This is a genomic window from Rhodanobacter sp. BL-MT-08 (assembly GCF_054161255.1).
Genome location: NZ_CP167872.1, coordinates 1,423,679 through 1,478,765 on the forward strand (window position 1 = coordinate 1,423,679; position 55,087 = coordinate 1,478,765).

57 protein-coding genes (2 of these 57 cut by a window edge) are annotated in these 55,087 nt (G+C 63.3%); 32 read left to right on the top strand and 25 right to left on the bottom strand.

Translation table 11 applies throughout. The annotated features are described in order from the left end of the window. From ACDK93_RS06035 to egtD, 5 genes are all read left to right on the top strand, one after another. Nucleotides 1–410: the 3' portion of an alpha/beta hydrolase gene (locus ACDK93_RS06035; RefSeq protein WP_458071698.1), read on the top strand. It extends 118 nt beyond the left edge of the window; the window shows 410 of its 528 coding nt (coding positions 119–528); its start codon lies beyond the left edge, outside the window; it ends in the stop codon at nt 408–410. Next, a complete protein-coding gene (rlmKL, locus tag ACDK93_RS06040; RefSeq protein ID WP_458071699.1) occupies nt 407–2,608 on the top strand; it encodes a bifunctional 23S rRNA (guanine(2069)-N(7))-methyltransferase RlmK/23S rRNA (guanine(2445)-N(2))-methyltransferase RlmL in 2,202 nt (733 codons plus the stop codon). The genes ACDK93_RS06035 and rlmKL overlap by 4 nt, the downstream gene beginning before the upstream one ends. A gap of 86 nt (nt 2,609–2,694) precedes the next feature. After that, on the top strand, nt 2,695–3,099 hold the full coding sequence (locus ACDK93_RS06045; RefSeq protein WP_458071700.1) for a hypothetical protein: 405 nt from the start codon (nt 2,695–2,697) through the stop codon (nt 3,097–3,099). Nucleotides 3,100–3,376: 277 nt separating this feature from the next. Beyond that, the gene (egtB, locus tag ACDK93_RS06050; RefSeq protein ID WP_458071702.1) at nt 3,377–4,627 is read left to right on the top strand and encodes an ergothioneine biosynthesis protein EgtB; all 1,251 of its coding nucleotides are present in this window, start codon (nt 3,377–3,379) and stop codon (nt 4,625–4,627) included. Further along, a complete protein-coding gene (egtD, locus tag ACDK93_RS06055) occupies nt 4,624–5,610 on the top strand; it encodes an L-histidine N(alpha)-methyltransferase (protein ID WP_458071704.1) in 987 nt (328 codons plus the stop codon). The genes egtB and egtD overlap by 4 nt, the downstream gene beginning before the upstream one ends. 97 nt (nt 5,611–5,707) lie before the next feature. Here egtD and ACDK93_RS06060 read toward each other — a convergent pair whose 3' ends face one another. The 5 genes from ACDK93_RS06060 to ACDK93_RS06080 form a co-directional block, all read right to left on the bottom strand. Then, complete coding sequence (locus ACDK93_RS06060) at nt 5,708–6,391, bottom strand: SH3 domain-containing protein (RefSeq protein WP_458071705.1); 684 nt, start codon at nt 6,389–6,391, stop codon at nt 5,708–5,710. Nucleotides 6,392–6,579: 188 nt separating this feature from the next. Beyond that, on the bottom strand, nt 6,580–8,094 hold the full coding sequence (locus ACDK93_RS06065) for a S10 family peptidase (protein ID WP_458071707.1): 1,515 nt from the start codon (nt 8,092–8,094) through the stop codon (nt 6,580–6,582). 185 nt (nt 8,095–8,279) lie between these two features. Then, a complete protein-coding gene (locus tag ACDK93_RS06070) occupies nt 8,280–9,038 on the bottom strand; it encodes an SH3 domain-containing protein (RefSeq protein ID WP_458071709.1) in 759 nt (252 codons plus the stop codon). Nucleotides 9,039–9,151: 113 nt separating this feature from the next. After that, nucleotides 9,152–9,766, bottom strand: coding sequence for a peptide-methionine (R)-S-oxide reductase MsrB (gene msrB / locus ACDK93_RS06075; protein WP_458071711.1), 615 nt, complete (start codon nt 9,764–9,766; stop codon nt 9,152–9,154). Between the two features lie 105 nt (nt 9,767–9,871). Further along, entirely contained in the window at nt 9,872–11,593 is a 1,722-nt protein-coding gene (locus tag ACDK93_RS06080) for a cytochrome c biogenesis protein DipZ (RefSeq protein WP_458071713.1), read from the bottom strand. On the opposite strand from ACDK93_RS06080, the gene ACDK93_RS06085 reads away from it, so the two are divergent. Beyond that, nucleotides 11,592–12,443, top strand: a complete 852-nt coding sequence (locus tag ACDK93_RS06085; protein ID WP_458071714.1) for an RNA polymerase sigma factor — start codon at nt 11,592–11,594, stop codon at nt 12,441–12,443. The two genes, ACDK93_RS06080 and ACDK93_RS06085, sit on opposite strands and share 2 nt — an antisense overlap. A 5-nt stretch (nt 12,444–12,448) precedes the next feature. After that, nucleotides 12,449–13,132: an NrsF family protein gene (locus ACDK93_RS06090; RefSeq protein ID WP_458071715.1), complete on the top strand. Its 684-nt coding sequence runs from the start codon at nt 12,449–12,451 to the stop codon at nt 13,130–13,132. A gap of 51 nt (nt 13,133–13,183) precedes the next feature. On the opposite strand, the gene ACDK93_RS06095 is transcribed toward ACDK93_RS06090, so the two are convergent. Further along, complete coding sequence (locus ACDK93_RS06095; protein ID WP_458071717.1) at nt 13,184–13,666, bottom strand: YajQ family cyclic di-GMP-binding protein; 483 nt, start codon at nt 13,664–13,666, stop codon at nt 13,184–13,186. A 150-nt stretch (nt 13,667–13,816) separates the two neighbouring features. On the opposite strand from ACDK93_RS06095, the gene ACDK93_RS06100 reads away from it, so the two are divergent. Together ACDK93_RS06100 and ACDK93_RS06105 are read left to right on the top strand one after the other, a co-directional pair. Then, nucleotides 13,817–14,995 (top strand): NAD(P)/FAD-dependent oxidoreductase, encoded by a 1,179-nt coding sequence (locus ACDK93_RS06100; RefSeq protein ID WP_458072357.1) that lies wholly within the window; start codon nt 13,817–13,819, stop codon nt 14,993–14,995. A gap of 81 nt (nt 14,996–15,076) precedes the next feature. Next, the gene (locus ACDK93_RS06105; protein WP_458071719.1) at nt 15,077–15,961 is read left to right on the top strand and encodes an NAD(P)-dependent oxidoreductase; all 885 of its coding nucleotides are present in this window, start codon (nt 15,077–15,079) and stop codon (nt 15,959–15,961) included. Between the two features lie 53 nt (nt 15,962–16,014). On the opposite strand, the gene ACDK93_RS06110 is transcribed toward ACDK93_RS06105, so the two are convergent. After that, entirely contained in the window at nt 16,015–16,899 is an 885-nt protein-coding gene (locus ACDK93_RS06110) for a PhzF family phenazine biosynthesis protein (protein WP_458071721.1), read from the bottom strand. 165 nt (nt 16,900–17,064) lie between these two features. Between ACDK93_RS06110 and ACDK93_RS06115 the strand changes: the two genes are divergently transcribed. The 6 genes from ACDK93_RS06115 (at nt 17,065) to pncB (ending at nt 22,262) form a co-directional block, all read left to right on the top strand. Further along, nucleotides 17,065–17,670: a rhomboid family intramembrane serine protease gene (locus tag ACDK93_RS06115; RefSeq protein WP_458071722.1), complete on the top strand. Its 606-nt coding sequence runs from the start codon at nt 17,065–17,067 to the stop codon at nt 17,668–17,670. A gap of 139 nt (nt 17,671–17,809) precedes the next feature. Continuing rightward, on the top strand, nt 17,810–18,565 hold the full coding sequence (locus ACDK93_RS06120) for a histone H1-like repetitive region-containing protein (protein WP_458071723.1): 756 nt from the start codon (nt 17,810–17,812) through the stop codon (nt 18,563–18,565). A 157-nt stretch (nt 18,566–18,722) separates the two neighbouring features. Further along, a complete protein-coding gene (locus ACDK93_RS06125; protein WP_458071724.1) occupies nt 18,723–19,196 on the top strand; it encodes an LptM family lipoprotein in 474 nt (157 codons plus the stop codon). A gap of 96 nt (nt 19,197–19,292) precedes the next feature. After that, complete coding sequence (locus ACDK93_RS06130; RefSeq protein WP_458072359.1) at nt 19,293–20,306, top strand: aminopeptidase; 1,014 nt, start codon at nt 19,293–19,295, stop codon at nt 20,304–20,306. An 83-nt stretch (nt 20,307–20,389) separates the two neighbouring features. Continuing rightward, nucleotides 20,390–20,761: a thioredoxin family protein gene (locus ACDK93_RS06135; RefSeq protein ID WP_458071725.1), complete on the top strand. Its 372-nt coding sequence runs from the start codon at nt 20,390–20,392 to the stop codon at nt 20,759–20,761. 313 nt (nt 20,762–21,074) lie between these two features. Next, nucleotides 21,075–22,262, top strand: a complete 1,188-nt coding sequence (pncB, locus tag ACDK93_RS06140) for a nicotinate phosphoribosyltransferase (RefSeq protein WP_458072361.1) — start codon at nt 21,075–21,077, stop codon at nt 22,260–22,262. Nucleotides 22,263–22,286: 24 nt separating this feature from the next. On the opposite strand, the gene ACDK93_RS06145 is transcribed toward pncB, so the two are convergent. The 3 genes from ACDK93_RS06145 to ACDK93_RS06155 all read right to left on the bottom strand — a co-directional run bounded on the left by ACDK93_RS06145 (nt 22,287) and on the right by ACDK93_RS06155 (nt 24,858). After that, nucleotides 22,287–23,078 carry a MetQ/NlpA family ABC transporter substrate-binding protein gene (locus ACDK93_RS06145; protein ID WP_458071726.1) on the bottom strand — a complete coding sequence of 264 codons (792 nt, stop codon included), beginning with the start codon at nt 23,076–23,078 and terminating at the stop codon, nt 22,287–22,289. A 71-nt stretch (nt 23,079–23,149) separates the two neighbouring features. Beyond that, the gene (locus tag ACDK93_RS06150) at nt 23,150–23,851 is read right to left on the bottom strand and encodes a methionine ABC transporter permease (RefSeq protein ID WP_458071727.1); all 702 of its coding nucleotides are present in this window, start codon (nt 23,849–23,851) and stop codon (nt 23,150–23,152) included. Then, nucleotides 23,848–24,858 (bottom strand): methionine ABC transporter ATP-binding protein, encoded by a 1,011-nt coding sequence (locus tag ACDK93_RS06155; RefSeq protein WP_458071728.1) that lies wholly within the window; start codon nt 24,856–24,858, stop codon nt 23,848–23,850. The genes ACDK93_RS06150 and ACDK93_RS06155 overlap by 4 nt, the downstream gene beginning before the upstream one ends. Nucleotides 24,859–24,960: 102 nt before the next feature. Between ACDK93_RS06155 and ACDK93_RS06160 the strand changes: the two genes are divergently transcribed. Continuing rightward, nucleotides 24,961–25,446 (top strand): glutathione peroxidase, encoded by a 486-nt coding sequence (locus ACDK93_RS06160; RefSeq protein ID WP_458071729.1) that lies wholly within the window; start codon nt 24,961–24,963, stop codon nt 25,444–25,446. A gap of 34 nt (nt 25,447–25,480) precedes the next feature. Here the strand turns inward: ACDK93_RS06160 and dacB are convergent, their stop codons facing one another. Then, nucleotides 25,481–27,022, bottom strand: a complete 1,542-nt coding sequence (dacB, locus tag ACDK93_RS06165) for a D-alanyl-D-alanine carboxypeptidase/D-alanyl-D-alanine endopeptidase (RefSeq protein ID WP_458071730.1) — start codon at nt 27,020–27,022, stop codon at nt 25,481–25,483. 119 nt (nt 27,023–27,141) lie between these two features. Between dacB and ACDK93_RS06170 the strand changes: the two genes are divergently transcribed. Next, nucleotides 27,142–27,624 (top strand): FKBP-type peptidyl-prolyl cis-trans isomerase, encoded by a 483-nt coding sequence (locus ACDK93_RS06170; RefSeq protein WP_458071731.1) that lies wholly within the window; start codon nt 27,142–27,144, stop codon nt 27,622–27,624. A 144-nt stretch (nt 27,625–27,768) separates the two neighbouring features. Here the strand turns inward: ACDK93_RS06170 and ACDK93_RS06175 are convergent, their stop codons facing one another. Further along, on the bottom strand, nt 27,769–28,860 hold the full coding sequence (locus ACDK93_RS06175; protein ID WP_458071732.1) for a phospholipase A: 1,092 nt from the start codon (nt 28,858–28,860) through the stop codon (nt 27,769–27,771). 150 nt (nt 28,861–29,010) lie between these two features. Then, a complete protein-coding gene (locus ACDK93_RS06180) occupies nt 29,011–29,775 on the bottom strand; it encodes a hypothetical protein (protein WP_458072542.1) in 765 nt (254 codons plus the stop codon). Here ACDK93_RS06180 and ACDK93_RS06185 point away from each other — a divergent pair. Then, a complete protein-coding gene (locus ACDK93_RS06185; protein ID WP_458071733.1) occupies nt 29,665–30,777 on the top strand; it encodes a winged helix-turn-helix domain-containing protein in 1,113 nt (370 codons plus the stop codon). The genes ACDK93_RS06180 and ACDK93_RS06185 overlap by 111 nt on opposite strands. Nucleotides 30,778–30,796: 19 nt before the next feature. Here ACDK93_RS06185 and ACDK93_RS06190 read toward each other — a convergent pair whose 3' ends face one another. Beyond that, nucleotides 30,797–31,267, bottom strand: a complete 471-nt coding sequence (locus tag ACDK93_RS06190) for a hypothetical protein (protein WP_458071734.1) — start codon at nt 31,265–31,267, stop codon at nt 30,797–30,799. A 469-nt stretch (nt 31,268–31,736) separates the two neighbouring features. Between ACDK93_RS06190 and ACDK93_RS06195 the strand changes: the two genes are divergently transcribed. Next, nucleotides 31,737–31,946 (top strand): cold-shock protein, encoded by a 210-nt coding sequence (locus ACDK93_RS06195; RefSeq protein ID WP_458071735.1) that lies wholly within the window; start codon nt 31,737–31,739, stop codon nt 31,944–31,946. A 54-nt stretch (nt 31,947–32,000) separates the two neighbouring features. Here ACDK93_RS06195 and ACDK93_RS06200 read toward each other — a convergent pair whose 3' ends face one another. Continuing rightward, entirely contained in the window at nt 32,001–33,206 is a 1,206-nt protein-coding gene (locus tag ACDK93_RS06200) for an ISL3 family transposase (protein WP_458071736.1), read from the bottom strand. Nucleotides 33,207–33,365: 159 nt separating this feature from the next. Between ACDK93_RS06200 and ACDK93_RS06205 the strand changes: the two genes are divergently transcribed. The 4 genes from ACDK93_RS06205 to ACDK93_RS06220 all read left to right on the top strand — a co-directional run bounded on the left by ACDK93_RS06205 (nt 33,366) and on the right by ACDK93_RS06220 (nt 36,792). Beyond that, complete coding sequence (locus tag ACDK93_RS06205) at nt 33,366–34,331, top strand: alpha/beta hydrolase family protein (RefSeq protein ID WP_458071737.1); 966 nt, start codon at nt 33,366–33,368, stop codon at nt 34,329–34,331. 79 nt (nt 34,332–34,410) lie between these two features. Beyond that, complete coding sequence (locus ACDK93_RS06210) at nt 34,411–35,475, top strand: NADH:flavin oxidoreductase/NADH oxidase (RefSeq protein ID WP_458071738.1); 1,065 nt, start codon at nt 34,411–34,413, stop codon at nt 35,473–35,475. A gap of 26 nt (nt 35,476–35,501) precedes the next feature. Further along, nucleotides 35,502–36,374 carry a pirin family protein gene (locus ACDK93_RS06215; RefSeq protein WP_458071739.1) on the top strand — a complete coding sequence of 291 codons (873 nt, stop codon included), beginning with the start codon at nt 35,502–35,504 and terminating at the stop codon, nt 36,372–36,374. Between the two features lie 115 nt (nt 36,375–36,489). Continuing rightward, complete coding sequence (locus ACDK93_RS06220) at nt 36,490–36,792, top strand: Mpo1-like protein (RefSeq protein WP_458071740.1); 303 nt, start codon at nt 36,490–36,492, stop codon at nt 36,790–36,792. 37 nt (nt 36,793–36,829) lie between these two features. Here ACDK93_RS06220 and ACDK93_RS06225 read toward each other — a convergent pair whose 3' ends face one another. Next, a complete protein-coding gene (locus ACDK93_RS06225; RefSeq protein ID WP_458071741.1) occupies nt 36,830–37,219 on the bottom strand; it encodes a cytochrome c in 390 nt (129 codons plus the stop codon). A 169-nt stretch (nt 37,220–37,388) separates the two neighbouring features. Here ACDK93_RS06225 and ACDK93_RS06230 point away from each other — a divergent pair, with 169 nt between their 5' ends. Then, on the top strand, nt 37,389–38,177 hold the full coding sequence (locus ACDK93_RS06230; protein WP_458071742.1) for a tRNA threonylcarbamoyladenosine dehydratase: 789 nt from the start codon (nt 37,389–37,391) through the stop codon (nt 38,175–38,177). 45 nt (nt 38,178–38,222) lie between these two features. Here ACDK93_RS06230 and phbB read toward each other — a convergent pair whose 3' ends face one another. Both phbB and gluQRS read right to left on the bottom strand, forming a co-directional pair. Next, a complete protein-coding gene (gene phbB / locus ACDK93_RS06235) occupies nt 38,223–38,960 on the bottom strand; it encodes an acetoacetyl-CoA reductase (RefSeq protein ID WP_458071743.1) in 738 nt (245 codons plus the stop codon). A 164-nt stretch (nt 38,961–39,124) separates the two neighbouring features. Continuing rightward, nucleotides 39,125–39,991, bottom strand: coding sequence for a tRNA glutamyl-Q(34) synthetase GluQRS (gene gluQRS, locus ACDK93_RS06240; protein ID WP_458072363.1), 867 nt, complete (start codon nt 39,989–39,991; stop codon nt 39,125–39,127). A 113-nt stretch (nt 39,992–40,104) separates the two neighbouring features. Here gluQRS and ACDK93_RS06245 point away from each other — a divergent pair, with 113 nt between their 5' ends. Then, the gene (locus ACDK93_RS06245) at nt 40,105–40,779 is read left to right on the top strand and encodes an NAD(P)H-binding protein (RefSeq protein WP_458071744.1); all 675 of its coding nucleotides are present in this window, start codon (nt 40,105–40,107) and stop codon (nt 40,777–40,779) included. A gap of 62 nt (nt 40,780–40,841) precedes the next feature. Here the strand turns inward: ACDK93_RS06245 and ACDK93_RS06250 are convergent, their stop codons facing one another. Further along, on the bottom strand, nt 40,842–41,753 hold the full coding sequence (locus ACDK93_RS06250) for a YihY/virulence factor BrkB family protein (protein WP_458071745.1): 912 nt from the start codon (nt 41,751–41,753) through the stop codon (nt 40,842–40,844). Nucleotides 41,754–42,013: 260 nt separating this feature from the next. Between ACDK93_RS06250 and htpX the strand changes: the two genes are divergently transcribed. The 3 genes from htpX (at nt 42,014) to ACDK93_RS06265 (ending at nt 46,333) form a co-directional block, all read left to right on the top strand. After that, nucleotides 42,014–42,898, top strand: a complete 885-nt coding sequence (gene htpX, locus ACDK93_RS06255; protein ID WP_458071746.1) for a protease HtpX — start codon at nt 42,014–42,016, stop codon at nt 42,896–42,898. 104 nt (nt 42,899–43,002) lie between these two features. Then, complete coding sequence (gene htpG / locus ACDK93_RS06260; protein WP_458071747.1) at nt 43,003–44,877, top strand: molecular chaperone HtpG; 1,875 nt, start codon at nt 43,003–43,005, stop codon at nt 44,875–44,877. Nucleotides 44,878–45,001: 124 nt separating this feature from the next. Continuing rightward, nucleotides 45,002–46,333, top strand: coding sequence for an IS4 family transposase (locus ACDK93_RS06265; RefSeq protein ID WP_458071748.1), 1,332 nt, complete (start codon nt 45,002–45,004; stop codon nt 46,331–46,333). 59 nt (nt 46,334–46,392) lie between these two features. On the opposite strand, the gene ACDK93_RS06270 is transcribed toward ACDK93_RS06265, so the two are convergent. The 5 genes from ACDK93_RS06270 to ACDK93_RS06290 are packed head-to-tail and all read right to left on the bottom strand — an operon-like array spanning nt 46,393 to nt 50,113. After that, nucleotides 46,393–47,394 carry a zinc-dependent alcohol dehydrogenase family protein gene (locus ACDK93_RS06270; RefSeq protein WP_458071749.1) on the bottom strand — a complete coding sequence of 334 codons (1,002 nt, stop codon included), beginning with the start codon at nt 47,392–47,394 and terminating at the stop codon, nt 46,393–46,395. 52 nt (nt 47,395–47,446) lie between these two features. Then, complete coding sequence (locus ACDK93_RS06275; RefSeq protein ID WP_458071750.1) at nt 47,447–48,319, bottom strand: alpha/beta fold hydrolase; 873 nt, start codon at nt 48,317–48,319, stop codon at nt 47,447–47,449. Between the two features lie 26 nt (nt 48,320–48,345). Beyond that, on the bottom strand, nt 48,346–49,353 hold the full coding sequence (locus tag ACDK93_RS06280; protein WP_458071751.1) for an SLAC1 anion channel family protein: 1,008 nt from the start codon (nt 49,351–49,353) through the stop codon (nt 48,346–48,348). After that, a complete protein-coding gene (locus ACDK93_RS06285; RefSeq protein WP_458071752.1) occupies nt 49,350–49,745 on the bottom strand; it encodes a DUF302 domain-containing protein in 396 nt (131 codons plus the stop codon). The genes ACDK93_RS06280 and ACDK93_RS06285 overlap by 4 nt, the downstream gene beginning before the upstream one ends. Before the next feature lie 26 nt (nt 49,746–49,771). Beyond that, the gene (locus tag ACDK93_RS06290) at nt 49,772–50,113 is read right to left on the bottom strand and encodes a carboxymuconolactone decarboxylase family protein (RefSeq protein WP_458071753.1); all 342 of its coding nucleotides are present in this window, start codon (nt 50,111–50,113) and stop codon (nt 49,772–49,774) included. Nucleotides 50,114–50,226: 113 nt separating this feature from the next. On the opposite strand from ACDK93_RS06290, the gene ACDK93_RS06295 reads away from it, so the two are divergent. From ACDK93_RS06295 to ACDK93_RS06305, 3 genes are all read left to right on the top strand, one after another. Continuing rightward, nucleotides 50,227–51,153, top strand: coding sequence for an AraC family transcriptional regulator (locus ACDK93_RS06295; RefSeq protein ID WP_458071754.1), 927 nt, complete (start codon nt 50,227–50,229; stop codon nt 51,151–51,153). Between the two features lie 88 nt (nt 51,154–51,241). Further along, nucleotides 51,242–52,540 carry a PQQ-dependent sugar dehydrogenase gene (locus ACDK93_RS06300; protein WP_458071755.1) on the top strand — a complete coding sequence of 433 codons (1,299 nt, stop codon included), beginning with the start codon at nt 51,242–51,244 and terminating at the stop codon, nt 52,538–52,540. Nucleotides 52,541–53,145: 605 nt separating this feature from the next. Further along, nucleotides 53,146–53,568, top strand: coding sequence for a type II toxin-antitoxin system HicB family antitoxin (locus tag ACDK93_RS06305; protein ID WP_458071756.1), 423 nt, complete (start codon nt 53,146–53,148; stop codon nt 53,566–53,568). 225 nt (nt 53,569–53,793) lie between these two features. On the opposite strand, the gene ACDK93_RS06310 is transcribed toward ACDK93_RS06305, so the two are convergent. Then, complete coding sequence (locus tag ACDK93_RS06310) at nt 53,794–54,129, bottom strand: hypothetical protein (protein ID WP_458071757.1); 336 nt, start codon at nt 54,127–54,129, stop codon at nt 53,794–53,796. Nucleotides 54,130–54,547: 418 nt separating this feature from the next. On the opposite strand from ACDK93_RS06310, the gene ACDK93_RS06315 reads away from it, so the two are divergent. After that, a protein-coding gene (locus tag ACDK93_RS06315; RefSeq protein ID WP_458071758.1) for an IS110 family RNA-guided transposase crosses the window boundary here: on the top strand, nt 54,548–55,087 show its start. It continues 558 nt past the right edge of the window; the window shows 540 of its 1,098 coding nt (coding positions 1–540); its start codon is at nt 54,548–54,550; the stop codon falls past the right edge of the window.

Sequence of the window (55,087 nt, forward strand, 5' to 3'; positions counted from 1 at the left end):
GCGACGACGACGCGCGCGGCATCGACGGCTGCGTGTCGCCGCGTATTGCCCGCCTGCGCGCGACCATCGAAGCGCTGCCCACACCGCCGCTGCTGGTCGGCTCCAGCATGGGTGCGTTCGTGTCCGGACTGGCTTCGCTCGATGTGCCCGTGCTCGGCCTGCTGCTGCTGGCCACACCCAGCACGATTCCCGGCTATGCGCGGGCGTTTGACCTTCGCAGCGGCGTGCCGACCATGTTCATTCACGGCTGGCGCGACGAGGTTTGCCAGCCGGCGGGCGTGCAAATGCTGGCTGCGCAGCGCCGGCTGCAGCTGCTGATGCTGGATGACGATCACCGCCTGGGTGCCAGCATGGACGCGATCGCGCTGCAGTTTCAACGCCTGCTCGATCAGCTGGCGACCGCCGCATGAGCGCGATTTCTCCCAACGCGTTTTTCGCGACATGTCCCAAGGGCCTGGAATATCTGCTGCGCGACGAACTGATCGCGATGGGCGCGATCGACGTGCGCGAGGCGCTGGCCGGAGCGCATTTTTCCGGCACGCTGGAAACCGCATACCGCGCCTGCCTGTGGTCGCGTCTGGCCAGCCGTATCCTGCTGCCGCTGGCGGATTTTGATGCTGCCGATGACGATGCGCTTTATCGCGGCGTGCAGTCGATCGACTGGAGCACGCATCTGGCCGCACACGGCACGCTGTCGGTCGATGCCGGCACTGCGCTGAGCAAGCTCACGCACAGCCAGTTCATCGCGCAGCGGGTCAAGGATGCCGTGGTCGATCAGTTCCGCCAGCGCGACGGCAACCGGCCGGGTGTGGATACGGATGAACCCGATATTCGCATCAATCTGCGCCTGCGCCGCGACCGCGCCACCGTGTCGCTGGATCTCGCCGGCACCCCGCTGCACCGCCGCGGCTGGCGCGAAGTGCAGGGCGAAGCGCCGCTGAAGGAAAACCTCGCGGCCGCGATGCTGCTGCGCGCGCGCTGGTCGGAGGTCTACGCCGCCGGCGGCGCGCTGCTCGATCCGATGTGCGGTTCGGGCACGCTGCTGATCGAAGGCGCACTGATGGCCGCCGACGTGGCGCCCGGTTTGCGCCGCGAATACTTCGGCTTTCTCGGCTGGCATCAACACGATATTGCCCTGTGGCGCGGCCTGTTGACCGAGGCGAACGAGCGTGCTGAAAAGGGCCTGCGCGAACTGCGCAGCGCTTTCTTCGGCAGCGATGCCGATCCGCGCATGGTGCAGACGTCCAAACGCAACGCGCAGGAAGCCGGCGTGGCCGGTTTTTTTACGCTCGATCGGCAGGAGGTCTCTCACGCCGCGCCGCCGCCGGGCGTCGATTACGGCCTGGTCATCACCAATCCGCCGTATGGCGAGCGCCTGGGCGAGCGCGCCGAGATGCCGCTGCTGTATCGCGCCGTGGGCGATGCGCTGCGCGCGCGCTTCACCGGCTGGCGTGCCGCGGTGCTGGCGGGCGACGTCGAGTTGGGTCGAGCCATGCAGCTGCATGCCGACAAGCGATACACCCTGTACAACGGCGCGCTGGAGACGGTGCTGCTGACGTTCGATCTGGGCAAACGCGATGAAGCACCGCGCGAGCCCAAGCCGCTGTCGGCCGGCGCGCAGATGCTGAAAAATCGCCTGGAAAAAAACGTCAAGCATTTGCGCAAGCGGCTCACGCGCGAAGGCGCGCACTGCTGGCGCGCCTACGATCAGGATCTGCCCGAATATGCTGCGGCCATCGATGTCTACGGCGATACGCACGGCAACGACCACCTGCATATTCAGGAGTACCGCGCGCCGGCCGACGTGCCGCCGGATGTCGCACGGCTGCGCATGCGCGAGATCGCCCGCGTGGCCGGTGAGGTGCTCAGCGTGCCGCGCGAGCGTATCGCCCTGAAAACCCGCGAGCGCGGCAAGGGCGGTTCCAAGTACGGCCAGCTCGATCAGCGCAACGAATTCATCGAGGTGGAAGAGGACAGCCTCAAATTTCTGGTCAATCTCACGGATTATCTCGACACGGGTTTGTTTCTCGACCACCGGCTGGTGCGCGGCAAGGTGCGTGAGCTGGCCGACGGAAAGTGCTTTCTCAACCTGTTCGCCTACACCGCCACGGCAAGCGTGCATGCCGCTGCAGGCGGCGCGCTGGAAACCACCAGCGTGGATCTGTCGGCGACCTATCTGGAATGGGCGTCGCGCAATCTAGCGCTCAACGGATTCAGTGGCTCCAGCCATCGACTGATGCAGTTCGATGCGCTGGAATTCCTGCAACGCGACCGCGGGCATTACGGGCTGATCTTTGTCGATCCGCCGACGTTTTCCAACTCCAAGCGGGCGGAAGATTTCGACGTGCAGCGCGATCATGTCAAGCTGCTCGACGCCTGCAATGAGCGCCTCACGAGAGACGGCGTGATCGTGTTTTCCAACAACTTTCGCCGCTTCAAACTCGATCGGGCGGAGCTGGAGCAGCGCTTTGTGATCGAGGACTGGACGGCGCCCAGCATCCCGTTCGATTTCGCCCGCCGCGCCGATATTCACGGCTGCTGGCTGCTGCGCCGCCGGCCCGCTGACCCCGGAATAAATCCGTGGGATTCGGCCCGAATCAAAAAGTAAACGCTTCAGTTCACATTAAGCCCGAAAAGCCGAGCATAGACATCGTACAGAGGGCCGAGAAAAGCCCGTACATACGGAGAACTGCCATGAGCATCAAACGTTTCAGTAGTGCAAGCAAGCTGTTGGCCCTCGGCCTTGGCGTAGCGGCTGCGGTGGTCATGCCACTGTCGGCGTCGGCGCACGGCTGGGGCGGTGGTTATCATGGTGGGTATGGCGGTTACCATGGTGGCTACGGCTACCACGGCGGGTATGGCCATGGCGGCTACTGGAGCGGTGGTCGCTGGATCGGCGGCGCCATTGTCGCAGGTGTCGTGGGCGGTCTCGTCTACAGCGCAACCCGCCCGGCTCCCGTCTACTACAATTACGGCCCGCCGGTGGTCTACACTCAGCCGACTGTGGTTTATCAGAGTGCTCCCGTCGTCACGCGTACTGTGACGACGTATAGCCAGCCTACGCAGTACGTTCGCGATGACGGTTATTACGGCAACTGATCCAAAGCATACTGACCCATTGGATTGATCCCAGTAGATCTGGCGTCGTTCAGCGAATAAAGAGCCCGGCATCCGCCGGGCTTTTTCTTTTCTGTGTCGGCGCGTATCGAAGATGCATGGGACGCAACGGTGTTCAACGTCAGTTTGCTTGGCGGCGTCTGATCACAAGATTTCAACGCCGTGCCCGGCATGCTTGCCTCTATGTTTTTGAACCATCCTCCACGTCGGGCCATCGGTATTGCCACTGCGCTGAGGGTCAAGGCGGAGGATGGTTACGATGGCTGGCGATAGTTTTCTGGTGTCCGCGTCGACCGCGTCCCGCTTTGATCATGTTCGTCGCACATCGGTCCAGCTGGTAAGCGGCCTGAGTGCCGAAGATCTGATGGTGCAGTCGATGCCGGACGCCAGTCCCGGCAAATGGCACCTCGCACACACAACCTGGTTTTTCGAGCATTTCGTGCTCGGCAAAGACCCCTCGTACACATCGCGCGACCCGGCTTGGCATTTCCTTTTCAATTCGTACTATCAGTCGGTTGGTCCGATGCACGCGCGGCCGCACCGGGGGCTGATTTCGCGCCCTTCGTTGCAGGACGTGTTTGCCTTTCGCGAGCGGGTGGATGCGGCTTTGATGGATATACTGTCCGACGATCCGGATCCGGAAATCGTCGAGCTGATCGAGTTGGGCCTGAATCACGAGCAGCAGCATCAGGAGCTGCTGCTCACCGATATCAAGCATGCGCTGTGGTGCAATCCTCTGATGCCCGCATACCACGAGCGCAAGCACGGCGCGACGGCTTCTGCGGCTATCCCACTGCGCTTTATCGCCGGACGCGATGGCATCGTCGAAATCGGCCATCGCGGCGAGTCCTTTGCTTTCGACAACGAAACGCCACGCCACCGCACCTTGCTCCAGCCGCATGCGCTGGCCAACCGGCTGGTGACCAACGCCGAATATCTCGTCTTTGTCAGAGAGGGCGGCTACCGTGAGCCCGGTCTGTGGTTGTCTGATGGCTGGGCGACACTACAGCGCGAGGGTTGGCAGCGACCGATGTACTGGCAGGACGACCTGGCCAGTGAATTCACGCTGGCGGGTGTGCAGGCCATTCATCCCCATGATCCGGTGTCGCACCTGAGCTATTTCGAAGCCGAGGCGTTTGCACGCTGGGCAGGTGCACGACTGCCGACGGAGGCCGAATGGGAGTCCGCCGCGCGCCCGCTGCCGATCGCGGGCAACCTGCAGGACGAAAAACGTTTTCATCCGGTCGCTGCTGCGGGTGACGACGGTTTGCTGCAGATGTATGGCGACGTGTGGGAGTGGACGGCGTCGCCCTACATCAGCTATCCGGGTTTTCAGCCGCTTCCCGGCTCGCTGGGCGAGTACAACGGCAAATTCATGAGTGGACAATGGATCCTGCGCGGGGGCTCGTGTGCCACGCCGCGTGACCATATCCGCGCTACCTATCGCAACTTTTTTCCACCCCATGCCCGCTGGCAGTTTGCCGGGCTACGATTGGGACAAGATCTATGAACGCGCAAGTCTCGGGTTTCAGCGACGACGATCGTCGCCCACCTTCCAATGAACTGCTTGAAATTGCACAGCGCGGTCTGGCGCTGAAGCCGAAACGTTTGCCATCCTGGCTTTTCTACGACGAGCGAGGCTCGGCGCTGTTCGACGAAATCTGCGAGCAGCCCGAGTATTACCTGACCCGCAGCGAGATCGCGTTGATGGACGAGCACGCCGGCAGCATCGCCGATACGCTGGGCAGCGACGTACGCCTGGTCGAATACGGCAGCGGCAACGCGCGCAAGACGCGCATGCTTCTGCAGCATCTGCACGAGCCGGTGGCCTATGTGCCGGTGGAAATTTCGGCCGAGCCGCTGCGCGAGAGCGTCGATCGACTCGCCACCGAATTTCCCGCGCTGCCGGTGCAGGCGCTCGGCGCCGATTTCACCAAGCCGCTGCGCCTGCCGATTCCGCCGCGTGCGCCACGTCGCACGGTGGTGTACTTCCCCGGATCGACGATCGGCAACTTTGACAGCCGCGCGGCGGCGGTTCTGCTGCGCAAGATGCGCAACGAGATGGGCGATGCCGGCGGCATATTGATTGGCGTCGATCTGAAAAAAGACCCCGATGTCATCGAAGCAGCCTACAACGACGCCGCGGGCGTGACGGCGGCCTTTACGCTCAACATGCTCACGCGGCTGAATCGCGACGTCGGCAGCGACTTCGACCTCTCGGCGTTCCGTCACCGCGCGCACTACAACCCCATGGCCGGCCGTATCGAAACGCATATTGTCAGCAGCAAGGCGCAGCAGGTGAAGCTGGGCAAGAGCAGTGTGGCCTTCCGTGAGGATGAGGCGATCCAGGTCGAGTACAGCTGCAAGTATTCACTGGCGGATTTCGAGGCGCTGGCAGCGAAGGCCGGGCTGGCAGTGCTGCGTGTTTGGACCGACGCGCAGAAAATGTTCAGCGTGCAGTATCTCGTGCGTGCCAGTACTGTCGCGCGCTGAACTACGTTTGCTTGCTGAAAGCGGCACGGGCTGCCGGCATCATCGATCCGCTTGAAATCATCCAAAAAAATCCGCCCCAAGGGCGGATTTTTTTATGTCAGTTGCCGTTGTCGGCTGGCCGTTGTGGTCCGAGGTCGGGGCGGCTATTGCCCGGTCCGGAACCCGGACGCCGATTGCCACCGGGATTGCCCTGACCGGGTCGCGAGGGCCGGTTTTCGTTGTTCGGGCTGCCTTGACCGGGACGGCCTGCACCGGCACCCGGTTGCGGACGTACGGGAGGGCGATTGCCTGTGGGTGGACGCGTTTGGCGCGAAGGCGGGCGGTGTTGCACCGGCGGTCGCGGCGGGGGACGATAAATCGGGCGCGGTGGCGGATGGTGCGGAACCGGTCGGGCGTACCAGCGGCTGCGCTCGCGGTAGAACGGCCGGTTTCGATAATAGCTGTCCCAGTAACTGCCGATCACGAAGCTGACGATCGGTATGCCGATCCGTGCGCCGTACGCGGGCACCAGCACGCGCTGATTCTGGTAGTCGTATTGCAGGTAATTGCCGGCAATCCAGCCGCGGTTGCCGAAGGCAACGACATCGCACCATGCCCAGCCGTCCGTGCATCCCTGAATCGCCAGCTGGGTGCCGGCAGGAATGGTGGAGATCAGCGGATAGCTGGTGTCGGGGCCGGCGCGAAGATTGACGTTTGCGGTGGCGAACCCGTCGGAAGCGTGGGCGAATACCGGCGCGGCAAAAAATAGTGCGGTCAGCCACGCGAGAAACGGACGCTTCATGACATCAATCTCCGTCGGTGAGTTCGGGCAAAGACGCCGGCCGTCGATTTCGCCAGCAGAGCTATCGCCGGCCGCATGACAGTGTTCCTGTTCCAGCCGCAGCGCAAGCTTCAGATAAACCTCTTGGGCGATAAATTCGCCTGAGCAAGCGCGGAGGACACATCGCCCTCCGCGCTTGGTGCACCGGGCTACTTGCTGCCGTAGAGCGCCTTGACGTCCTGACTCAGTGCCGCCTGGCTGTCCTCGCGCGCGTAGAACATGTGGCCGCCGGCGTATTCCTTCACCTGCACGCGGGTCGGATCACCCATCGCGGGCATCTGGTCAACGGCGAGTATCGACACCATGAACGGGCAGGAGAGATCGTCCCAGCCGTGGGCGATCAGCACGCGCAGGCCCGGATCGTTCGCGACCGCCTCGCGCAGCTGCGACACCGAGCCCTGATTCGCATCGTCATCCTCGTGCCACAGCTTGTTCACGTCATAGCTCAGCGCGTTGTAGCGGCCGTCGTATTTCCAGCCGACCGTCTGGGTGACGAAATTGACCATAGCCGTGGTGGTCGGCGCAATGATGCCGTTGAGGATCGGATCGCCTGTTTCCTGATGCGGCGCATACGGGAACGGATCCCACGCGGTGACGTTCGAGTCATAGCGGCTGCCGAGTTTGCCCTGAGCACGGTAGACCTCACGCAGATAGGCCTGCGTTTCCAGACGACCGCCGGAACGCTTCACGAAAACGGGATCGAGTCCGGTCAGTTCGGTGACTTTCTGGATCATCCGCTCGGTCGCCTGCGGGTCGGAGCGGCCTTTCATCAACGTCGTGGCGTAATCGCCGCGCGTGTATTCGATGATCGGTGCCATCGCCTCGGGCGTCAGACGGTGTTCGCGCTCCAGATGCGCCGCGGCGATTGATGGCAGCGTCTGCATCCACGGTAGCGGCGACACGTTTTCGTCGTTGGACGCCGCGGCATCGAGATAAGGCGACAGCAGCACCAGACCGTTCATCGCCACGCCGAGCTGGGTCTGCAGATAGTCGGTGATGCGCGGGCCGCGGAATCCGCCGTAGCTTTCCCCCACCAGATACTTGCGCGAGGTCATGCGGCCGTTCTTGACCAGCCAGTCGTAGACGATGCGTGACAGATATTTGATGTCGTTGTCGGTGCTGTAGAACTGCTTGGTGGCTTCCTTGTCGTCCACCAGCGCGCGGCTGTAGCCGGTGCCGATCGGGTCGATGAACACCAGATCGGTGAAACCGAGCCAGGTGCCGGGGTTGTCGTGCAAGGTGGTCGGTGCCGAGGGGATATCACCCTCGACGCCGAAGTTGACCTTCTTCGGTCCGATCGCGCCGAAATTGAGATAAACCGACGAGGCGCCCGGGCCGCCGTTGACGGCGAACGTGACCGGCCGATCCTTGCCGGCCATGGTGTAGGCGGTAAACACCACCTCGCCGGTGATGGTGCCCTTGTCATCGCGAACCGGCAGCGAGCCGACGGTGACCGTGTATTTCAGCGAATGGCCGTTGACGCTGGTGCTCTGCGAGACATGCGCGTCGGCGGGTAGAGGCGGCAGGTGAAAACCATTGCCGTTGCCGGCGTCATCGGCCGACGCCTGCTTGTCCGGTTTATGCCCGTCGGCAGCGATAGCCGACAGGCTGAAGCCACCAAGCACGAGGGCTGCCAGCACGGCAGATTGCAGAAGCTTGCGCACGAGTTCGTTCCCCATCGGTGAAAGGCATAAGCCTAACCTCCCGCCTCGCCCCGGGAGTGTGCATAAAGGCATGGTCAGGTGGTGTGCCCTGCGGTCCGTCGGTGACGATCGGTTGCCGGACGCACGCAGCAAAACGGGACGATTCGCATCGCCCCGTTTCGTTTCGTCACCACCTCAAGCCTCGATCAGTGACCGTTGTCGTCACGGTGATCGTTGTCGTGGTGCTCATCACCGTGGCCGGCCGGGCGTCCCTGCGTTGGCTGTGGACGACCTTGGCCGGGTGCCACCTGACCGGGACCGCCCGGTCGACCCTGGCCTTGCTGCGGTACGGGTGGCCTGCCGTTGTTCGGTATCTGGTGCACTGGATAACCCGGGCTTACCGGCCCAAGATGCCCCGGCCGTCCTTCGCCCGGATAACCAGGCCTCGGTTGGCCACCGTAGTTGCCATTGTTAGGGCCATGCCACGGCGCGGGACCACCCGGGCCGCCCGGCCGGCCCGGATACGGTCCATGCGGCGGTGGCGGCGGTGGACGACGCACGTACGGCCGGTTGTACCAGTTGCCGCGCTCACCGTAGAACGGACGGCTGCGGTAGTAGCGATCCCAGTAGCTGCCGATGCTGAAGGCGACGATCGGGATGCCGATCTGTGCGCCGTAATCGGACAGCAGAACCGGCTGGTCCTGGTACTCGTACTGGATGTAGTTGCCGGCAATCCAGCCGCGGTTGCCGTCGCTTTCATTGATCACGTCACACCATTCCCAGCCGTCGGTGCAGCCCTGCACGTCCACTTCGGTGCCACCGGGCAGCTGATCGACCAGCGGATAGCTCGGATCAGGTCCGGCGCGAAGGTTGACGTTGTCCACCACATATCCCTCGGTGGCATAGGCACATACGGGCGCCACCAGACACAGCGCGGCGAGGGAAGACCAAAGCTTGCGTTTCATCACGTCGATCTCCGGCTGAAAAGAGGGCGCTTCCTATCGTGCGGGCGCGCCCACTTTATATGCGCTTTTGCGCAGGATCGCGTGGTTTTCACGGCGTGGCTTTGGCTCGCCGTTCAGGCAGCTTTTCGGGGAACAAAACGCAGTGCCACGGCATTCATGCAGTAGCGCAGGCCAGTCGGCTTCGGGCCGTCGTCGAAAACATGGCCGAGATGGCTGTCGCAGTTGGCGCAGCGGATTTCCACCCGGGCCATGCCGAATGTGTTGTCGCGTTTTTCGACCACGTTGGTCTTGGCGATCGGCTGCCAGAAGCTCGGCCAGCCGGTACCCGAGTCGAACTCAGTGGCAGCGTCATACAGCGCCGTGGCGCAACCGACGCAGCGGAACAGGCCGGGAGTGGCAGGTTTTTCGTGATCGCCGCTGAAGGCGCGTTCGGTGCCGTCGCGACGAAGCACGTCGAAGCTCGCTGGTGACAGCCGCTGCTTCCACTGAGCATCGCTGAGGACCAGTCGGGGTACCTCGCGTGCGCCCAGATCCTTGCCGTCGTCGGAAAAAACTTCGAGCAGCACCTTGCCCGGTTTGCCGATCGGCACGTTTTCGGCCACGGAGTCTGCTGCAAACAGTCGCGGAAGGAACACCCCGCCACCGATGGCCAGCACGGCGCCGCCAGTCACGGCGGCGCGGATGAAGCGACGACGATCCGCCGCAAGCGTTTCATTGATACGAGACATGGAAACCTCCGTTGAACCAGATGCAGCCGAAACGATGCCAGTGGTGCAATTTCATTTCATGGTGAATGCCGCAATACGACAACCACCATGGGCGATTACACAAAATCAGCCGAAGGTGAAGGCATACGCCTGCACGCCCGGGTCAAGAAACTCGATGTCGAACAGGCGCTCGCCGCTGCCGCCGGCCTGGCGTACCAGCTGGTAAAGCCGCTGCGCGTCGACCAGGCCATTGCCGTCGGCGTCGGTATCCATGCCGTGATCAGCACCCGGCGCCTTGCCGTCGATGCGCACACGAAAGCGGATCGGTCTGCCGTCGGCCGCGGGACCAAGCACCAGGTGCAGGTCGCGGCCGCGGAAGCGGTAAACGATGCGCCCGCCGGCCTGGTCCAGCTGCGCGTTCTCCGCATGCACGGTCCAGCGCCCGTCGAGTGCCCATTGGTTGCTGCCCAGCGTGTCGGGCGCGCGGTAATCTTCGGCGTCGTCGTGCGCGACCTTGCCGCCGACGAAGTTCAGAGCGCGCGCGTAACCAACGTAGGTTTCCGGCGAAATGGCGGCGCTGCGCGAAGCGGCTGCTTCGATACCTTTCTGCGTGCCGCTGACGTAGCCGCCCGGCAGATTTTTTTGCCCGGCTTCGGTCAGCAGTCGGCGCAGCAGATCCTCGCTGTCGGCATAGCCGCCTTCGCCGAAATGGTGATGGCGAATCTGCCCTTCGGCATCGATGAAGTAGTGCGCCGGCCAGTACTGGTTGTGGAAGCCTTGCCAGATCGCATAGTTGTTATCCAGCGCGACCGGGTAGTCCACGCCCAGATCCTTCACGGCCTTGGCGACATTGGCTGGATCCTTTTCGAAGGCAAACTCCGGCGCGTGCACGCCGATCACCACCAGGCCGTGGTCCTTGTACTTGTCGGCCCAGCCGCGCACGTATGGCAACGCGCGGATGCAGTTGATGCAGGAGTAGGTCCAGAAATCGACCAGCACCACCTTGCCGCGCAGCGACGCGGTCGTCAGCGGCGCACTGTTGATCCACTGCGTGGCGCCGGCGAGCGACGGCATCTGGCCTTCCACTGGCAGCGCCGCGCCGGCCTTCGGGACGGGCTCGGGCGCCTGCGGCGGGCTCACGGCGTCGATCAGCTTCTGCTCGATGCCGCCAGTGCTGGCCAGGGACACGCGGGTAAGCCATCCGGTATCCGCGCCCAACGCGATTGCAGCAACACCCGCCAATACCAGCACGCCGAGTCCGCGGCGCACCCATTCGCCGGCACCGAGCGAGCGCTTCATCAACGCAAACACCTTGCCGCCGATCAGCAGGGCCACGCCGAGTGACGTGGCAGCACCGATGGCGTAGATCAGCAACAGCAAAGTGGTCTGCACGCTGGCACCGTTCAGCGCCGCCGCGGTAAGCAGCAGGCCGAGAATCGGCCCGGCGCAGGGCGCCCACAGCAGGCCCGTCGCCACGCCGAGGCCGGCTGCCGACCAGATGGAATCCTCCTTACCCGACGAGCCTTGCGACAGCTTGTTGCCCAGCGCCACAAACGGGCGGCCGATCCATTCGGCCAGATGGGTCGACAGCAGCGTCAGACCGAGAAACGCCAGCACCACCAGTGCAACGATGCGGCCGTACTGATTCGCGTGCACCGCCCAGCCGCCGCCCAGCGCTGCCAGCGTGGCGACCGCCGCGAACGTAATGGCCATGCCCAGCAGCATCGGCAGGCCGTTGCGCGCGAACGGCCGATCCGAGCGAGCAAAGACGAACGGCAGCACCGGCAGGATGCACGGGCTGAGGATGGTCAGTATGCCGCCAAGAAAAGCGAGAATCAGAATAAGCATGCACGCATCATTGATTGAGGGGTTCGACAGGATATTCGCCGGCATGGGCGCCGCGGTTACCGGAAAAGCGGCGAATATTCACGGGGCACGTGAGTTATATGTGCTGACGGGTTCTAGTTACGTGGTAACTCCAGCGACAGATGCGGCGAAAGCACTCCAGAGAATGCATCGATTCGGAGCGACCGTGCCGCACAGCTTGACCGCCAATGCCTTCATGGGTCTAGATAGCGCTCTTTCCCCGTGGGCGAGCGCTACCCGAACCGTGCAGGCTGAAGACGTATCTGATAGCGCCAACGAATCGCCCGACCAGCGTCGGGCGCGCCTCATGGCGGCTGCGCAGGCCGGTGACCGGCGCGCATACGAACGGGTGCTGGCCGATTCGATTCTGCTGATTCGCCTGGCGGCACGGCGGCGAGGTGTGGCTGCGGATCGCCTGGATGACGTTGTGCAGGAGACGCTGATCACGCTCAATCGCGTACGCCATACCTACGATCCTTCGCGCTCGTACGACGCCTGGCTCACGGCCATCGCCAATCGCCGCGCCATCGATGCGCTGCGCAGCCGCGGCCGGCGCGACAGTCGCGAGCTTCACGACGACATGGCGTTCGACAACCACGCCGATAGCGACGACGCCAGTTCGGCCACCGAGCAGCTGCAGCGCGCGCAGCGCCTGCGCGAGGCCATCGCCGAGCTGCCGCCGGGCCAGCGCGAGGCCGTCGAGCAGATGGGTCTGCACGAACGTTCACTGAGCGAGGCGGCCGAATTGACCGGCCGCAATACCGGCGCATTGAAAGTCAATCTGCATCGCGCGCTGAAGGCGCTGCGCGAACGCTTCAACGGAGAACCGTGATCGCCATGTCCGAACCGCGACCTCAGCCCGCATCGGCGTCCAGTGAGCGATCCTACGAATCGCTGATCGGTCGACTCAGCACGGAGCTGGTGCCGGTGCGCCGGCTGCCGCCGCCGTCCCTGCGTACCCTGGGCTGGCTGCTTGCGGTGGCGGCCATTGCCGCGGTGCTGCTGCTGCATTACGGCGTGGCCGGCATGGCGCAGCGCTTTGCCGGTACGCCGGATCTTGCCTGGGCCGGCGTCGGCGCCGTGCTCACCGCGATCAGCGCGGCCTGGGCCGCCTTTGCATTGAGCGTGCCCGGCCGACGCTCGGCCTGGGCATGGTTGCCGCTGCCTGCCGCGCTGCTGTGGATTGGCGCCAGCGGGCTGGGCTGTCTGCGTCAGGTCATCGCTCCGGGTACGCAGATATCGACCATGCATCAGTCGGCGGACTGCCTGGTCTTCATCATCGGTTTCTCGATACCGCTGTCCGCACTGATGGTGGTGCTGCTGCGGCGCGCCTATCCGCTGCGCCCCGTGCTCACCGCCGTGCTGGTGGGTCTGGCCAGCGCCGCCGCGTCGGCGAGCCTGCTGGAAATCTGCCATGCGTATGACGCGGCAGCGACCGATCTGCTGACTCACGCTGCCGCGGTTGGGATGGTCGTTGCCGTGAACGCGGCGATGGGCGGGCGGCTGTTGTCGAAAGCCTGATTTCCGCGTTTTTCACAAGACACCGCATGCTGCCGGCTTGGTGCGGGCAGATCAGTCGCGGAAGTTGTCGAACTGCAGCGGCAGATCGACTTCCGCCTTGCGCAACAGGGCCATCGCGGTCTGCAGGTCGTCGCGCTTCTTGCCGCTAACGCGCAGCTTGTCACCGTTGATCTGCGCCTCGACCTTGAGCTTGGCTTCCTTCATCGAGGCGATCAGCTTTTTCGCGATCGGCTGCTCGATGCCCTGCTTGACGGTGATTTTCTGCCGGGCGCCGGCGAGATTGGTTTCGACATCGGCAGCATCCAGTGCGCGCAGGTCGATTTTTCGCGCGGCCAGCCGGCCGCGCAGGATGTCCATCATCTGATTGAGCTGGAACTTGCTCGCGCCGATCTGCGTGATCACGAAATCGTCCAGCTCGAATCGGGCATCGGTGCCTTTGAAGTCGAAGCGCGTGGTGAGTTCGCGGTTGGCCTGGTCGACGGCATTGGTGAGTTCGTGCTTGTCGACTTCGGAAATGACGTCAAAGGAGGGCATGGCGATGACTCTCGTGGATCGGTGCGCCAGTGTAAGCGATGCCGAACGGGCCGGCTGATGGATAATGCCGCATGACCAAGCGATTGAAATCGGCCCGCCAATCCAAACGCGGCCACTCCATCACCATCCAGGCCGTTTGACGTGGCCGCCATCAACACCGATGTGCTGATTATCGGCGCGGGCGCCGCTGGGCTGATGTGCGCCATCGCCGCCGGCCAGCGCGGGCGCAAGGTGCTGGTGGTCGATCACGCCAACCGCGTGGGCAAGAAAATCCTGATGTCCGGCGGCGGGCGCTGCAACTTCACCAACCTCGGCGTGACGCCGGCGCAGTATCTGTCGGCCAATCCGCATTTCGCCAAATCGGCGCTGGCGCGCTACACGCCGTGGGATTTCATTGCACTGGTGCAGAAGCACCGCATCGCTTATCACGAGAAGGAGCTGGGCCAGCTGTTCTGCGACGACTCCTCCAAGCAGATCGTGCGCATGCTGCTGGACGAATGCGAAGCGGCCGGCGTGACCACCGAAACCAGCTGCGCGGTCTCGCGAGTTCGCAAGAATGAGAGCGGTTTCAGCGTGACCACCGCGCGCGGCGACGTGCAGGCCGAATCGCTGGTAGTGGCCAGCGGCGGCCTCTCGATTCCCAGCATGGGCGCTACTGGCTTTGGTTACGAGCTGGCGCGCCAGTTTGGTCACGACGTGCTGGCCACGCGCGCGGGCCTCGTGCCGCTGACGCTGAGCGGCAAGCACCAGGAGCATTACCAGGATCTGGCCGGCGTCGCGTTGCCAGTCGTGAAAACGACGGTCGGCAGGCAGTCGTTTCGCGCCGGGCTGTTGTTTACGCATCGCGGCATCAGCGGCCCATCGATCCTGCAGATTTCCTCGTACTGGCAGCCGGGCGATGACCTGCGCACCGATCTGCTGCCGGATGTCGAAGCCGGCGCCTGGCTGGTTGAGCAGCGCGCGGCGCGGCCATTGGCCGAACTGAAAACCGTGCTGGGCGACGCGCTGCCTAAACGGCTGGCGCAGCGACTTTGCGAGCAGTGGTTCGAGAGCCGGCCGATGCGCCAGTACCGCGACGCCGAGCTGAGCCAGATCGGCGGCCAGCTCAACGCCTGGCCGATCACGGCCAGCGGCACCGAAGGCTATCGTACCGCCGAGGTCACGCTGGGCGGCGTCGACACCAACGGCCTTTCCTCCAGCACGATGCAGTCCAGGCACGTGCCGGGCCTGTATTTCATCGGCGAGGTGGTGGACGTCACCGGCTGGCTGGGCGGCTACAACTTTCAGTGGGCTTGGGCCTCGGGACAGGCCGCAGGCGAGGTGGCCTGACGTTTCGAGACGCCGCTTTCGCATCATCTGAACACGGCGCCTGTTTCACTTGGACGCTGATATGACGAAGAGGAAGCATGCATGAAGGTTGGATTTATCGGTCTGGGCGCCATGGGCGCGGCGATGGCCAGCAATCTGGTCCAGGCCGGCCATACGGTGACCGTGTGGAACCGCTCCGAAGCCGCCGCCGCGCCGCTGGTGTCGCTCGGTGCCAAGCTGGCGCGCACGGCCGACCGTGCCGCCCAGGGCGAAGTGCTGTGCAGCATGCTGGCCAACGACAAGGCGGTGCGGGAAATCATTTTCGATAGCGGCCTGCTCGACGCGATGGACCCCGGCACCGTGCACGTCAACCACTCGACCATTTCCGTGGCGCTGGCCAAGGAGCTGGCCGAGGAACACGCCAAGCGCGGGCTGGAGTATGTCGCCGCTCCCGTGTTCGGCCGCCCCGACGTCGCTGCCGCCGGCAAACTCAATATCCTGGTCGCTGGCAAGTCGTCCGCGGTGGACAAAGCGCGCCCGCTGCTCGACGCCATGTCGACGAAGCTCTGGCCGATGGGCGATGCGCCCGAGCGCGCCAACGTGGTGAAGATTGCCGGCAACTTCATGCTGGCCACGGCGATTGAAAGCATGGCCGAGGCGTCGTCTTTGACCCGCGCATACGACATCAGCGCCGCCGACTTCCTCGACGTGATGACCAACACGTTGTTTGCCTCGCCGGCGTATCAGGGCTACGGCAAGCTGATCGCCGAAGAGCGCTTCAAACCCGCGGGCATGAAGCTGCCGCTGGGCTTGAAGGACGTCGAACTGGCTCTGACCGCCGGCAGCAGTGCGCACGTGCCGCTGCCGCTGGCCGGCGTGGTTCGCGACAGCCTGCTCGAAGCGCTCGCTGCCGGCGACGAACACGTCGACTGGTCTGCGCTGGCGCTGGTGTCAGCGCGTCGCGCCCATCTGGACGACCGAAAGTAAGTCTGGAGGACCGAGTCCGGGCGATGTTGAGGCCGGCCTGCGAAGGTCTTGCCTCAACCGCCCAGCGTCCAGTTCGCCGTTCCATCAATGACGGTGGCCGTGCGGCCGCCGATCCACACCGCATCGCCCTCGATCAGGGCAACCAGCCTGGCATCGTGGCCCATTTCACGGCCCTGGCTGATCACGTAGCCGCGCGCCAGCGCACCGTCCGGTTCGACTGCTGCAAGATACGCCGCGATGCAGCCATTGGCCGCGCCGGAGGCCGCGTCTTCCACAATGCCGGCGCCCGCGGCGAGCGCACGAACGACCAGCTGATAGTCGTTATTTGAGCTGCGCGCAAAGGCACATACGCCCATGCTGTTGGTCGCCCTGGCTAGTTCGCCGATAGCCGCATGATCGGGTTTCCACGCGCGAATGCTGGCTTCATTCGAAATTTCGGCCAGCCACCAGCGCCGGCCGCCATCGACCAGCGCGGGTGCCAACTGGCCCAGGTCGACTCCAGCGAGCGCGGCGCCGAGTAACGGATGGGCGTCGTGGCCGCTTTGAACTACCCGCTGCGGTGGTGAAAGCAGCGACAGCTCGCGTTCGCTGCCGCTGCCTTGCACGCGAATCGGCAGCGTGCCGGCGCCGCATTCCTGCCACAGCAGACCGTCGTGCGGTTCGACCAGGCCACACTCCAGCGCTGCGTGTGCGCTGCCGATACTGGGATGGCCGGCAAACGGGATCTCTTTTTGGGGGGTGAACATGCGCACGCGATAGCTTGCCTTGGGATCCTCGGGTGGCAGCAGAAACGTTGTTTCGACCAGGTTGGTCCAGCGCGCAAAGCGCTGCATGTCCCGCGCGCTCCACTCCTTGGCGTCGAGCACGACGCCAAGGTGATTGCCGCCGCCGAGGCTGGCGGTGAATACGTCAAGGTGCATGTAACGGAATGAACTCATGATGATCTCTACTCATAAATGGCGCGATGCGTTGGACGTCGTGGGTCTTGCTCGGGTCGGCCATGTGTTTGAGCAGGCTTGCCCGCTATCGCTCACTACGCAAGTCGACAAGATGCGGCGGTGGCGCGAAGATGTCACGCTTTACCATCGCTCGCGGAATAGTCCATGCCGGTCACTTTCATCATTATCGCTATCACCGGCATCGTGTCGTTCATGGCTTTCAAGAACAGCCGGTTGATGAATGATCTTATCCTGTGGCCGCCGGCCATCACCAAGCAGCGCGAGTACCACCGGCTGGTGACCTACGGCCTGGTGCATGCGGATTTCGGCCATCTGTTTTTCAACATGCTGACGCTGTATTTCTTCGGTCAGGTGATGGAAGTTTTTTTTGCGGGGCACCTGGGCAGCTTTGGGTTTGCGCTGTTCTATATCGGCGGTCTGGTGTTCTCGATTCTTCCGACCTACGTGAAGAATCGCAACAATTCCGGGTATCGCAGCCTTGGTGCGTCGGGTGCCGTTTCGGCCGTGCTGTTCTCCTACATCCTGTTATTGCCGTGGAATAAAATCATCGTGTTCGTCATACCGATGCCGGCAATCGTTTATGCCGTGCTGTATACGGGCTACTCGATCTTCATGGACCGCCGCGGGCAGGGCAACATCAACCATAGTGCGCACCTGTGGGGCGCCGCCTATGGTGTGATCTTCACGCTGCTCATGGACTCACGTGTGCTTCCTTATTTCATCAATCAGTTGTCACACCCGTCGTTTTGATGACTCAAGCGCCCTGTTTGTCGCAAAGAACATGGACGATTTTTCATGGCGTCAGCCGTTAATGTCCGAGCGATTGAAGGCGCGCATACTCGCTCTGGCTAGAGCACCGTTTCATTGATCAACGCAGGAGAACGAACGCATGGCTATGAAGGGCAAGTCGGCAACGAAAAAATCCGCGACGAAAAAGGCACCGGCAAAAAAAGGGGCCGCTAAAGAGGTTCCGGCTAAAAAGGCAGCCGCCAAGAAAGCAGCCGTCAAAAAGACCGTGACGAAAAAGCCTGTGGCAAAAAAGGCCGCTCCAAAGAAGGTGGCAGTGAAGAAAGTCGTCGCCAAGAAGGCGAGCCCCAAGAACAAAGTGGCGGCGAAAAAGACCGTAGCCGGAAAAGCGCCGGCCAAAAAAGTGGTGTCCAAAAAAGCCGCTGCCAAAAAAACGGTAGCAAAAAAGGCCGCCGCCAAGAAAGTCGTCAAGGTGACGGCAAAAAAAGCGCCGCCCAGGAAAGTCGTAGCCAAGACAGCAGTGAAAAGGCCCGCCGGCTTCGCTGCGACAGCCGCGCCGAAAAAACCGGTGGCGACCAAGCCGCTGGTCAAGAGGGCCGCTTCTTTGCCGAAGAAGGCCAAGGCAGCTCCACGCAAGCTGCCCACCCTGCCGCCGCCGGAAATCCATCACATCAGCCCGGCAGAGGCAGTGGAACATATCCAGGCGCTGCTGGAGGCCAAGCAGGAGCGCGTGCGCCAAGGGCCGAGCTGGCCGGGAGCCGTAACTACGCAGCCCGCGCCCCACGCCCCCGATCCGCATGCGCCGGAGTCTCCGGCCGGCGGCGGGTTGTCGAACGAAGCGGCGTTCGGGCATGCGCTGGCGCATGAGCGTGGCGATCAGTCCAAGCGCAAGGGCTGATCGCTCAGCAGATGGTTCCGGCAGGTGGCCTGTCGAGCATCGCTACCACATGGCTGGCGGGTGAACGCCCATCAGCCACGTGTCTGAACCTCACGAGGCATTCAAGGCTGCAGGACTAAGATGCCTCCACAGCTCCTTCTGGAGCCGGAGAAAGATCATGAAACGCATCCTTGTCCGTCTTGTTCTGCTTAGTGCGGTTGTTGCTCTCTCAGGCTGTTATTACGACCCCGGTTATGGCTACGTCCGCAGCAATGGCTACAGCGGAGATGCCTACTACGGCCAGGCAGCGCCGGTGTATCAAGGCGCCTATTACTCGCCTGGTTTCGGTTATTACGACAACGGCTACTACGGCTGTTGCGGCGCTGGCATCATCGGTGGCTGGTACGGCGGATATGGTGGCTACGGCGGTCCCCGCTACTATGGCGGCGGTCGCGGTTATTACCCCGGTCGCTACGGTCACGGTGGCGGCTACTGGCACGGCCGGCCGGGCTACGGCGGCCATCCGGGCTACGGCGGCCATCCAGGTTACGGTGGACATGCCGGCTACAGCGGCGGCCACGGCGGTGGTCACTACTCGCACGGCGGAGGTTCGCATGGCGGTGGCGGTGGCGGCGGCCACGGCGGCCACTGAGACAGATGGCCACGCCTGCGGCACAATCGCCGCATGGCTTGGCAAAAACCATTTAACCGTTTGACCGGTATCCCAAGGCTCATCGTCATCGCGACGGTGGGCCTTTTGCTTGGAGCGTGCGCCAGCGTTCGATATTACGCGCAGGCGGTGCGCGGCCAGAGCGAGATGCTGTTTCATCGACGCGATATCGGCGCCATTGTCGCCGATCCGAGCACCGATCCCCGCGTGGCAGCAAGACTGGCCCTGGCCCGGCGGGCGCGCCGCTTCGCCTCGCAGCACCTCGCGTTGCCCGACAATCGCAGCTATACGCGCTACGTGGACCTGCATCGCCCATTCGCCGTATGGAACGTTTTTGCGGCGCCGCGTTACTCGGTCGATCCCGTGCTGCATTGTTTCCCCGTCGCCGGCTGCGTCGGCTATCGCGGCTATTTTTCCGAAGCCGATGCCAAGGCCGATGCCCAACAGCTGCGCCGGCAGGGCGACGATGTGGAAGTCGGCGGTGTCTCGGCCTATTCCACGTTGGGATGGTTCGCCGATCCGATCCTCAGCAGCATGCTGCGCTGGGACGACGATGACCTCGACGGCACGATCTTTCACGAGTTGGCGCATCAGCTGATCTACGTGAAGGATGACACTGCGTTCAACGAATCCTTTGCCATGTTCGTGCAGGATCAGGGCCTGCGCGAGTGGCGCCGGTCGCGCGGGCTGCCGGCGCAGGATGACCGCGCGCAGGCGTTGGAAAATGGCTTCACCGCGCTGGTGCTGGATTTGCGCGAGCGGTTGAAGACGCTTTACGCCAGTGGTGTGGATCATCTGCAGATGGAGGCGGGAAAGCAGCACGAAATCGCCGCATTTCGCCTGCGCTACGCGCAGTGGCGAGATAGCCATTGGCCTGGCGAACACCGCTACGATGCCTGGGTTGCTGCGCCGATCAATAACGCAAGCCTGGTTCCTTTTGGTTTGTATGACCAGTGGAAGCCGGCCTTTGCCGCGCTGTTCAAACAGTCGATGGGCCAGTGGCCTGCTTTCTACCAACGTGTGCGTGAGCTTTCACGTCAGCCGAAGCCGCAACGCGACGCCGTTCTCGCTGGGTTGAACGGGCCAGCCTGAGCCGTCCGACAAGCCGATCGCTTGGTTTTTCGGTGCGACGATCCATCTCTGTCTTCGACACAGAACACGTTTGCCGAGCCCATATGTCCGATACCGCCGTTCCCGAATTTTTTCAGCGCTTTCCCATGAGAAAGGTAAGCGACGCCTCATTGGATGAGGTGCTGTGCGAAGAGGCTGCCCCGGTGGGTATTCTGTTGCTGTGGGGTCGCGACTGCCCAAACTGCGATGTTGCCAAACGCGCGATGCTCCTGGCGCAGGAACGATTCCAGTGGCCGCAGGTTCGCTGGATGCACGACAACGTTTACGATGATCCGAGCATGGCCACGCGCTTCGGCCTGCACGGCATTCCGGCCTTCATCGTTTTCCGCAATGGCCGCAAGGTGGGTCGCATCGGCGAATGGCCGGGCGCACAAGCCTTTGTTTCAGCAGTCGAAAATCAGATAGCCATGGTTTGAAAGCCTGTCGCCTGGCTGAACAGGTTGACGATGTATACGTTGAACTCACGCTGGCGCGGACAAACTTCCATCCGTGAATCGCCGTGACGGCGACCAGAAGTGAGTCAAAACATCGCTCACTGAGGGGCTGCCTTTCCTCCCCTGGACGCAGCCTGACAAGCCCCACCGGTCCTCCCCTGGCCAGTGGGGTTTTTTTTGCCCGGAATTTTTCCGCAGGCATGGTCAAAAGCGGGCTCGCATCTGATGAGCGATCGACGGGCCGCGGGATGGATAATGAACCAATGTCCCATGCATGCCTCTGGCCAAGCCGCCGATGATTATCGAATCGCTGCTCGATACCGACCTCTACAAGTTTTCGATGATGCAGGTCGTGTTGCACCAATACCCGGCCGCGCAGGTCGAGTACCGCTTCAAATGTCGTAATCCCGGCATCGACCTGGTGCCGTATATCGACGAAATTCGAGCCGAGCTGGCAGCGTTGTGCCAGCTGCGTTTCACGCCGGACGAGCTGTTGTATCTGCGCAGCTGGAGATTTCTCAAAAGCGACTTCGTCGACTTTCTCGACCTGTTCCGCCTCAACGAGAAATACGTCGAGATCACGCCTTCGGCATCCGATAACGGCGAAATCGAGATCCGCATTCGCGGTCCCTGGCTGCACACGATTCTGTTCGAAGTGCCGCTGCTGGCCATCGTCAACGAGGTGTATTTTCGACGCGTCAGCGCCGGGCTGGATCTTTCAGAGGGCCGTCGGCGGCTGCAGACGAAGATGGAACTGCTGCGCGATACGCCGGACTTCGGCGGCTGCCACATTGCCGATTACGGCACGCGGCGGCGTTATTCGCGCGCGTGGCAGCGCGAGGTGGTGACCACGCTGCGCGACGGGCTTGGCGCGCAGCTTACCGGCACCAGCAATGTGCTGCTGGCGCGAGACCTGGGCCTTACTCCACTGGGGACGCTGGCCCATGAGTACCTGCAGGCGCATCAGGCACTCGGGCCTCGACTGCGTGACTCGCAGGTCGCGGCGCTGGAGGCCTGGGCGAAAGAATATCGCGGCGACCTCGGCATCGCGCTCTCGGACGTCTACGGCTTCAGCGCCTTTCTGCGCGACTTCGACATGTACTTCTGCAAGCTTTTCGATGGCACCCGCCACGACTCCGGCGAACCGTTCGACTGGGGTGAACGCATGCTGGCGCACTATCAGTCGAACCGCGTCGATCCGCGGACCAAGGTGCTGGTTTTCAGCGACGGTCTCGACATTCCCAAGGTGATGCAGCTTTACGCCCACTTTCGCGGGCGCTGCCTGCTGGCGTTCGGCGTCGGCACCAACCTCACCAACGACGTCGGACCGACGCCGCTAAACATCGTCATCAAGATGACCCGCTGCAACGGTCAGCCGGTGGCCAAGCTCAGCGACTCCCCGGGCAAGGACATGTGCGACGACGAGGCTTACGTGACCTACCTGCGCCAGGTGTTCGAGATTCCGGCCAAGCCGTTGGTATAGGTCGGTCCTCCGGCGCGAGCGCGTTCAGAACGCTGGCAGCACCGCGCCGTGGTAGTGCTGCTCGATGAAGGTTTTGATCTCGGGGCTGGTCAACGCCTTGGCCAGCTTCTGGACGCGAGGATCGTCCTTGCTGTCCTCGCGGCCGACGAGATAGTTCACGTACGGTGAGTTCTTGTCTTCGATCAGCAGTGCGTCCGTGGTCGGATTCAGGCCAGCAGCGAGCGCGTAGTTGGTATTGATCAGCGCCAGATCCACTTCGTCCAGGGTGCGCGGCAGCATGGCGGCTTCGAGCTCGCGAAATTTCAGATGCTTCGGGTTGGCGGCAATGTCTTTTTCGGTAGCCATCTCGTCGTTCGGATCTTTCAGCGTGATCAAACCGTGCCTGGCCAGCAATAGCAGCGCACGGCTGTTGTTGCTGGGGTCGTTGGGCAGGGTCACGCTGGCGCCGTCGGGCAGCTGATCGATGCTCTTGTATTTGCGCGAGTAGGCGCCGAACGGCTCGATGTGCACGCCGGTGATGATCCCCAGATGCGTGCCGTGATCGTGGTTGAACGCTTCCAGATAGGGCTTGGTCTGAAAGTAGTTCAGGTCGATGTTTTTCTCGGCCACCTGCGCGTTGGGCTGCACGTAGTCGGCGAATACCTTGATCTGCAGATCGACGCCTTCCTTCGCGAGAATCGGCTTGACCTGCTTCAGAATCTCCGCATGCGGAATCGCCGTGGCGGCCACGGTCAGCGTATTCGGGTCGCCGCCGTTATGCGCAGAGCAGCCTGCCAGCGCAAGCAGAACAGCGAGAGCAGCGATGAGTTTTTTCATGGCGGATGACTTTGTGCGGCGCACAAGAATAGCCGTCCATACTGCCAAATGCAAAACGCGGGTTTTACGGTTCAGCGTCGTCCATAATGCGATACGACTCGGTCGCCCAGCATCTGCAGCAGCTGCACCAGCACGATCAGCAGCGCCACGGTGACCAGCATGTAGTCGGATTTGTAGCTGAGATAACCGTAGCGATACGCCAGATCGCCCAGGCCGCCCGAGCCGATAGCGCCGCCCATGGCGGTGTAACCGACCAGCGCGATGGCCGTGACGGTAACGCCGGCCAGCAGGCCGCCGCGCGCTTCCGGCAGCAGCACGTGTCGCACGATCTGCCACAGGCTGGCGCCCATCGCCTGGCTTGCCTCGATCACGCCGTGCTCCACCTCGCGCAGCGCCGTCTCGACCAGGCGTGCGAAGAACGGCGCGGCACCGATCACGAGCGGCGGAATGGCGCCGCGAATACCCAGCTTGGTGCCGACCAGAAAATAGGTTACCGGCATCAGTACGATCATCAGGATGATGAAGGGCACCGAGCGCAGGATATTCACCAGCAGGGACGTGATGGCATACAGCTTCGGCATCGGGCGCAGCTGGCCGCGGCCGGTGAGATACAGCAGCACACCCAGCGGCAGGCCGAGAACGATGGTGAGCAGCAGCGAACCGCCGAGCATCAGCAGCGTATCGACGCAGGCATGCCCGATTTCGCCCCAGTCGTCGATATGCGGGAACAGCGTCTGCAGCATCGGTGCAGCGTGGATCGCATGGATTGTCATGGGCGCAATTCCTCTATCTCGATACCGGCTTTGCGCAGCGCCGACATCGCCGCATCGATGCGCTCGCCCTGCATCGCCAGAGTGAGCTGGCCGTAAGGCATGTCCTTGATGCGGTCGATGCGCCCGGCGAGCAGATTGAAATCGATGCCCGTTTCGCGGGCCACCTGGCCGAGCGCCGGCGTCAAGGTGGCGTCGCCGCGAAAGCTCAGACGCAGGATTCGTCCGGGAATTTTGGAAAAGGCCAGCTCGGTGCCGATCGTCTCCTCGGGCAGCGCCTCGTTGACGAAGCGCTTGGTGGTGGCGTGCTGCGGGTGCAGGAAGACGTCGATCACGCTGCCGCGCTCGACGATCTCGCCAGCATCAAGCACGGCAACTCGGTCGCAGACGCGGCGCACCACATCCATCTCGTGCGTGATCAGCACGATGGTGAGTTTCAGTTCGCGATTGATTTCTGCGAGTAGATCGAGCACTGATGCGGTCGTCTGCGGATCGAGCGCGCTGGTGGCTTCGTCGCACAGCAAAATCGACGGCTTGTTGGCCAGCGCGCGCGCGATGCCGACACGCTGCTTCTGGCCACCGGAGAGCTGCGAGGGATACTTGTCGGCATGATCGGTCAGGCCCACCCGCGCCAGCAGTTCGTCCACGCGCCTGCGCAGCACGGTGGCGTCGCGTTCGCCGGCCAGACGCATTGGAAAGGCCACGTTATCGGCCACGGTCTGCGAGGCGAGCAGATTGAAGTGCTGGAAGATCATGCCGATATGGCGACGCTGCGCACGCAGCGCTGGCTCGGCCAGCGCGGTCATTTCGGTACCGCCGACGTAGATCGTGCCGCCGCTGGGGCGTTCGAGCAGATTGATCAGCCGTATAAGCGTCGATTTGCCTGCGCCGGAAAGACCGATGATGCCGAACACCTCGCCGTCCACGATATCGAGGCTGAAGGGCTTCAGCGCCGGGCTCTCGCGACCGTCGACGCGGTAGGACTTGTGCACATCAACGAAGCGGATCAAGGCGTAACCTGGCTTTTGCGCTAAAACCGCATTCTATGTCACGGACGCCGCCAGCGATGGCGTAGACTTCAGGCAGTTAACCCCACAGCAGGAGCTCGCCCTATGTCCAGCATCTACGATTTCACCGTCCGCGATATCGATGGCCACGAGCGCTCGCTCGGCGAGTTTCGCGGTAAAACGCTGCTGATCGTCAACGTGGCCTCCAAGTGCGGTTTCACTCCGCAGTACAAGGGCCTGGAAAACCTCTGGCAGGATCAGCGCGACAAGGGGCTGGTGGTGCTGGGTTTTCCGTGCGACCAGTTCGGCCATCAGGAGCCGGGCAACGAGGAGGAGATCAAGACGTTCTGCAGCACCCGTTACGACGTCACTTTCCCCATGTTCGCCAAGATCGAAGTCAATGGCGACCATGCCGATCCGCTGTATCAGTGGCTGAAAAGCGAAGGCAAGGGCATTCTCGGCAGTGAATCGGTCAAGTGGAACTTCACCAAGTTCCTGGTCGATGAAAACGGGCAAGTCGTCAAGCGCTACGCGCCCACCGACACGCCGGAGAAGATCGGCAAGGATACGCTCGCACGACTCGGCGGCTGATGCCTGCGTCGTAAGCGTGCGGCGCAGGTCGGTATCAGCTGCGCCCGTGAAAATCGGCGAGCATGAGGGCGACGGCGTTGACATCGGCGCCGGCGCTGGGGCCGTCTGCCGCCGGCTCGTAGTTGTTCAGCATGATGGCAAACGCCAGCCGCTCGCCGGCCGCGCTGGTAACGTAACCGACCAGACAGTGCACGTAGGTCATGCTGCCGGTCTTGGCATGAACATTGTTTTCCGCGGCCGTTTTACGCAGCTGGCCAGCAAGCGTGCCATCAATGCCGGCGATCGGCAGCGCGTCACGCAGTTGCGCGGCATACGGCTGCGCCGACAGGTAGGTGAGCAGCCGCACCATGGCGGCGGGCGTCACCAGGTCGCGGCGCGACAGTCCGGTGCCTTCGTCGATCAGCGCCGTTGACGGCGACATGCCTATATCGGCCAGCAGCTGGTGCAGCGCCTTGACCGACCATTGTTCAGTGCTGGCAAAGGGCACCATGCCCGTGGCGGCCTCCGTGGCCTGCCGATGCGCACCAACGCTGAGAAAAAGATTCTGCAGGTACAGATTCTGCGAGCGCTTCAGGCCCCGCTGCAATATGTCCATCAGCGGCGGCGACTGGATTTCGGCCAGTGTGTCCGCACGCGCCACGAAAGCGGCATCGTCCTGTGGCCAGTGCAGGGAATGCACTTCACCGGTCATGACAATGCCGCGATCGGTCAGCGCCTTGCGCAGCTGCGCGCCGGCCACCAGCGCCGGATCGGGCAGGGACAGCTTGAAGTGCTGCGGCGGCGATTTCGCCGGCACCGTGCCAAAGGCGTAAAGCGTGGCGTCGCCCGGCGCGCGATACAGATTGATGTCGGCAGGTGTACGCGACAGCGTTGTGGTTATGTGGCCAAGCAGCGACATCTTCGCGTCGACGGGATCAAAGCCGAGGCTTGCCGGCAGGCCGGCGGCGGAGCCCGGCGAAAGCGTGATGTCCACGATATTTTCGCCCACGCTGAGCGCGGACGACGGCACGCCAAACCAGCTTTGCAGATCGCCTGCCTCCCAGCCCGATCCAAAGCTTGGGCCGGTGAAATAGCTGTCGTCGGCGATCAGGTCGCCGCGGACTTGCCGCACGCCGCGCTGATAAAGCTGTTCAGCCAGCTGTGCGGCCCAGGCGGCGCTGCTGGGCGTACCCAGCGTTGGGTCGCCCGTACCGTAGAGCACGAGAGGGCCGTTTAGACGTCCATCACGGATCGTTCCACTGGCAAGCAGGCGGGTCGGTATCTGATAACCGGCACCCAGAGTCGACAGTGCCAGTGCCGCGGTGAAAAGCTTGGCCGTCGAAGCGGGCTGCATGAGCCGATCGGCCCGGTGGACGTAAAGCGTGCGGCCGCTGTCCAGCGAAACGACTGAAATCCCCCAGCTGGCCGCGGCAAAGCGGGGCTGGCTGATCTGGTTGTCGATCTGCGCGGCCAGTGCGGCGGTGTTGTTCGAGATTGCCTGAGGAGCCGCTGCGGCGGTGGCCACGTTGAGCCAGCAGGAGCAGGCCATCAAGCCGGTCATGAAACGCCGTCGGCGCGTGTCTGGTGCGAGTGTCATGCTTTCAGTATCGCCAATCCTGCGGCATCGTGCTCACGGCTATTTCGTCATGTTCTGGTAGCCTTTGACCCTCGTGCCGGCATCTGGCCGGCGGACTCACACCTATTCGCGAGACATTCATGCAAATTGCTCCCAACGCCGTAGCTGCCTTTCATTACACGCTTACCGATGATCAGGGTCAGGTCGTCGACAGCTCCGAAGGTCGCGAGCCGCTGACCTATCTGCACGGTACGGGGCAGATCGTTCCTGGTCTTGAGAAGCAGATGGAAGGCCGCCAGGTGGGTGACAAGTTCAATGCCGACGTATCGCCCGAAGAAGGCTACGGCGTGCACCACGACGAGTTGATCCAGGAGGTGCCGCGCGAGGCATTCCAGGGCGTGGAGGACATCCAGCCGGGCATGCAGTTCCAGGGCCGTGGCCCGCAGGGCGAGATCAACGTCACCGTGACCAAGGTCGATGGCAACACGGTCTATATCGACGGCAATCACCCGCTGGCAGGCCAGACCCTGCATTTCGCCATCGAAGTGACGGACGTGCGCGCCGCCACGGCGGAAGAGCTGGAGCACGGCCACGTGCACGGCGCCGGTGGCCATCACCACTGAAATAACCGCAAGAAGGCAGGTGCGACTTCGTTTTCCAGCCTTCAAGCAGCCAAAAACCGGATGACCCAACGTCATCCGGTTTTTTTATGGCCATGGATGGCCGGTATGCCGGAAATGCAGGAGCAATTTTCGGCGATGGCTGAATCAGTACCAGTCGAGCAACGAGATGCCTGCGCCGATGTACGTGGCATTGTGGTTGTAGTCGATCAGGCTTTCGCCGTAACCCTTGAACGCCTCCATATAGCCGCGCATGTTCCCGACCAGTGGAAAGCTCCAGGTGAACTGGGCGGCGCCGTGGGCTTCACTGCCGCCGCGGAGCGAGCTGCGCAGCATCAGGCCGAACTCCTGGCCATTCCACTCGTGGATGATCTGCATGTCGCCGCGGCCGACGTAGTTGCTGATGTCCGGATTATTGTCGCTGGTGCGTGACTCGGGGATGCGCCACCAGGGTCGAACCATCACCGTCCAGCCATCGCGTTCGAAGCCGATATCGGCCATCACCCGGTTCCAGCTGCGCGAGAGCGGATCGGAGCGGCCGTTCGACTGGTGATCGACGCCGATGCCGAGCAGGCGCCCATCCCAGCCGAAGACCGAATAGTTGGTATTGAAGACCAGCATCGCTTCGGGCTCGTAATTGGTCTCCCGGAACGGGCGCGATGCCTGCGAGTTGTAAACCTGCCAGTGCGAGTCCTGGGTGTAACCGACCCAAAGGTCGCCGTATTCGCCGAACACACCCTGCCAGACCTTGGTTTTCAGGCTGAGCTGGAACTTCGCCTCGCTGTTCTGCAGTGGTTGCGGCGAGGTCACCGTATTGACCGGATTGGGGCTTTTGGGCTCCGTGTTCTGGTTGCTGGTGACGAATAGCGGCATCAGGTAAACCGGCTTGTAACCGCGCACGTTGAACGTGCCGAGTTTGCTTTCCTGCGACAGCTCCCAGCGGCTGTCCAGCAGCGACAGGGGCTTGCCCGCATCGGCATCGCTGGGCACCGCGGCGGTGGATCTGTCGTGACCGAAAACGCTGGTTGACGCGCCGCTGCTGGGCTGGTCCGCGCGCTTCTGCGCTGCCGGAAGATTGGTACGCCCGGTGGCGTGGTCGTAGCAGACCAGACGCTGCGCGTCGCTTTCGATGCCGGTGCAGGCGCGAATATCGGTGGGGCTGGGGTTCTGCGCGTGTGCCGCCGAGGTGAGTGCGCCGGCCAGCAGTGCCAGCGGCGCTGCGAGGAAAAGAGGCTTCATGAAAAACTCCGGAAAATCTGATGAGCGAGGATCGAGCCGGATTTCCAAGCCACGCATCCCCGATTGCGCGTCCGAAAGTTTCTCACAAAGGCCGTAAAAAAGCCGGCCGCAGACGAGATGCTGCGACCGGCTTTTTTTCAGCAGGTAGGGTCAGAGCTGCTTCGACCAGCGCAGGTATTCGGCCTTGCTGACCTTGCCATCCCGATTACGGTCGGCATGAACGAAGTCGTTCGCCAGCGGCGGATAAGCTTCCGCCTGACTTTCGCTAATGCTCTTTCCGCCGCCGGACAACTGCTCGAACGAAGGCGCAGGTCCAATGGTGGGCGCAGGGGAGGGCGCACTGTTGACTGTCACCTCGCCCCGGGGTGTCTGCATGTCCGCCGTGTTGGGCGAGGGCATCGCCGATGATGAAGTGGTCGATGGCGCAGTGGGTGAGGACGACATGTCCTGCGCGAAAAGCGCGCCGCCGAACAGCAGCGCGCCGGCGGTGAAAATGCCGAACAATGGCTTGCAGAATTTCATGATGGATACTCCGTGCCAGAATGAAGAACTTGAATGACACACGCTCGAAATGTGTCGCCGTACTGCGAAAGTACCTTGTGCTGTGAGGCCCCAACATCGTGTTCGCGAATCCGTGAAGCTTCCGTGTCGTTGATAGACCATCCTGGTCTGACTGCCGCCCAGGCACGCCTGTTGCACCTGCACGCGCAAGGTCTGCTCCAGACGCGCCGGCGGAAGGCACGACGGGCTGATGTGGTCGCAACCATCGAACAGATGCGGCTGCTTCAGATCGATACCATCAACGTGGTCGCGCGCAGCCCTTATCTTGTGCTTCATGCCCGGCTCGGAAGCTACCCGGCGAGCTGGCTGGATGAGGCGCTCGCCGGCGGCCAGCTCGCAGAGTGCTGGGTGCATGAGGCATGCTTTGTGCCGTCCGTGGATCTCGCGCTGCATCGGGGTGCGCGCCTGCAGCGATCGCATCACTGGGCTCATCGCAACGCCGACGCGCTATATCGGGACCAGCGCGCGGGCATGGATTCGCTGCTGGAAGGCATTCGCCGCTCCGGCCCGGTAAAGGCGGCCGACTACGCGGCGACCGAACTGAGCCAAGGTGCCGGAAAGCCCGGCTGGTGGTCATGGAAACCCGAAAAGCGCTGGCTCGAGGCTTGGTTCGCGCTGGGCGAGCTGATGGTTGCGCGGCGCGATGGCTTCCAGCGCGTCTACGACGTCGCAGAAAACGTGCTGTCGCGACTCGATCCGCCGTTCGATATCAGTGCCGAGGCGCTGTCGGCAGCCGCGCTGCGGCAGCGTTTCATTCTCGATAGCGTGCGCGTTCTGGGCGTAACGCAGGCCGCGTGGATCGCCGACTACTACCGTTTGAAGCCAGCGGTGACCGCCGGAGAACTGGCGCCGCTGCTGGCTAACGGAAACCTGCTGAGCATCACCGTGCAAGGCTGGGATCAGCCCGCCTACGTGCACGCAGATCACGCCGACGCCCTTGGCAAAGCGATGCTCGGCCGTTTGCGCGCCACTCACACAGCTCTGCTTTCGCCCTTCGATCCCGTCATCTGGGACCGGACGCGCGCGCGGGGCATGTTCGATTTCGACTACGCGCTGGAGTGCTACACGCCGGCGGCCAAGCGACGATACGGCTATTTTGTCTTGCCGATCCTGCATCGGGGCAGGCTGATCGGTCGACTGGATGCCAAGGCCCACCGCGCCGAGGGCCGCTTCGACATCAAGGCTTTTTATCTGGAACCAGGAGTCACGGCGGCATCGATGCGGTGGCCAGAGCTGGCGGTTGCGGTGGCGAAAACAGCACGCTGGCACGGAACGCCGCATGTTTCTATCAGCAGCCTTCAGGAAGACTCAGGCGTTGACGCGCTGCGCGCCGCCCTGCAGTTCAGAGCGCGCTGAGTCGGGGTTTGGATGCGGGTCAGGGCGATGTGCTGGCCGGCGCCGCGTTGGTGTCGCATGACTTGCCGTGCAGGGCGTCGCGCAACTGGCTGGCGAGAGAGTTGCACCGCGTGGCGAGCTGTGGACGGATATCCGGATCCTGCGAGTCCCGCAGAAGGCTGGTGCGCATCGCGTTGTAGCGCGACTGCAGTTGCCCCGGCGCGAAAATATTGGCCGCCCGATGGCAGGCCATATAGCTGGCGAGGTAGTCGTCGCAGGCCGGAATGCCGGTGCGGTCGGGAAGATTGGCGGGCGCTGATGAGGTCGACGTGTTGCCGCCCGGTGCCCGGTGCGGCGTGCGTTGCACCGTCGTGGTCGTCGTGGACACTGGCGTCGCCGTGGTTCGGGTGGACGTCACGGTCGTGGTTCTGGCAGGCGGCTGATGCGCGCAGCCAACCGTGACCAGGGCGACAGAGACAGCGAGCAGGGTCAAGCGAGGCATGACGGACATAGAGTGCTCTCCTCAAAAGCGTTTCGGATCGGACATGCCGATGGTTGGCAGGCGACGTTGCGCCTCTAGCGACACAATAGACAAGGTTGCAGGTAAAAAGAACCTGAAATTCGCATCAAGGGCGGTTCGCGCGAAAGAAAGATGGAAAAACCTGGGTAATCCGCGGCCGGCCGGCTGCTTCGAGGCCGCTCGTCGGGCGCGACGTTGGATCAGTCCGATCTCCGGCCGGTCGCCGGCTTTTGTCGCGGCCAGCGGACTCGGGTCCGATGCCGCAATAAATGCCTTGACAAATTGCTCGCAAGCTTGAAACGGGTTAGGTATGCTCTAGCGACTGTGTTTGCTCGGCAGCGTGCGTGCCCGGTGGGGATCTCAGTTCATCCACATCGCTACACCCGATCCAGGCACGCCAGTAAACCGTCGGCCCAGGGGCCGGTTTGTCTTAGTGCCAAGCAATAGATCGGAGTGAGTCATGTCGGATCGTGAAACAGGTACAGTCAAGTGGTTCAATGATGCCAAGGGGTTTGGCTTCATCAGTCGGGAAAGTGGTCCTGACGTGTTCGTGCATTTTCGCGCCATCAGCGGCTCGGGTTTCAAGAGCCTGCAGGAAGGCCAGAAAGTCACGTTCAGCGTGGTCAACGGCCAGAAGGGCCTGCAGGCTGAGGACGTAACGCCGGTTTGAACCGACGTGACAGCATCAGGAAAAGCCGGCGCAAGCCGGCTTTTTTTTGGTTCTTCACGCATTCCCGGGGAAGGCGGCGCGGATCTTCATGAAGAAGTACGCGCTGTCTCGGTACCCGTAGGCCATGCGCTTCATGACCTTGATGCGATTGTTGATGCCTTCGAGCTGACCGGTGTGCATCGGCCACCGAACCCGAGCAAGGATCCCGCGCCAGTAGCCATGCAAGCATTTGGCAAAGTGGATCATGGCGGGAATGCCACTCTGGGCGGCATGACGATGCCACTGTTTCCAGGCCCGCCGCCAGGCCCATGCCGACGGCGCATTCCATAGCTCTTTGAGTTGCGCCTTCATGATGTAGACGGTCATCAAGGCGCTGTTGGCCTCGAGCACTTCCTTGAGCTGGAGCTGCTGGCTTTCGGTGCCGATGTGCTCGGGATTGCGCAGCAAGAGCCAGTGCGAGCGTTTGACGACGCGCCGCGCAGGCTTGTCGTGACGCAGCGTGTTCGCCGTATCCACGCGAACTCGGCTGATGACTTCGCGGCCGTATTTGGCGATGACGTGAAAAAGGTCGTAGACGATGCGGGCGTGGCGACAGTGCTTGCGCACTTCCAGGTCGAAGGCCGTATTCATATCCATCGCGACCGCTTCAATGCGGTCGCAGCCTTGGGCGCCCAACGCCTCGAAGAAAAGCCTGACGGCCGCCCTGCTGCGACCTTCGCCGATCCATAGCACCTGCCGCGTGTCGGCATCGAGCACCACGCTGGCATACCGATGACCTTTATGCAGGGCAAACTCGTCCATCACCAAGCGCTGCGGCGCCGGTGGCGGCAAGGCTGCCAGGATCGCTTCCAAGCGTTGCCGATCGAGCCGACGCACCGTGCTCCAGTGCAGATCGAACATCTGCGCGACATGCACCGTCGGCAGCTTCGCGCACCAATAGGCCACGTGCTGCGTCAGCCGTCGGGTGATCCGGGCATGGCGATCCAGCCAGCTCACCGCCTCCAATCGCCGACCGCAATCGGGGCAACACAGCCGCCGTAATCTGATCTCAAGGGTGACAGGGTAGCCCACCATCGGCAGGTCGCGGATCCGACGCTCGACGTACTCGTGAACGGGTAATCCGGCCGCCGAGCAGCCGCCACAACGCGACGGCTGACCGCCATCCGGACTGAGCCGCAGATGCATCCGGCCCTCCCTCAGTGCCATATCGTCGACAACAAACCCCTCCCAGAACGGGAGTAAGGCAGTAATATCTTTCATGGGAGCGGTTCTCTACAGATGCTTGGTCGCACAAACATCTTGCCGGAGTTACCGCTCCTTTTTTATCCCCGCTCCCCGGACTTCCGCGAAGAACCTTTTTTTTGGCCGATCATTTGCGAGGACTTTTGTGACCCGTGCGCCACACGCTAGCCTGTCGACATGACTGATCATTTTTCAGACGACTCATTACCGCCGCCAACGCCCTCTTCGTCATCGAATGAGTCGATCGTTATCCCGGTTACCGCCGCTGACGGCGCCCGCTTCGAGCTGCTCTGCGTGCAGCCAGTCGGCGAGTGGCGGCAACTGCTTTACTGGCTGCCGGCGATGGGCGTGCCGGCACGGTACTACCTGCCGATGGCCGAGGCACTGGCATCTCGTGGCATTGCCACCGCTGTCCACGAATGGCGGGGCATCGGCTCCAGCGATCGCCGGGCCAGCCGCCGCTGCAACTGGGGTTATCGCGAGCTGTTGCTGGATGACCTTCCGCCCGCCATGGCAGCTCTGCAGAAGCGCTGGCCGGGCAAGACCCGTCTGATCGGTGGCCACAGCCTGGGCGGCCAGGTCGCTTCGCTGCATGCCGCGCTGCATCCGGGCGACTACGCGGGCATCGCCCTGGTGGCAAGCGGCGCACCGTATTGGCGTGCCTATCCACGCAGCCTGCTGATCAAGATAGGTTGCATGCTTGCGCCGCTGGCAGCGAATCTCCGCGGCTACTTGCCAGGCCGGCGCATTGGCTTTGCCGGCAACGAGGCACGCGGGCTCACCGCCGACTGGGCGCGCAGCGGGCGCAGCGGGCGCTACTCGGCCACCGGCATGTCGCAGAATCTGGATGAGCTCCTGGCAGCCGTTCGGGTACCGATCTTCGCGCTACGTCTGCGCGACGACTGGCTGGTGCCCAAGGCCTCGCTGGAGTGGCTGCTGGGCAAGATGCCGCAGTCGCCCCATCGCGTCGGTGTTCTGGCGCCTGACGATCTGGGCGGCCAGCCGGCCGACCATTTCAGCTGGATGAAGGCGCCGGCGCCCATCGTCCAACGCTTGGCGGACTGGATGGATTCCCTCAGCGCGCAGGCAATGCGAGACCTCGGCAAGGACGAGAGATGTTCGTCGCACGAGCGCGCCGGTTGATACCGCGCAGAACTGCCTGCATGTTGATCGCCTGACCCGCCAATTTTTTCCCCAAGATCATCTCCCCCCGGAGCACCGCATGAATCTGTTCGACCCCTTCGCCCAGCGCAGCCTGACCTTGCCTAACCGTTTGGTGGTTTCGCCGATGTGCCAGTACTCGGCGACCGACGGCCTGCCTGACCATTGGCATCTGGTGCACCTGGGCAGCCGTGCGGTGGGCGGCGCGGCGCTGGTGATCACCGAGGCGGCTGCTGTATCGGCGCAGGGCCGCATCACCCACGGTGACGCCGGCCTCTGGAACGAGACCCAGGTCGAGGCGTGGAAGCCGATCGTGCAGTTCGTCCGCGCCAGCGGTGCGATCGCCGGCGTGCAGTTGGCGCACGCCGGGCGCAAGGCCAGCGCGCAGCGGCCGTGGGAGGGTGGCGGTTCGCTGGCTGCCGATCAACAGCCATGGACCACGGTCGCGCCGTCGGCGATTCCCTTCGACGCCGGCTGGCACACGCCGCAGGCGCTGGACGAGGCGGGTATCCGGCAGGTGGTCGCCGATTTTCGCGCCACGGCGCAGCGCGCGCTGGCGGCCGGTTTCCAGCTGATCGAGCTGCACGCGGCGCATGGTTATCTGCTGCATCAGTTTCTGTCGCCGTTGAGCAACCAGCGCACAGATCACTACGGCGGCAGCTTCGAAAATCGCAGCCGCATCGTGCGCGAAGTGATCACCGCGGTGCGCGACGTGTGGCCGGCCGAGCTGCCGCTGTGGCTGCGCATCTCGGCCACCGACTGGGCCGAGCACGGCACCGGCTGGGATATCGACGAGAGCGTGCAGCTGGCCAAGCAAGTCAAGCCGCTGGGCGTGGATCTGATCGACGTCTCCAGCGGCGGCACGCTGGCGCATCCCAAGATTCCGCTCGGCCCGGGCTATCAGGTGCCGTTCGCGGCGCGTATCCGGCGCGAGGCGGAGATCGCCACCGGCGCAGTCGGCCTGATTACCGATGCGCAGCAGGCCCAGGCGATCATCGCCAATGGCGAGGCCGACGTGGTGCTCACCGCGCGCGAAAGCCTGCGCGATCCCTACTTCCCCCGCCGCGCGGCTAAGGAGCTCAGCGTGAAGCTGACCCCGCCGGTGCAATACGGTCGAGCCTGGTAACTGTCATCGAGCCGGAGAGGATAAGCATGCATATCGCGCCGACGCTGATCGAAGGCCGCGTACACGATCTCGGCGACGGTTTCGCCGTGCGCCGCCTGCTGCCCGCGCAGCAGGCGCGTCACGTCGGGCCGCTGGTGTTTTTCGACCATATCGGGCCGGCCAGCTTTGCCGCGGGCAAGGGCATGGACGTGCGCCCGCATCCGCATATCGGGCTGGCCACGGTGACCTGGCTGTTCGAGGGCGCCATCCGCCATCGCGACAGCCTGGGCAGCCTGAGCGATATCCGCCCGGGCGAAGTGAACTGGATGACGGCCGGCAAGGGCATCGTGCATTCCGAGCGCACCCCGCCGGACGAGCGGCGCGACGGCCAGACCCTGCACGGCATCCAGATCTGGGTGGCGCTGCCGCAGGCCGATGCCGAGGTCGATCCCGAATTTCACCACCACGAACGCGACCAGCTGCCGCGCATCACTCGCCCGGGCGTCGAGGCCATCCTGATCGCCGGCGATGCCTACGGCGAACGCTCGCCGGTCAAGGTGTTCGCACCGATTTTTCTGCTCGAGGTGAAGCTGGCCGCCGGCACCGAGTTCGCGCTGCCGCCGGAGCATGTCGAGCGCGGCATCTATGTTGTCGATGGCAAGGTGCGCTGGGGCGAGCTCGATCTCACGGCCACGCAGATGGCGGTGCAGGCGGGATCATCATCCCCGCCGCTACTGGCGACTGAGGACAGCCGCCTGATGCTGTTCGGCGGCGCGCCGCTGGACGGCGAACGTCACCTCTGGTGGAACTTCGTCGCCAGCCGCCGCGAGCGCATCGAGCAGGCCAAGGCGGACTGGGCCGCCGGGCGCTACGTGCCGGTGCCGGGCGATGAACAGGAGTTCATTCCGCTGCCGAGTTGATGGGGGCCTATTCGGCCGTCGCGCTGCTTACGCGAGCGCATGCTGCAGCGCTCGTTGCCCGGGCCGTGCGGCCAGTTCATGCTTGTGTGGCCGATCGATCGTGTGGAGTTTCGCCATGACCCGCTTTGCCAGCTTCAGCGAGTTCTATCCGTTCTATCTCAGCGAGCACAGCAACCGGATGTGCCGGCGCATGCATTTCATCGGCAGCAGCCTGGTCGTGGCCATTGCCGTGTTCGCGGTGGTCACCGGAGAGCTGCGCTGGCTGTGGCTGATGCCATTGGCCGGCTACGGTTTCGCCTGGATCGGCCACTACGTGTATCAGAAGAACCAGCCCGCCACGTTCAAGCACCCGCTGTACAGCCTGCAGGGCGACTGGGTGATGTATGGCCACATGCTGCGCGGCAAGCTGCAGTTCTAAGCGCCAGCGGCCTCGTCATTGACGCCGGGGACTGCGATCAGCGGTATTTGTCGTGGCAGCTCTTGCACGCTTCGCCGACGGATTTCACCGCCACGGCCAGGGCGGGGCAGTCGGCCGGCGATGACTGCAGCGCCTGCGAAACGCGCGTCTGCAGCAGATTCGCCGCGTCGGTAAACGGCTGATCGGGAATACCGAACGTCGGCACGATATCGGTGCCCGTCGACTGCACGCGTTGCAGATGGTGCCGGATGCCGGCGGCGTCGCACTGTTTGGTCTTCAGCGACTGGCTCAAGGCGTCCATGTGGTAGTTCATGGTCGCCATCACGGCCTTGGGCATCGGGTTGCGTGCCGCCAGCGTGCTCATCACGTTGGCGGTTCCGATGATGCCGATCACCAGTCCAAGCAGAATCATCAAGGCTACGCGCATCGTTTCGCTTCCACGTCGGTCGAGCAAGGCCGTGAGAATAACGCGCCGCGGCGCGTTCCATCCACGCCGCACGCTAAAATGGCCATTCCACGCCGCACGATTCAACACATCAGGCCACGCCAGTGAGATTTTTGCCGTCCATGTCGTTTCCATCCCGCCGCCGGTCCGCATGAGCGCCGAAACGTTTCCCATCGAGCGTTTTGCCGGCGTCGAACGTTTATATGGCGTGGGCACAGTGGCCGAGCTTTCTAAGGCGCACGTCTGCGTGATCGGCATTGGCGGCGTGGGTTCGTGGGCGGCCGAGGCGCTGGCACGCAGCGGCGTGGGCAAGCTGACCCTGATCGATGCCGATGAGGTCTGCGTTTCCAACACCAATCGCCAGCTGCATGCGCTGGATGGCGAGTACGGCAAGAGCAAGGTGGGCGTGATCGCCACGCGCGCGCAGGCGATCAATCCGGCCGTCAAATTGGACGGCATCGAGCGCTTCCTTACGCCGTCCACGCTGGACGAGCTGCTCGATCGTGGCTACGACGTGGTGCTCGATGCCTGCGACGCGTTCCGGGTCAAGCTCGAAACCATCGCCTGGTGCCGTCGTCGCAAGCTGCCGATCGTTAGCGTTGGCTCGGCCGGTGGGCGCACCGATTCGACACAGATTCGCGTGCGCGACCTGTCGCGTACCGAGCACGACGCGATGTTCAGCCTGATCCGAAAAAAGCTCCGCGCCGACTTCAACTTTCCGCGCAACCCCGATCGTTACTTCGGCGTTTCGGCCGTCTATTCGCTGCAGAACGTGCAGTATCCGCAGCCCGATGGCACGGTGTCCGGCAATCGGCCGCCGGGCGGCGATCCGCTGAATCTGGCCTGCGGCGGCGGCCTGGGCGCGGCTACGCATGTCACCGGCGCGTTCGCCTTTGCCGCGGTCGGCAAGGTGCTGGAAAAGCTGCTCGAAAAGAAGTGAGTGTTTCGATGAAGTCCCATCACGCGACTTCGTCCCGACCGAGCCTCAGCCCATGTGGTGGCCGCCGTTGATGGCCAGATTGGCGCCGGTAATCCAGCTGGATTGTTCGCCACAAAAAAACGCCACGGCGTGGGCGATTTCATCCGGCCGTCCCAGCCGGCCCATCGGGATCTGCGCAATGATTTTTTCGCGCACGTCCTCCGGCACGGCCATCACCATATCGGTGCCCACATAGCCGGGTGACACCGTATTTACCGTGATGCCGAAGCGGGCGTTTTCCTGAGCCAGCGAGATGGTGAAACCGTGCATGCCGGCCTTGGCCGCCGCGTAGTTGGCCTGGCCGTACTGGCCTTTCTTGCCGTTGATCGAGCTGATCTGCACGATGCGCCCCCACTTGCGCTGGCGCATGCCCTCGATGACCGGGCGGGTGACGTTGAAGCAGGCGTTGAGGTTGGTGTTGATCACCGCCGTCCACTGCTCATAGTCCATCTTGTGGAAGGTCGTGTCGCGGGTGATGCCGGCGTTGTTGATCAGAATCTCGACCGGGCCACACTTTTCCTCGACGGCGCGGATCATCGCTTCGCACGCCACGGCGTCGCAGACGTCGCCCGGCACCATGCAGACGTCGATGCCTTCGTTTTTCATCGACGCGTGCCAGGCCTCGGCCTTTTCGGCATTGCGGTAATTGGTCGATACGCGGTGACCCTGTCCGGCCAGATGCCGGACAATCGCGCTGCCAATACCACCGGTACCGCCGGTAACGAAGGCCGTACGTTGCGTCATGAATAATCCTGAGAGCCGATGTCGGCCACTAATAGATGCTGAAGATGTTTGCGTTGATTGGATGGCTAAATGCGTTGTCGCCTGCACGCCATTTGCCCACCTGGATTTATACACTAACCGCCGCCGATGCGAGCGCGACAACCGCATTGAAGGTTTATACCGATTCAGCCAGCGCAGCGGGAGCTGCAGTGCGGCAACGCTGCGGGATCGAATACCGAGAGCGCCTCGTTCAACAGTTGGGCAGGTGTGTTTGCAGCACGCGCGGCGGAAATATCCAGAAACGCCAGCGCGTTGCGCAGCGCCGGCATGGGGTTCGATGGATCGACCGGATGCGCCTGCTCCGACTTGGAGAGCTTGTGCCCATCGGCATCCAGCGCCAGCGGCAAATGCCAGTACGCGGGCGTGGGCAAACCAAGGCACTGCTGCAGCCAGATCTGCCGGGGCGTGGAGTCGAGCAGGTCGCTGCCACGCACCACGTCGGTAATGCTCTGGAAGGCGTCGTCGACCGCGCAGGCCAGCTGGTAAGCGAAGATGCCCTCGACCCGGCGAATCACGAAGTCGCCCGCTTTCTCGCGCAGGTTGTAACGCTGCGGGCCCTGCAGCGCGTCGTCGAACAGCACGTCGCTGTCGGGCGCGCGCAGCCGCCAGGCGGGCGGTCGCGTGACGTCGGGTGCGGCGATGCACAGGCCATCGCGATGCATGCCGCCCGCGGCCGCCAGATCGCTGCGGCTGCACCAGCACGGAAATATGCGGTCGGCGGCGCGAAGTTTTTCAAAGGCTTTGTCGTAGGCGGCCGTACGCTGCGACTGAAACAGCACCGGCTCGTCGGCTATCAGGCCGAACGCGGGCAGCGCGGCGAGAATGGACTGCGACGAGCCGCTCACTTCGCGCGGCGGGTCGATGTCTTCCATCCGCAGCAGCCACTGGCCACCGGCGTGCCGCGCGCACAGCCAGCTGCCCACGGCCGCCACTAGCGAGCCGAAGTGCAAGAGTCCGGTCGGCGAGGGAGCGAAGCGGCCGCGATGCGTCATCGGCATAGTGTAGTTGCAGCGCCTCCGACGATGGCCGCGCATGCGCGAGTAGAACACCGATTCGTCGCATACTGCAGGATGCAACGGTCCGCATAAAAGTGAGGAGCCATCGCGTGAGAATTCTGCTGTTTGGTGCCACCGGCATGGTCGGGCAGGGCGTGCTTATCGAATGCCTGCAGGCTTCGGATGTATCGCTGCTGCAAAGCGTTGGCCGCACGGCGCTCAATCAGCAGCATCCCAAACTACGCGATGTGGTGCACAAGGACCTGCTCGACTACAACGCGATCGAATCGCAGCTCGAGGGATTCGACGCGTGCTTTTTCTGCCTCGGCGTCACCTCAGCAGGCAAGACCGAGGCGGACTATTCCCATCTCACCTACGACATCACGCTGGCAGCAGCAGCAACGCTGGCGCGGCTCAACCCGCAGATGACGTTTGTCTACGTCTCCGGTGCCGGCACCGACAGCACGGAAAAAGGTCGCAGCATGTGGGCGCGGGTCAAGGGGCGCACCGAAAACGCGCTGCTGAAACTGCCGTTCAAGGCGGCCTACATGTTCCGCCCAGGCATCATCCAGCCGCTGCGCGGCGTGCGTTCAAAGACCTCGTCGTACCAGATCTTTTATTCGCTGACGCGTCCTCTGCTGCCGCTGCTGCGTGCGCTCATGCCGTCCACCATTTTGACTACGCAGGTGATGGGGCAGGCGATGCTCGCCGTCGCGCGCCATGGCGCATCTAAGCCGATATTGGAAGCGGCGGATATCAACGCTATTGCCACAGCGCGGGCGTGAGTCCGGCAGGTTGTAGCTACTTCAAACGCCGGCCCTTCGATTCCGGCACTGGGTGCCTACGCTCAGGGTGAACGGGTGGTGGGAATGGTCAATGGCGTGCTGATCTTTTCCGCCGGCGTCGCCTCGATTTCCACCGCGTGCGCGCTGGGTCGAATGGGCTTGCCGCGCGCGTCGGCCAGGCCGCGGGTGAGCTCGGCGCCCATCAGCACGATGATCGACGAGTAGTACACCCAGGTCAGCAGCACCACGAAGGCGCCGGCCGGCCCGTACGCGCCACCCACGTTGCTGTGGCTGATGTACAGGCCGATGCCGAACTTGCCGACAATGAACAAAATGGCCGTAAGCAGGCCGCCACCCAGCGCGTCGCTCCACTCGATCAATGCGTCGGGCAGCACCTTGTACATCGCGCCGAATACCATCACGAATACGACGGTGGAAATCGCATCCTCGATGAGCAGCCACGCCAGCGTGTTGCCCGGCACCACCGCTTCGATGATGCCGCTGAGCACAAAGGAGATCACCAGCAGAAACCCGATGCCGACCAACAACGCGAGCGCGTGCGCCCTCGTCCGTACCCATTGGCCAACGGCCGCGCCGGGCTTGGGCTTGACCCGCCACACGCGGTTCAGCGTGCCCTGCAGCTGCGCAAACACGGCCGACGCGCCGAACAGCGTCACCAGCAGGCCGATGATGCCGGCGATATTGCCGGTTTGTGGCCGCGCCTTGGCGCTGTCCATGATGCCCTTCACCGCGTCGGCCGCGCGCGGCCCGACCATGCCGTTGAGCGCATCGATCAGGCGCACGTCCCAGCCGCTGTGCAGCATCGACACCAGCCAGATCAGCAGCACCAGCAGCGGCGCGAACGACAGCGCCGAATAGAACGCCAGCGCGGCGGCGCGGGTCAGCAGCTCGTCATCGCTGAATCCCGCGGCGGCCGACTGGACCGTGAGCTTGGCTGTTTTAAAATGGCGCATGGGAAAGCTCCCGAACTGGTTTAAGCATGCTGTGCAAGCGCCACAGACTGCTTGCGCCGCGGTGAAGAGCTGGCGAAAAGCAGGCTTTGCGCATCTGTCAACCGCGAATGCGACGCGGGCAGCGGGGCTGAACCAGCGGGGCTCCCGCGCGGTCTGATCCTTGAAACGGCAGCGCGGCGCCCCGAATCATGAGCAAGCGTTGAAGTTGTTTTGACAGCCGTTTTCCGGCTGACCTTACCCATCGAGCCCGAGAGAGAACCATGCGCCGCATCGCCCTTTTCCTGCTCACCAATATCGCGGTACTGATACTGCTTAGCATCGTCTGCCACCTGTTTGGCATCGACCAGATGGCCGCCAGCCGCGGCTATGGCGGCATGGGCGGATTGCTGGCGTTTGCCGCGGTATTCGGCATGGGTGGCGCCTTCATCTCACTGGCGATTTCCAAGTGGATGGCCAAGTGGTCGACCGGGGCGCGGGTTATCGCGCAGCCGCAGAACGAGACCGAGCGCTGGCTGCTCGACACCGTGCGCCAGCACGCGCAGAGCGCCGGCATTGGCATGCCCGAGGTGGCGATCTACGACGCGCCCGAGATGAACGCGTTTGCCACCGGCATGAGCAAGAACAACGCGCTGGTCGCGGTGAGCTCCGGCCTGCTGCAGCAGATGGATCGCGAGCAGATCAAGGCCGTGCTCGGCCACGAGATCGGCCACGTCGCCAACGGCGACATGGTCACGCTGACCCTGATCCAGGGCGTGCTCAACACGCTGGTGATTCTGGCCGCGCGCATCGTCGGTCGCGCGGTCGACAGCTGGTTGTCGGGCGGACGCGACAACCGCGGCGGCGGTATCGGCTATTTCGTGGTGGTGATGGTGCTGCAGATTGTGTTCGGCCTGTTCGCCTCGATGATCGTGGCCGCTTTCTCGCGCTGGCGCGAATTCCGTGCCGATCAGGCCGGTGCGCAGTTCGCCGGCCGAAGTGCGATGATCTCGGCCCTGCAGCGGCTCAAGGTCAACCACGGCGAAAGCACGCTGCCCAATACCATCGCCGCGTTCGGCATCTCCGGCCCGCTGGCCGAAGGCTTCAAGCGCCTTTTCATGAGCCACCCGCCGCTGGACGAGCGCATCGCTGCTTTGCAGAAGAGCTGATCCAGCGACGAGTAGCGAGGGCCGAGCAGCGAGCGCGCGCCCTCGCTACTCGTCTCTCGTCCCTTTCAACTAACCAACAAAACGTCACCCATAGGCAATAGTCCATGAACGCAACAGCCACCACCGAAACCCGCAAATTCGAAGCCGAAGTCGCCCAGGTATTGCACCTGGTCACGCACTCGCTCTACTCGCATAAGGAAATCTTCCTGCGCGAGCTGATCTCCAACGCCTCCGACGCCTGCGACAAGCTGCGCTTCGAGTCGATCGCGCACCCCGAGCTGGCGACGCTTGGCAGCGAGCTGCATATCGACGTGAGCTGGGACCCCGACGCGCGTACGGTCACCATCAGCGACAACGGCATCGGCATGACCCGCGATGAGGTCATCGCCAATATCGGCACCATCGCCAGCTCCGGCACCCGCCGTTTTCTTGAAGCGATGTCCGGCGAGCAGAAGGCCGACGCGCGCCTGATCGGCCAGTTCGGCGTGGGCTTTTATTCGGCCTTCGTAGTCGCCGACAAGGTCACCGTGCGCAGCCGCCATGCCGGCGCCGCGGCGAGCGAAGGCGTGCAGTGGGAGAGCGACGGCAAGGGCGAGTATTCGCTGGAGCAGGTTTCCCTGCCCGAGAGCGGTACCTCCGTCGTGCTGCATCTGAAGGCCGACGAGGATGAGTTCCTCAAGCGCTGGCAGCTGCGGTCGCTGATCACCAAGTATTCGGACCATGTCGCATTCCCGATCCGCATGCGGGTCGAGAAAGACGACAAGCCGAGCGACGAATGGGAAACCATCAACGCCGCTTCGGCGCTGTGGACCAAGCCCAAGTCCGACATCAGCGACGACGACTACAAGAGCTTCTACAAGTCGCTCGGCCACGATTTCAACGAGCCACTGGCCTGGACGCACAACCGTGTCGAAGGCAGCCAGAGCTTCACCACGCTGCTGTACCTGCCGTCGCAGCCGCCGTTCGACCTGATGATGGGCGGGCGCGACGAGCGCAAAGGCCTGAAGCTGTACATCAAGCGCGTCTTCATCATGGACGCGGCCGAAGAGCTGCTGCCGAACTACCTGCGCTTCGTGCGCGGCGTGGTCGATGCCGACGATCTGCCGCTCAACGTCAGCCGCGAAATTCTGCAGCACAATCGTCAGCTCGAGCGGATCAAGGCCGCCTGCGTCAAGCGCGTGCTCGACCTGATCGAAAAGCTGGCGCGCGACGAGCCCGAGAAATTTGCCACCTTTTACAAGGCCTTCGGCAACACGTTGAAGGAAGGCATCAGCGAAGACGCCAACAACCGCGAGCGCATCGCCAAGCTGCTGCGCTTTGCTTCGACCAAGGGTGAAGGCACGCAGCAGACCGTGTCGCTGGACGACTACATCGGCCGCATGGCGATCGGCCAGGAAGCAATCTGGTACATCACCGCCGACAGCTACGCCGCGGCGTTTGGCAGCCCGCAGCTCGAAGCGTTCAAGGCCAAGGGTATCGAAGTGCTGCTGATGTTCGACCGCATCGACGAATGGATGATCGGCAGCCTGAGCGAGTACGAAGGCAAAAAGCTCAAGAGCGCCGCCAAGGGCGACGTGCCGCTCGACGACGCCGACAAGGCCAAGCAGGAAGAGGCCACCAAGGAAGCCGAGCCGCTGCTGAAGAAGCTCAAGGACCTGCTCGGCGACCGCGTGGGCGACGTCAAGGTCTCGGCCCGCCTCACCGACTCACCGTCGTGCCTGGCGTTGAGCGATTACGAAATGGCCCCGCATCTTGCGCGCCTGCTGCGCGAGGCCGGTCAGGACATGCCCGAGTCCAAGCCGACGCTGGAGATCAATCCGCAGCACGCGCTGGTCAAGCGCGTCGAGTCGGAAACCGATGACGCCAAGGCAAAGGACCTGGCCCTGCTGCTGCTGGATCAGGCGGAAATTTCGGCCGGTGCCCAGCTGCCCGATCCGTCGGCGTTTGTGCAGCGGATGAACCGGGTTCTGCTCGGCTGAGTTGCGACGCTATCGGTCGCGTGGAAAGGCCCGCCATTCGGCGTAATGCTGTTCACTTAAGCATTGCATCGTAGCCAAGGCGTCCCAAGAATCCGGCCTTCACCTGTTGAAGGCCGGATTTTTTGTGTCCCTGCAAAGTGTTCTGTTTGATATCGATGAGCTGCACTCGTTCTCTGATCTGAGTACCTTCGCGCAGCACATTCCTGTCGAGTGGGTAGCCTCGGCGCTGGACCTTTCCTCCTCGGCCACAATTCGCCGCCGGCGTTTACCGTTGGATCAGGTGCTGTGGCTGGTGCTGGGCATGGCACTGTTTCGTAACGAGCCGATCTCGGAGGTGGCTCGTCGGCTGAACATCTGCGCACAAGGCTTGGCCAGCGACAGTCTGTTGGCGCGCAGTGGCGTCTCTCAGGCGCGTCAGCGCCTTGGCGCCGAGCCGCTGCAATGCCTGTTCCGTCAGACCGGCGAGTGCTGGGGCAAGGAGCGCTATCCCGGCGATGACTGGCACGGCTTGCAGGTGCTGGCCGCCGATGGCGCGGTGTTGCGCACCCCGGACACCCCGGCATTGCGTGAACACTTCGGCTCGGGCAATACCGGCACCGATCGCCAGACACCGTTCCCGATGATGCGACTGGTCGCCCTGATGAATGTCCGTTCGCACGTCATGCTGGATGCCCAGCTTAGTCCTTATCGGCGCAGCGAAATTCGCTTGGCCGATGAGTTCATCGACCGCATACCGGACCGCTCAATCACCCTGTTGGACAAGGGCTTCTGGAGCGCTGACCTGCTGCTGCGTCTGGCCGGTGGCGGCCAACAACGGCATTGGCTGATTCCCGCTCGCAAAGATCTGGTGTGCGAGACACGGGAGACTTACCACGCCGATGATCAGTGGGTGCAGATGAAGGTCTCGCCGCAGGCACGCAAACGTAACCCCGAACTCCCTGCGGTCTGGGAAGTGCGAGCCGTGAGCTACATGCACAAGGGACAGCGAAGAACGGTCTACACCTCGCTGCCAGCCGAGCACTACTCCAGCGAAGCCGTTGCACAGTTGTATCGGGAGCGCTGGGAAATCGAGTTAGGCTTCCGGGACATCAAGAGCTCCCTGCAACACAACGCCGTCACGCTGCGCAGCAAGACCGTCGCGTTGATCTATCAGGAAGTCTGGGGTTTGCTCCTGGGCTACAACGTGATCCGTCGCGAGGCCAGTCAGGCCGCCGTGGCGCACGGCCAAGAGCCAGCCCGAGTGCGCTTCAAGTTCGCCTATCAATACATCGCCGCCCAACTCATTGTCATGGCGGCAGCGCAACCTCTATCACGCACCGGAGCGCGACTGGCTGAACTCAGGGCCGGAATCGGCAACCTGTTTCTGGATAGACGACCTCGGCCTTCCAGGCCGAGGTCCGTCAAAATATCCAAGACTCGCTACCCCGTGAATCGAAAGGCTGCTCCGCTTAAGTGAACAGCATTACGCCATTCGGCGGGCCTTTTTTGTGGCGCACGAGGTGGCCGCCGAGTACTTCAGTGGCTGGCTATGTCCACCACTACTTTGCCCAGCGCGTGGCCGCTCGTGACCAGGGCGTGCGCGGCCTCGACCGTGCCCAGATCGAAACGCCTGCTATCGACCTGCACCCGCAGCAGGCCGGCGTCGATCAGCGCAGACGCTTCTTTCATGATCTCGCCATGGCGCGCGCGACCCTCGCCGCTGAGCAGCGGCAGCAGGGTGAAAACGCCGGAATAGGTCGCCGCACGAAACGACAGTGGCGCCAGCGCGTGCGTGCCCCAGCCCAGCGCGCTGACCACATGGCCGAAGCGCGCAACGGCCTTGAACGAGGCATCGAGGCTTGCGCCGCCGGCGGTGTCGTAAACGACATCGAAGCCGCGCCCGCCGGTATGCGCAGCAACGTAGTCGTCGATGCCGGTCTGACTGTCGATGGCGATGGCGCCCAGTGACTTGACGGACGCGGCGCGACTGGCGCCCACCGTGGCATGGACCGTGGCGCCGAACGCACGGGCTATCTGAATGGCCATGCGTCCAACGCCGCCTGCACCGCCTTGCACCAGCACGGTCTGTCCGGCCTGCACGTGGGCGCGGTCGACCAGTCCTTCCCACGCGGTGATAAATACCAAAGGCAGGCTGGCCGCGTCGCGTAGGCTCAGGGTGACCGGTTTGTGCGCCAGCAGCGCCGCATCGACCGCCGCATACTCGGCCAGCGAACCCTGCACGCCGCCGACCCCGCCGGTCATGCCATAGACGCTGTCGCCCTCCGCAAACGCTGATACGCCCGGCCCCACCGACTCGACGATGCCGGCCATGTCGATGCCCAGAATCGCTGGCAGCGGGTGACGCGCATGGGCGCCCTCACCGCTGCGTATTTTCAGGTCGAGCGGGTTGACACCGCTGGCACCCACGCGCACGAGCACCTGGCCTTTCTGGGGTGACGGGCGCGGCACCGTGGCGAGACGAAACACGGTGCCGGGTGCGTCAACTAGGGCGGCTTGCATGGAACCGTTGGAAGTCATGATCGATCCTGCGCTGACGAGGAGAGGGTGGTGCCAGGGTGGCTGAGGTGATTCACGCGTCCCGCCGCAAAAGCAGCGGATCGAGAAAATCGTGCATGCGCTGGCCGATCTCCTGCGCGTGGGTTTCCAGCGCAAAGTGGCCGGTGTCCAGCAGATGCACCTGCGCATCGGGCAGGTCGCGGCGGTACGCCAGCGCGCCGGCCGGTACGAAGGCCGGATCGTTCTTTCCCCACACCGCCAGCAACGGCGGCTGATGGTCGCGAAAATACGCCTGGAATGCGGAATACAGCGCCACGTTGCTGCGGTAATCGAGAACCAGGTCGAGCTGGATGTCGTCCGCGCCGGGGCGAGCCATATAGGCGATGTCGAGCGTGTAGCCATCCGGCGAAACGCGTTGCGGATCGCTACCTAGCAGGTATTGCCAGTCGCGAATGGTGTCAGCCGCCAGCGAGCCGCGGCAGGCCTCGCGGTGTTCCAAGGTCGGCTCGCGCCAATAGGTCTGCCATGGTCCCCAGGCATCGCTGAGTCCTTCCAGATAGGCGTTGCCGTTCTGGCTCACGATGGCGGTGACGCGCTCGGGATGCGCCATCGCCAGACGAAGGCCGACCGGCGCACCGTAATCGAATACGTACAGCGCGTAACGCTGCAGGCCGAGCGCCTGCGTGAACGCATCGACACATTCGGCGAGCTGGTCGAAGCGGTAGTTGAACGCGCCTCGCGGCGGCGCCTTGGTGTTGCCGAAGCCGGGTAGATCAGGCGCGATCACGCGGTAGTCGTTGGCCAGCAGCGGCATCAGATCGCGAAACATGTGGCTGCTGGTGGGAAACCCGTGCAGCAGCAGAATCACCGGTGCGTCCAGCGGGCCCGCTTCGCGATAGAACATCTCGACGTCGCGTAGTTGTGTGGTGCGATAGTGAACGACCATGGCTGTGCCTTTGTTGAAAGAGGAGATCAGCTGCTCAGCGTGCGCAGCTCGCCGCGCGCCAGGCCCACCAGCGTGCGCACCAGCAGTCCGGCCATGGCGGCGGTGGCCAGGGCCAGCGCGACGACGGCGATGGACTGGTTGAGCCAGCTCGGCGCGGCGCTGGCGTAACGCAAGGCCGCAATCGCCGAGGCCGCCAGTGGAAAGCTCACCGACCACCAGCCGAAGCGGAAGGGGCAGCATTGCGCCAGCTTGCGCAGCCGACCCAGCAATACCGCCAGCAGAAACAGCGCAATCATGTATAGCGCCTGGGCGAACAGATCCGTCGTGCCCACCGTAACGGTGTACGTGGAGTAGCCGACGGCAAACGGCGCGACCAGGATCAGCAGCGTCGGCTGCAGCGCGTCCGGCAACGCCGGCTGAAACACCAGCCGCGCAAAAATCAGTGTGAACAGCGGTATCGCAAAAAACAGCCCCACCGCCAGATCCATCATCATCAAAGCATGCATCAGAGAACCCGGCGCAGATGCAAAGCCCAGCGCGGGTATCGCCAGCGGCACATCCAGCAATCCGACGACCGGAATGATCCACGCCGGCGTCGCATGCGCGACCTGCTGCTGCTCGCTCATCCAGCGGCTGACGATGAGCCAGGCGAACACCATCATCCCGATGGCTCCCAGCACCCACAGCGCCCGCGCCAACGGCATGCTGACCGGAGCCAGGATGATCGGCAGCAGCAACAGGCTGATGAAGAACGTGCCGAACAGGCTGCCGGCGATCGGGTGGCGAAACTCGGCGGCAACTGCCGCCGGTGCCGTCGCGGCCTTGATCGCGTAACCGATCGCCACCGCCACAAACGCTACCACGGCGACCCCACCAAACGCGTCGCCGACCCACAATGGCGTGCCAAAAGCGGCGTGGGCCAGACGCCATGCCACGCTCAAACCGGTCAGCCCCATCACCGAGCCGAACAGGCCAATGGGCAGATGCTCCAGCGGCTGCCAGCGCGCCGCTGCGGGACTGGACATAGCGTTCATGACACGGCCTCCACCAGCATGTGCTGCGCCTGATCGAGCCGGTGCGCCAGCGTTTCGGGAACGCCTGCCTGGCGCAGCACAGGCGCCATCGGATGAAACAGGATTGATACCTGACCCTGATCGTTTTCGCGCACCAGCACCCGCAGTGGCAGGTCGAGCGCCGCCAGCGGTGCCGCCAGCATCACGGGCGTGCCGCCGGCCGGGCTGCCGTAAATCAGCAGCGTGGTCGGCGGCATCGGCGTACCGACGGCGAGCGCGCCGGCGGCATGGTCGACACGTGCAAAAAGTGTCATGCCGGAGCGCGCCATTGCTTCGATCAGGCGATCCAGGGTCGCATCGAAAGAAGCGTGGCTGGTGATCTCGATCTGGTCGGGTTTTTCGCTATCGGTCATGACGCTTCTCCTCGGGGCCACGCCGGTCAGGCCGCGCTGTACGCCGCGACCGCGTCCATTACGCGGGCGGAATAGACCATCGCCGCACCGGCGTTCAGCGCCACGGCGACGCCGAGCGCCTCGGCAATTTCCTCACGCGACGCGCCATGCTTCAGCGCCTCGGCGGTATGCACCGTGATACAGCCGTCGCACTGCCGCGTCACGGCGACGGCCAGCCCGATCAGTTCGCGCGTCTTCGCTTCCAGCAGGCCGGTTTTCTGACCGGCCTTGGACAGCGTCTGGTAACCGGCCAGTGTGTCCGGGCTGAGCTTGCCGATCTCGCCGATGCGGCCCGTCAGCTGCTTGCGATAGTTCTGCCAGTCGAGCATGCGATGTCTCCTTGCGTAGGCAGTCAGCAGGGGGCTGACCGTGGAGACCAGTGTTGCGCCGGGCTGGTGGGGGATGAATACTCGATCGACTCGATATCGAGCGCGAACGTCTCATGGATGCCTTCAGCAAAGTGATCGATCTGGCTGGCGTGCGCGGCAGCCTGGACCTGCGCTGCCTGCTGTCCGGCCACTTCGCGCTGGATCACGCGCCGGCATCCGTCGGCGAGGCGCCGTTTCATCTGGTGCTCGCCGGCCGCGCCCGCATGCAACTGCCCGATGGCGAGACGCTTGCGCTGGAGGCGGGCGACTTCGTGCTGCTGCCGCGCGGCAGCGCGCACCTGATGCAGGGTGCCGTCGAGGGCGCGCCCGCCAACCCGCTTCGTGTCGATCTCGACGGGCCGCTGCCGATACGGCGCAATACCGACGCCGCAGCGGAACTGGATCTGCTGTGCGGCCGCTTTTTGTATACCGCCGGCGCGGGCGATCTGATCATGCGCGCCCTGCCGGATGCGCTGCATCTTCGCCTTGCGCAGGGCGACGACATGAGCGGGCTGCACGGCATCGTCGACCTGTTGCGCGACGAGGTGGCGCGACTGCAGCACGGCGCGCTGGCGATCGTCACCGCGCTTAGCCAGGCGCTGTTCGTGATGGCACTGCGCGTGCATGCGCAGCGCGAGAGGTTGTCGCCATCGCTGTTGCTGCTGCTCGCCGATGCGCGACTGGGTCGCGCGGTGTTCGCCATGCTGCAGCATCCGGAGCACGCCTGGACGGTAGCGTCGCTGGCGGAGCAGGCGACGATGTCACGCGCCAGTTTCGCCCGGCACTTCGCTGCCAGCAGCGATCAGTCGCCGCTGGAACTGCTGACGCTGCTGCGCATGCAGATGGCGCGCAAACTGCTGGCGCATGGACAGCTTGCTACCGCAGCGGTAGGCGAGCGTGTGGGCTATCAGTCGGAGGCGGCTTTCAGCAAGGTGTTTACGCACTGTGTCGGCATGACGCCAGCAATGTTTCGGCGGGAGCAGAGAATCGTTGAGGCCTGAGTCGGTGGCGCTTGGTTCGCGAGAGCGCAGAGCTTTCGCACCGCGAGCCACGTCTTTTCTGCTTGTCCGTGTCCACGCCTGGCGTGCATTGAAGCAGCCGTCACACCGGGACCGCATGTCGGTCGCTAGTCTTTTTGAAATAACCAGGATGCGAGGAAACGTGCAAATGATGAAGCTGGCAAACGCGGTCTTGCTCGCCGCTCTACTGACAAGCGTTGCCCATGCGCAGACCAATGTCGGCGAGCAGGCGTCCGATCCGAATCTCCCCTTCACCATCACGAAAGTGGCGAGCTTCGATTTGCCCTGGCGCATCGCTTTCCTGCCCGATGGCCGCATGCTGGTGACCGAGAAGGTCGGCCGCGTCGATCTGGTCACGCCGCAAGGTGGCAAGACGGCACTCGAGGGCGTCCCGGCCAGCTATGTGGAGGGTCAGAATGGCATGCTGGGCGTCTTCCTCTCGCCTCATTACGCCACCGACCACAACGTGTATCTCACCTATGTCGCACCGGGTGACTATGGCGGCGGCTTTACGATGGGACGGGGCCGCCTCGTGCTCGACGGCAAACAGCCACGGCTCGACGGATTCCAGGTGCTGTGGCGCCAGATGCCCTCAGGCAAGGGCGGCCAGGCAGGTGGCCCGATCGCTTTCTCACCGGAGGGCAACTACCTCTTTCTCGCGGTGGGCGACCGCCAGCGCTTTACGCCCGCGCAGGATCCCAATCAGCCAGTGGGCAAAATTCTGCGACTGACGCTGGACGGCAAGCCCGCGCCGGGCAATCCGTGGGCAGGCGAGGTCGGTGCGCGCACGATACCTTTGATCGATCCGCCGGCGGATACCGAGAAAGCTAAGACCGCACCCGTGGTCAGCACCTATACGTTTCCCGGCCCGAACCTGACGCCGGCCGAAACCTGGACCATCGGCCACCGCACGCCTTATGGCCTCGCGTTCGCTCCGGATGGTCGACTGTGGGAGCTCGAACATGGCCCGCGCGGCGGCGACGAACTGAACCTGATCGAGCGTGGCAAGAACTACGGTTGGCCGCTGGTTTCCTATGGCCAAAACTACAACGGCGTGCCCATCCCCAGTCCGGACACGCGGCCAGACCTTGCCAAGCCCGTGCTCTACTGGGTGCCGGTGATCGCACCGGGCAATCTGATGTTCTACAAGGGCGACCTTTTCCCGCAATGGAACGGCAGCGCCCTGATCAGCGGCCTGGCCAGCGAGGCCATCGTGCGCGTCACCTTTGGCGGCAAGGGCGGTGCTACCGCCGTCCAGCGCTGGAGCATAGGCAAACGCGTCCGCGATATCGAAGAGGCCCCGGACGGCTCGCTCTGGATGGTGGAGGACGCGGAGCACGGTGGGCTCTTTCACCTCACGCCGAAGTGATTCGGTTGATTGGCGGGCGTTTGCGTGGCGGATGGAAAGAGTTCTGTTGGGACGAGTCTTTTCGTGTCGTGTTGAATGAAAAGTCCGCCTGGCCGGCGGGCTTTTTCTTTTCTCCCTCTACCCTTTTGGGAGAGGGCTGGGGTGAGGGGCGGGTGCTCGCCGCGAGGCTATCTACTTGTTGGACAAGCCAAATATTTCAAGCCGCTGCGCGGCCTCTCGACCACAGCTCACCGCCGCACAGGGGACCGGTAGAGCGACTATCCATCCTGGCTCTCACTCGGTGTAAAGGCCATACCGGCCTCAACAGAACAACAAGTTCGATTCCAGTAGCAACATTTATGTTTCTTGCAACATAAATGTTGCTATATTGACGCAATGCCCACAAGGGTGCGGCGATGAAATACAGCGAATTCCAGCGGTGGTTTCGACGGCAGGGTGTGAGTTTCGAGCCCGGCAAAGGCAGTCACCTGATGGCGAGGTATCAAGGACGGACTTCGGTATTTTCGTCGCATGGATCAAAGAGATGCCGGAACCATTGCGCAAAAAAATCCTGAAAGATCTGGGCCTGTCACCGTGACCAGCGTCAGAAAGCCAAGGAACGAACGATGAAATATCCAGTCAAACTCGTAAGCGCAGACGGCGTGGTAATGGTGACATGTCCGGACCTGCCGGAATTTTCAGGCGTTGGCGATACCGAAAGCGACGCGTTGCTTGAAGCCGTCGACGGTATCGAAACCACACTGCAAATGTACATGCAGGATCGCCGCGCCATCCCGATACCCAGTGAGCGCAAACGCGGCCAGCGATTGGTTGGTTTGCCGCCGCTGGCGGTAGCGAAGATCGGCTTGTATCAGGCCATGCAGGCGCAAGGCCTGCGCAAAGCTGATCTGGCTCGCCTGCTCAACGTGCACCTCCCGCAAGTCGATCGCCTGCTCGACCTGCGCCACAGTTCGAAGCTTGAACAGGTAGAGACGGCGCTGAATGCCGTGGGCTATCGAATCGAGTTATCGGTGTTGGCGGCTTGGTAGGCCGGTTGTGGACCAATATTGGTAGCTCAACTGGCACCTTTATCTGTGCTACGCAATCGCATGCGATCTCCCGCAACCCGGCTAGGGCACAAGCTAGCAAAGGTCCGCATTCGACCCATTTCTGCCGGTCACTACCGTCCGATTTCGGCAAGGCCCATCTTTAACGCGGGAATTGATCGGCGGCGTATTCGTCCGCGTCGAATGAGATGTTAGGTAAGTTGCCTGTTAGGCCAGAGAAAGGAACTCTTCCTGAAGGGCCCCAGCGTGTTGCTGGCCATCCGCATCAACTAGCGAGAGCGATACAAATTCCCCGCCGAGCTGCGTGGTGCCGTCGATACCGCCGCAGAAGGTTGAAATCGCGTCCACTGCAACTTGGCGCGCAAAATTGAGAAGTACTGCCTGTTGATCTGGTGCAAGCGAGCGTGCCAGCTTGATTGTGTTTTGCCATTGCTCGTCCTTGACTGCATCCAACGATTGCTCAGCGAACATATGTTTATAGAAAGCCACGTTTTCATCGCATGCGTCTTGAAGTAGGGCTTTGCAGAGAGAGCGTGTTTTCATCTTTGTAAGGCCTAACGCTGGAGTTAAGCGGCGGCGAAGCCGTCCGCCTTGAACGAGTTGTTAGGCAACATTGTCATGGATTGCCTTTAGCCAGAGAGACCAAGCGGCCGGATCGCCGGGCATACCGTTGTCCCAAGTGCCCGTGGCCAAATCTCCTAAGATGCTAGCGACCGCGCGCTCTGGATCAACGCGAAAATAGTACTCAAGGACACTCAGCATCGCGCGATAAGCATCGGCCGCGGAGATTTGTGATTGAGCAGATGGCAAAGTGTTTAATGAGTCCATGGGGCCTAACGCTGGAGTTAAGCGGCGGCGAAGCCGTCCGCCTTGAACGAGTAAAAAGAGACTTCCTCCCCCTTTCGGCCTCGAGGGCCATGATGGTGATGCGGATCAACCGTCAGCAGAAGAGGAAGTCTCCATGAGCACTATAACCATTGGCGTGGATTTGGCGAAGAGCGTGTTTTCGGTGTGCGAGATGGACGCGGCGGGCCATGTGCTGGGCCGGCGTGATCTGGGTCGCGAGGCGTTTGCGCTGTGGCTGGCCCAGCGGCCGGCCGGTACCGTGGTAGCGATGGAGGCGTGCAGCGGCGCGCACCATTGGGCCCGGCGTTGCCTGGAATACGGGCTGCAGCCGCGGCTGATGGCCGCCCAGTTCGTCACCCCGTTCCGCAAGAGCCGCAACGCCAAGAACGACCGCAACGACGCCGAGGCGATTGCCACGGCGGCCCGTCAGGGCAACATGCGCTTCGTGCCGGTCAAGGATGTCGACCAGCAGGCGCGGTTGGCGTGGCATCGGGTGCGCGAAGGCTACAAGGCCGAGTCGCTGGCGATCGGCAACCGCCTGCGCGGCCTGCTGGCCGAGTTCGGCATCGTGGTGGCAAAAAGTGACGTCGCCCTGCGCCGTGTGCTGGAAACGCTGGGTCAGCAGGCGGGGTTGCCGGACGAGTTCAAGGCGTTG

Excerpts from the sequence above, each read along its gene's own strand:
- ACDK93_RS06110 (WP_458071721.1), bottom strand. The coding sequence starts at position 16,899 with ATGAGTTCATTCCGTTACATGCACCTTGACGTATTCACCGCCAGCCTC.
- ACDK93_RS06120 (WP_458071723.1), top strand. The coding sequence starts at position 17,810 with ATGGCTATGAAGGGCAAGTCGGCAACGAAAAAATCCGCGACGAAAAAG.
- ACDK93_RS06105 (WP_458071719.1), top strand. The coding sequence starts at position 15,077 with ATGAAGGTTGGATTTATCGGTCTGGGCGCCATGGGCGCGGCGATGGCC.
- rlmKL (WP_458071699.1), top strand. The coding sequence starts at position 407 with ATGAGCGCGATTTCTCCCAACGCGTTTTTCGCGACATGTCCCAAGGGC.
- ACDK93_RS06085 (WP_458071714.1), top strand. The coding sequence starts at position 11,592 with ATGCACGCATCATTGATTGAGGGGTTCGACAGGATATTCGCCGGCATG.
- ACDK93_RS06125 (WP_458071724.1), top strand. The coding sequence starts at position 18,723 with ATGAAACGCATCCTTGTCCGTCTTGTTCTGCTTAGTGCGGTTGTTGCT.
- ACDK93_RS06195 (WP_458071735.1), top strand. The coding sequence starts at position 31,737 with ATGTCGGATCGTGAAACAGGTACAGTCAAGTGGTTCAATGATGCCAAG.
- ACDK93_RS06175 (WP_458071732.1), bottom strand. The coding sequence starts at position 28,860 with ATGAAGCCTCTTTTCCTCGCAGCGCCGCTGGCACTGCTGGCCGGCGCA.
- ACDK93_RS06295 (WP_458071754.1), top strand. The coding sequence starts at position 50,227 with ATGGATGCCTTCAGCAAAGTGATCGATCTGGCTGGCGTGCGCGGCAGC.
- ACDK93_RS06135 (WP_458071725.1), top strand. The coding sequence starts at position 20,390 with ATGTCCGATACCGCCGTTCCCGAATTTTTTCAGCGCTTTCCCATGAGA.
- ACDK93_RS06090 (WP_458071715.1), top strand. The coding sequence starts at position 12,449 with ATGTCCGAACCGCGACCTCAGCCCGCATCGGCGTCCAGTGAGCGATCC.
- ACDK93_RS06060 (WP_458071705.1), bottom strand. The coding sequence starts at position 6,391 with ATGAAGCGTCCGTTTCTCGCGTGGCTGACCGCACTATTTTTTGCCGCG.
- ACDK93_RS06200 (WP_458071736.1), bottom strand. The coding sequence starts at position 33,206 with ATGAAAGATATTACTGCCTTACTCCCGTTCTGGGAGGGGTTTGTTGTC.
- ACDK93_RS06070 (WP_458071709.1), bottom strand. The coding sequence starts at position 9,038 with ATGAAACGCAAGCTTTGGTCTTCCCTCGCCGCGCTGTGTCTGGTGGCG.
- ACDK93_RS06205 (WP_458071737.1), top strand. The coding sequence starts at position 33,366 with ATGACTGATCATTTTTCAGACGACTCATTACCGCCGCCAACGCCCTCT.
- ACDK93_RS06275 (WP_458071750.1), bottom strand. The coding sequence starts at position 48,319 with ATGGTCGTTCACTATCGCACCACACAACTACGCGACGTCGAGATGTTC.
- ACDK93_RS06305 (WP_458071756.1), top strand. The coding sequence starts at position 53,146 with ATGAAATATCCAGTCAAACTCGTAAGCGCAGACGGCGTGGTAATGGTG.
- ACDK93_RS06290 (WP_458071753.1), bottom strand. The coding sequence starts at position 50,113 with ATGCTCGACTGGCAGAACTATCGCAAGCAGCTGACGGGCCGCATCGGC.
- ACDK93_RS06210 (WP_458071738.1), top strand. The coding sequence starts at position 34,411 with ATGAATCTGTTCGACCCCTTCGCCCAGCGCAGCCTGACCTTGCCTAAC.
- dacB (WP_458071730.1), bottom strand. The coding sequence starts at position 27,022 with ATGACACTCGCACCAGACACGCGCCGACGGCGTTTCATGACCGGCTTG.
- egtB (WP_458071702.1), top strand. The coding sequence starts at position 3,377 with ATGGCTGGCGATAGTTTTCTGGTGTCCGCGTCGACCGCGTCCCGCTTT.
- ACDK93_RS06215 (WP_458071739.1), top strand. The coding sequence starts at position 35,502 with ATGCATATCGCGCCGACGCTGATCGAAGGCCGCGTACACGATCTCGGC.
- ACDK93_RS06045 (WP_458071700.1), top strand. The coding sequence starts at position 2,695 with ATGAGCATCAAACGTTTCAGTAGTGCAAGCAAGCTGTTGGCCCTCGGC.
- htpG (WP_458071747.1), top strand. The coding sequence starts at position 43,003 with ATGAACGCAACAGCCACCACCGAAACCCGCAAATTCGAAGCCGAAGTC.
- ACDK93_RS06250 (WP_458071745.1), bottom strand. The coding sequence starts at position 41,753 with ATGCGCCATTTTAAAACAGCCAAGCTCACGGTCCAGTCGGCCGCCGCG.
- ACDK93_RS06230 (WP_458071742.1), top strand. The coding sequence starts at position 37,389 with ATGAGCGCCGAAACGTTTCCCATCGAGCGTTTTGCCGGCGTCGAACGT.
- egtD (WP_458071704.1), top strand. The coding sequence starts at position 4,624 with ATGAACGCGCAAGTCTCGGGTTTCAGCGACGACGATCGTCGCCCACCT.
- ACDK93_RS06080 (WP_458071713.1), bottom strand. The coding sequence starts at position 11,593 with ATGCTTATTCTGATTCTCGCTTTTCTTGGCGGCATACTGACCATCCTC.
- ACDK93_RS06310 (WP_458071757.1), bottom strand. The coding sequence starts at position 54,129 with ATGAAAACACGCTCTCTCTGCAAAGCCCTACTTCAAGACGCATGCGAT.
- ACDK93_RS06285 (WP_458071752.1), bottom strand. The coding sequence starts at position 49,745 with ATGACCGATAGCGAAAAACCCGACCAGATCGAGATCACCAGCCACGCT.
- ACDK93_RS06190 (WP_458071734.1), bottom strand. The coding sequence starts at position 31,267 with ATGTCCGTCATGCCTCGCTTGACCCTGCTCGCTGTCTCTGTCGCCCTG.
- ACDK93_RS06095 (WP_458071717.1), bottom strand. The coding sequence starts at position 13,666 with ATGCCCTCCTTTGACGTCATTTCCGAAGTCGACAAGCACGAACTCACC.
- phbB (WP_458071743.1), bottom strand. The coding sequence starts at position 38,960 with ATGACGCAACGTACGGCCTTCGTTACCGGCGGTACCGGTGGTATTGGC.
- msrB (WP_458071711.1), bottom strand. The coding sequence starts at position 9,766 with ATGTCTCGTATCAATGAAACGCTTGCGGCGGATCGTCGTCGCTTCATC.
- ACDK93_RS06220 (WP_458071740.1), top strand. The coding sequence starts at position 36,490 with ATGACCCGCTTTGCCAGCTTCAGCGAGTTCTATCCGTTCTATCTCAGC.
- pncB (WP_458072361.1), top strand. The coding sequence starts at position 21,075 with ATGATTATCGAATCGCTGCTCGATACCGACCTCTACAAGTTTTCGATG.
- ACDK93_RS06280 (WP_458071751.1), bottom strand. The coding sequence starts at position 49,353 with ATGAACGCTATGTCCAGTCCCGCAGCGGCGCGCTGGCAGCCGCTGGAG.
- ACDK93_RS06150 (WP_458071727.1), bottom strand. The coding sequence starts at position 23,851 with ATGACAATCCATGCGATCCACGCTGCACCGATGCTGCAGACGCTGTTC.
- ACDK93_RS06270 (WP_458071749.1), bottom strand. The coding sequence starts at position 47,394 with ATGACTTCCAACGGTTCCATGCAAGCCGCCCTAGTTGACGCACCCGGC.
- ACDK93_RS06225 (WP_458071741.1), bottom strand. The coding sequence starts at position 37,219 with ATGCGCGTAGCCTTGATGATTCTGCTTGGACTGGTGATCGGCATCATC.
- htpX (WP_458071746.1), top strand. The coding sequence starts at position 42,014 with ATGCGCCGCATCGCCCTTTTCCTGCTCACCAATATCGCGGTACTGATA.
- ACDK93_RS06170 (WP_458071731.1), top strand. The coding sequence starts at position 27,142 with ATGCAAATTGCTCCCAACGCCGTAGCTGCCTTTCATTACACGCTTACC.
- gluQRS (WP_458072363.1), bottom strand. The coding sequence starts at position 39,991 with ATGACGCATCGCGGCCGCTTCGCTCCCTCGCCGACCGGACTCTTGCAC.
- ACDK93_RS06180 (WP_458072542.1), bottom strand. The coding sequence starts at position 29,775 with ATGCACCCAGCACTCTGCGAGCTGGCCGCCGGCGAGCGCCTCATCCAG.
- ACDK93_RS06160 (WP_458071729.1), top strand. The coding sequence starts at position 24,961 with ATGTCCAGCATCTACGATTTCACCGTCCGCGATATCGATGGCCACGAG.
- ACDK93_RS06145 (WP_458071726.1), bottom strand. The coding sequence starts at position 23,078 with ATGAAAAAACTCATCGCTGCTCTCGCTGTTCTGCTTGCGCTGGCAGGC.
- ACDK93_RS06115 (WP_458071722.1), top strand. The coding sequence starts at position 17,065 with ATGCCGGTCACTTTCATCATTATCGCTATCACCGGCATCGTGTCGTTC.